Raw genomic sequence first — 54,541 nt, 5'->3', positions numbered from 1 at the left:
GTTCCCGGACATCACCATCTCCAAGATCCGCTTCCTGGAGTCGGAGGGGCTCGTCGAGCCGCAGCGCACCCCCTCGGGGTACCGGAAGTTCAGCGCGGAGGACGTCGAACGCCTGGGATACGTACTGCGGATGCAGCGGGACCACTACCTGCCGTTGAAGGTGATCCGGGAGCACCTGGACGCGATGGAGCGCGGCGAGTCCGTACCACTGCCCTCGCTGGGCGGGCAGCGGGACGGAGAGACACTCGTGGAGCAGGGGGACGGGCCCACGGCCGCCCGGATCGGCCGGGAGGAGCTGCTGGCGGCCGCCGGGATCGGTGAGCGGGAACTGGCGGAGTGGGAGGCCTACGGGCTGGTCGTGCCCCTGGAGGACGGGGTCTACGACGCGGAGGCGGCCACCGTGGCCGCGCTGGTCGCCGAGCTGGGACGGTTCGGCATCGAGCCGAGGCACCTACGGGTGATGAAGGCGGCGGCGGACCGGGAGGCCGGTCTGGTGGACCAGGTGGTGGCCCCGCTCAAGCGGCACCGCAATCCGCAGACCAGGGCCCATGCGGAAGCCCGCGCCAAGGAGCTGGCGGGGCTCACCGTCAGACTGCACGCGGCGCTGGTGCAGACCGCGCTCGGAGTGCGGCTGCCCTGAGGCGTTCGCCCTCGGCGGATCGGGCGCGCGTTCCCGGCCCGACTACCCAAACGTCTCGGACACGGCCTAGGGTTGCTGTGTGAACGAGCTCGATGTCGTAGGTGTCCGGGTCGAGATGCCCTCCAACCAACCGATCGTGCTCCTGCGTGAAGTGGGAGGCGACCGCTACCTCCCCATCTGGATCGGGCCGGGGGAGGCGACGGCGATCGCCTTCGCCCAGCAGGGCATGGCCCCCGCCCGGCCGCTGACGCACGACCTTTTCAAGGACGTGCTGGAGGCCGTCGGCCAGGAGCTCACCGAAGTGCGCATCACGGACCTGCGGGAAGGTGTCTTCTACGCGGAGCTGGTCTTCGCCAGCGGCGTGGAGGTCAGCGCCCGTCCCTCCGATGCCATAGCGCTGGCCCTGCGCACCGGTACGCCGATCTACGGCAGCGACACGGTGCTGGACGACGCGGGTATCGCGATCCCCGACGAGCAGGAGGACGAGGTGGAGAAGTTCCGCGAGTTCCTCGACCAGATCTCGCCCGAGGACTTCGGTTCCAGCAACCAGTAGGCGCCTACGAGGCGGCCGTGCGGTGTGGGAGTGCCGCTCGTGCCGCCGGGCCCGGCAATTGCCACCGGCGCATGAGAGCGTCCTACGGCCCCCGATCAACGCATTCGGCTAGCCTTTCCCCGCGGTGGGGTACGGGAAACCACTCCTTGGGTGATTATCACTCGGCGTGCCGAGTGTGGCGATCGTTGACGCACCCCCGGTGACTGCCTACCGTCGAGAATGCAGGTCAAGGACGGAGGTCGGCGTGAGAAGCAGCGGCGACGGTACGGCTGGGGGTGCCCCTGGACGTGAGTTCGGGGGGAACGCTCCGTACCGCTTTCCCGGTGGCGCGGCCGATCACGCTCCGCAGCGACCCACGGCCGTGCCGAGCGGCGGAGGGGTGGCGTCCATGGCGTCCGAGCAGATCGGCTATCGCGGCCCGACGGCCTGTGCGGCCGCCGGGATCACCTACCGGCAACTCGACTACTGGGCCCGCACCGGGCTCGTCGAGCCGAGCGTCCGCCCGGCGTACGGATCGGGAACGCAGAGGCTGTACAGCTTCCGCGACGTCGTCGTCCTCAAGATCGTCAAGCGCTTTCTGGATACCGGCGTCTCGCTGCAGAACATCCGCACCGCCGTGCAGCATCTCAGAGAACGCGGTTTCCGCGACCTGGAGCGCATGACGCTGATGAGCGACGGTGCCACGGTCTACGAGTGCACCTCGCCGGACGAGGTCCACACGCTGCTCCAAGGTGGCCAGGGCGTCTTCGGGATCGCCGTGGGCGTCGTGTGGCGGGACGTGGAAAGCGCCCTGTCACAGCTGCACGGGGAGCGCGTCGACACCGGCGAGACGCTGGTCGGCCACAACCCCGCCGACGAGCTGGCGCGACGGCGCAACCGCGCGGTCTGACCCGCCGGGCGACATCGCGGCCGGGGGCCGCGGGGCCGTTGTCAGTGGCGTGGTGCAGCATCGGAGATGTGAGAAACGCGCCCACCATCCTGCATCTCGACATGGATGCCTTCTTCGCCCAGGCGGAGCAGGCGTCCAAGCCGAGTCTGCGCGGGAAGGCCGTGGTGGTGGGCGGCCTCGGGCCGCGCGGCGTGGTGGCCACCGCGTCCTACGAGGCCCGGGTGTTCGGGGTGCATTCGGCGATGCCCATGGCCCAGGCGCGCCGCCTCGCCCCGAACGCGGCCTATCTCTTTCCACGGGGGGCGTTCTACCGGTCGATCAGCGACCAGGTGATGGCATTGCTGCGGATGCTGTCACCGCTGGTGGAGCCGTTGAGCCTGGACGAGGCCTTCGTGGACCTGGAAGCCGGGGGAGCAGCCTGGGACAGCGAGTCGGCGCTCCTGGCGGGGACGCGGCTGCGCGCGGACATCCGGGCGACCACCGGGCTCACCGGGTCGGTGGGGTTGGCGGTGTCGAAAATGCTCGCCAAGATCGCCTCCGAACAGGCCAAGCCGGACGGGCTGGTGCTCATCGAGCCCGGTACCGAGCGGGCGCTGCTCGGGCCGATGTCCGTGCGCACCCTGCCCGGGGTGGGGCCGGCGACCGGGGACCATCTGCGGCGGGCCGGGATCACCACCGTCGACGAGCTGGTCGAGGCGGGCGAGGGCGAACTGGTGCGGCTGCTGGGGAAGGCCCACGGGCAGGGCTTGTACGCCATGGCGCTGGCGCGGGACGAGCGACCGGTGGTGGCCGAGCGGGAGGCCAAGTCCGTCTCGGTCGAGGACACGTACGACGTGGACATCCACGACCGGGCCCGGGTCGCCTCGGAAGTGCGGCGACTGGCCGACCGGTGCGTGCGACGGTTGCGCGGGGCGGGCCTGTCGGGACGGACGATCGTGCTGAAGGTGCGGCGGTACGACTTCTCCACGCTCACCCGCTCCGAGACGCTGCGCGGACCCACCGACGATCCGGCGGTGGTGCGCGAGGCGGCGGCCCGGCTGCTGGACTCCGTCGACACGACCGGCGGAGTGCGGCTGCTGGGCGTGGGGGTTTCGGGCCTCGCCGACTACACCCAGGAGGACCTGTTCGCCCAGGCCGCCGAGGAGGGTGCCGACGGGCCGGAGGAAGAGGCGCCGGGGGAGGAGGCGGAACCGGCCGGGCCGACGCCGTCCGAGCACCACTGGCGCCCGGGGAACGATGTACGGCACGCCGAGTTCGGGCACGGATGGGTGCAGGGCAGCGGGCTCGGACGGGTGACCGTGCGGTTCGAGACGCCGACGGACCGGGTGCCGGGGCGGGTGCGCACGTTCCGGGCCGACGATCCGGACCTGGAGCCGGCGGAGCCGTTGCCCCTGGTGCCGGAGAGGCCGGAGACGGGTGAGGCCCGGGAGCCGCAGGCCGGTGCGGGGGAGAGGACGCGGCCGTCCGTGCGGGGAGAGGCGCGGACGGGGTCGGCTGCCAAGCCTCCGAAGGGGGCGGAGCGGGTGCCGCACGACGGGGTCGAGGGGAGGGCCGTCACATGACCGGGACGGATGTGTCACCGGAGCGGGCCGGTGAGATCGGCCGGGTGTGCGAGCGGGTCACGCGGTGGGCCGCGGGGCGGGCGGACGTGGTGGGGCTCTTGCTCGTCGGATCGTGTGCGCGGGGAGAGGCGCGGATGGACTCCGACGTGGATCTGGTCCTGCTGACGACCCACCGTGCGCGGTACGCCGACGGAAGCGCTCTCGGCGCCGGTCTCGGCCTCGGAGAACCGGTGCGGACGAGAAGCTGGGGGCCCATCACCGAGTGGCGGTATGCCGACGGCTCGGGGCTGGAGATCGAGTTGGGCGTCGGCTCGCCGGCCTGGGCCGCCACCGACCCCGTGGACGCGGGGACGCGCCGCGTCGTCTCCGGCGGGGCACGGGCCCTGTACGACCCGGAGGGAATCCTCGCGGCGCTGATCGGGCAGTGCGGGGGCGTCCGCCGGGGCGACTAGGACTCGTCCGTGTCGCCGGCCAGGTGCCCGAAGTCGCGGTCGGCGAGCGCGGACGGACCGGCCACGTCGAGGCCGTAGTGGTGGTAGAGCTGGAGCTCCTGTTCCGGGGAGAGGTGGCGGCCCACCCCGAAGTCGGGCGCGTCCTTGATCAGGGCGCGGTCGTAGGGGATCCTCAGGGCGCCCTCGATCAGCTCGCTGGGCTCCAGCGGGACGAAGGCGTCCCTGCTGAACAGGCCGGTGCGTATGGCCGCCCACTCCGGAACACCGGTCGCGTCGTCGAGGTAGACCTCGTCGATCGTGCCGATCTTGGTGCCATTGCGGTCGAACGCCTTGCGGCCGATCAGGTAGCGCGGATCGATGTCGGTGCGCACGGTCCCTCCACATGGTCGCAACTCATCCGTAAGCACTACAAAAGAGCACAATCAGCGCGATGGCCACTCGAAAGCTGCGGCGTTGACCTCGCTGGTAGGCTGACAAGCGGCTGCTGACCCCGTGCGGGAGAGTCCTCCGGAACACCATCGGAGGCGCCGAAGGAGCAAATCCTCCCCGGAATCTCTCAGGCTCACGTACCGCACGGACGAGGTCACTCTGGAAAGCAGGGCGGGTGTCGACGGCTTCCGCTCTCACCGACGGTGAAAACCGGCCGCCCGCGGGCGCCCCGGTGAAGCTCTCAGGTTGAGATGACAGAGGGGGAGGCCGTCGGGACACCTGCGCCGTGGTGTCCCTCGAAGGTCGCGTCAGACCAGGAGGCCTCCGCCATGACCGCCCACCGCACTCCGCTCTCCGAACTGGAGCAAGGGATCCCCTTCGAGCAGCGCCACATCGGGCCCGACCAGGAGGCGCGGGCCAAGATGCTCGCCCAGGTCGGGTACGGCTCGCTGGACGAACTGACCGCCGCCGCGGTCCCGGACGTCATCAAGAACGCCGACGCGCTGGACCTTCCCGGCGCCCGCACCGAGGCCGAGGTGCTCGCCGAGCTGCGCTCGCTCGCCGACTCCAACCAGGTCCTCGGCTCGATGATCGGCCTCGGCTACCACGGCACGTTCACCCCGCCGGTCATTCTGCGCAACGTCATGGAGAACCCGGCCTGGTACACGGCGTACACGCCCTACCAGCCGGAGATCTCCCAGGGGCGGCTGGAAGCGCTGCTGAACTTCCAGACGATGGTCGCCGACCTCACCGGGCTGCCCACCTCCGGCGCGTCCCTGCTGGACGAGGGCACGGCCGCCGCCGAGGCCATGGCACTGTCCCGGCGCATGGGCAGGAACAAGAAGGGCCTGTTCCTGGTCGATGCGGACGCGCTGCCGCAGACCATCGCCGTGATCGAGACCCGCGCCGAGCCGACCGGCGTCGAGGTCGTCGTCGCCGACCTCAGCGAGGGCATTCCCGCCGACATCGCCGCGCGGGAGATCAACGGTGTGCTGATCCAGTACCCCGGCGCGTCCGGCGCGGTGCGCGACATCGAGGCGCTCATCGCCCAGGCGCACGACCTCGGTGCGCTGGTCACCGTCGCCGCCGACCTGCTCGCGCTGACCCTGCTGAAGTCCCCGGGCGAGCTCGGCGCGGACATCGCGGTCGGCACCACACAGCGGTTCGGTGTGCCGATGGGCTTCGGCGGACCCCACGCCGGCTACATGGCCGTCCATGAGAAGTTCGCGCGCAGCCTGCCCGGGCGGCTCGTGGGCGTGTCCGTGGACGCGGACGGGAACAGGGCCTACCGGCTGGCGCTGCAGACGCGTGAGCAGCACATCCGCCGGGAGAAGGCGACCAGCAACATCTGCACCGCGCAGGTGCTGCTCGCGGTGATGGCCGGCATGTACGCCGTCTACCACGGGCCCGAAGGGCTGCGGACGATCGCGCGGCGCACGCACCGGTACGCCGCGATCCTGGCCGCGGGGCTCGCCGCCGGCGGCGTCGAGGTCGTGCACGGGCGGTTCTTCGACACCGTGACCGCGCGGGTGTCCGGTAAGGCCGCCCAGGTCGTCACGGTCGCGCGGGAGAACGGCGTCAACCTGCGCCTGGTCGACGCCGACCACGTCTCGGCCGCCTGCGACGAGACCACCACGCGCGCCCAGCTGGCCGCGGTGTGGGCGGCGTTCGGGGTCGACGGGGACGTCGAGGCGCTGGACGCGGCCGTCGAGGACGCCCTTCCGGCGGCGCTGCTGCGCGACGACGAGGTCCTCACGCACCCCGTCTTCCACCAGCACCGGTCCGAGACCGCGATGCTGCGCTACCTGCGCCGGCTCGCCGACCGCGACTACGCGCTGGACCGGGGCATGATCCCGCTGGGCTCCTGCACCATGAAGCTCAACGCGACCACCGAGATGGAGCCGGTGACCTGGCCCGAGTTCGGGCAGCTGCACCCGTTCGCGCCGGCCGAGCAGGCGGCGGGCTACCTCACGCTCATCCGCGAGCTGGAGGAACGTCTCGCCGAGGTCACCGGGTACGACAAGGTCTCCCTCCAGCCGAACGCCGGTTCGCAGGGCGAGCTGGCCGGACTGCTGGCCGTGCGCGGGTACCACCGGGCCAACGGGGACGAGCAGCGGACGGTGTGCCTGATCCCGTCGTCCGCGCACGGCACCAACGCCGCCAGCGCCGTGATGGCCGGGATGAAGGTCGTCGTCGTCAAGACCGCCGAGGACGGCGAGATCGACGTCGACGACCTGCGGGCGAAGATCGAGCGGCACCGGGACGAGCTGGCCGTGCTGATGATCACCTACCCGTCGACGCACGGCGTGTTCGAGGAGCACGTGGCCGACATCTGCGGCCGGGTGCACGAGGCGGGCGGGCAGGTGTACGTCGACGGCGCCAACCTGAACGCCCTGGTCGGCCTGGCCAAGCCCGGGCACTTCGGCGGAGACGTGTCCCACCTGAACCTGCACAAGACGTTCTGCATCCCGCACGGCGGCGGCGGCCCGGGCGTCGGCCCGGTCGCGGTGCGCGCGCACCTGGCGCCGTACCTGCCGAACCACCCGATGCAGCCCGCCGCCGGACCGGAGACCGGCGTGGGGCCGGTCTCGGCCGCGCCGTGGGGCTCCGCGGGCATCCTGCCGATCTCCTGGGCCTACGTGCGGCTGATGGGCGGCGAGGGGCTGAAGCGGGCCACCCAGGTCGCCGTGCTGTCCGCCAACTACGTCGCCAAGCGGCTGGAGCCGCACTACCCGGTGCTGTACACGGGGCCGGGCGGGCTGGTCGCGCACGAGTGCATCATCGACCTGCGGCCGCTGACGAAGGCGACCGGGGTGAGCGTCGACGACGTCGCCAAGCGCCTGATCGACTACGGCTTCCACGCGCCGACGATGTCCTTCCCGGTGGCCGGCACGCTGATGATCGAGCCCACCGAGTCGGAGGACCTGAGCGAGCTGGACCGGTTCTGCGACGCGATGATCGCGATCCGCGCGGAGATCGAGAAGGTGGGCACGGGCGAGTGGCCGGCCGAGGACAACCCGCTGCGCAACGCCCCGCACACCGCCGCCGCGCTCGGCGGGGAATGGACGCACGCGTACGCGCGCGAGGACGCCGTCTTCCCGGGCGGTGTCTCCGCCGCCGACAAGTACTGGCCGCCGGTGCGCCGGATCGACCAGGCGTTCGGTGACCGGAACCTGGTGTGCTCCTGCCCGCCGCTGGACGCGTACGAGGACTGATCCCATCGTGAAGGGCCCCCACCCGTGCCGGGTGGGGGCCCTCGGCGTGTCACGGGGTCGCGAGACCGACCTCGGTGGCCTTGATGAGGGCGACGACCGGGGTGCCGGCGGTGAGGGCGAGGTCCACGGCGGCGTCCTTGGTGATCGCGGCGGTGAGCCGGGTGCCGTCGTCGACGGCGACCTTCACCGAGGCCATGGCGGCGCCGGTGGACACCTCGGCGACCGTGCCCGGGAGCTGGTTGCGGATCGACAGGCCGGCGACCGGCTCCGTCGCCAGGGACACCTCCGTGGACTTCACCAGTGCGCGCACGGCGGAGCCCTCGGCCAGACCCAGTTCCTCGGCGGCCTCCAGGGTGATCGCGGCGGTGAGGTGGCGGCCGCCGGTCAGCAGGACGCCGACGGTGGCCATGACACCGCCGGGGGTGACGGAGGTGACCGTGCCGGGGAACTGGTTGCGGATGCTCAGCGTCATGGGCACTCACCGTAGCGGCACAGGGGCGGTCAGGCCGGGTACGCGTGGGTCTGCGTCGCCTTGACGGTCGCCCACACCCCGGCGCCCGGGTGCAGGTCGAGCTCTGCGGCGGCGACCGTGGTGAGGTCGGCGGCGAGCGGCAGGTCGCCGGTGAGGTCGGCGCGGATCCGGTCGCCGTGCGTCTCCAGGCCCGCCACCTCGCAGCGCCACAGGTTGCGGGCGCTGGCGCCCGTGGGCCGTGCGCGGTGCAGGGTGACGGCGCTCGGCGGGAACGCGACGAACGCCGGGCCGGTGAGCTGTTCGGTGGTGGTGACGGCGGGGCCGCCGTCCACGGTGACGGTATGGCCGTCGGCGTGGCCCCGGTAGAGGTTCAGGCCGACGAGCCGGGCGATGTAGTCGCTGCGGGGACGGCGGGCGATGTCGGAAGGGGCGCCCTCCTGGACGACGCGACCGCGCTCCACCACGACCAGGCGGTCGGCCAGGACCATCGCGTCCAGGGGATCGTGGGTGACGAGGACCGCGACCGCCTCGAACTCGGCGAGATGGCGGCGGAGCTGGGCGCGCACCTCCAGACGGGTGCGCGCGTCCAGAGCGGCCAGCGGTTCGTCCAGGAGGAGCAGGCGCGGGTGGGTGGCGAGGGCGCGGGCCAGGGCGACGCGTTGGGCCTGGCCGCCGGAAAGGTGGCGGGGCTTGGTGGCGGCGTGGTCGGCGAGGCCCATGCGGTCGAGCCAGGCGGCGGCCCGGCCGCGGGCCTCGCTCCTGGTGGCGCCCCTGCAGCGGGGGCCGAAGGCGACGTTGTCCAGGGCGGTGAGGTGGGGGAAGAGCAGGTAGTCCTGGAAGACGACGCCCACCGGACGGGATTCGGGCGGGGTGTCGTGCAGGGGGGCGCCGTCCAGGTGGAGGTGACCGGCGGTGAGCGGGGTGAGGCCGGCGAGGGCACGCAGCGCGGTCGTCTTGCCGGCGCCGTTGGGCCCCAGGAGGGCGACGACCTCGCCGGGGGCGGCGGTGAGGGCGATGTCGAGGTGGAAGGCCGGACGGGTGACGACCAGGTGCGCGCGCAGGCCGTCGTCGGGGCGGGGGCCCTGGGGACCCGGGAAGGGGGCTCGGGGGCGCTGGTGGCGGTTCATGGGGTCCTCAGCCAGCGGTCTCGCAGGGCTGCCAGGACCGCGATCGAGACCGCCAGGAGGACCAGGCTCAGCGCGATCGCCGCCTCCGGGTCGTTCTGGAGGGCCAGATAGACGGCCAGGGGCATGGTCTGGGTACGGCCGGGGAAGTTGCCGGCGAAGGTGATCGTGGCGCCGAACTCGCCGAGGGCGCGCGCCCAGGCCAGGACCGCGCCGGCGGCGATACCGGGGGCCACCAGGGGGAGGGTGACCCGGCGGAAGGCGGTGAAGCGTGAGGCGCCCAGCGTCATGGCGGCCTCTTCGTAGCGGGGGTCGGCGGCGCGCAGGGTGCCCTCGACGCTGATGACGAGGAACGGCATCGCCACGAACGCCTCCGCGATCACCACACCCGTCGTGGTGAAGGGCAGGGTGATCCCGAACCAGGAGTCGAGCCACCGGCCGGCCACTCCGTTGCGGCCGAGCGCGAGCAGCAGGGCGACTCCGCCCACGACCGGCGGCAGGACCAGGGGCAGGGTCACCAGCGCTCGCACCAGCCCCCTGCCGGGGAACCGGGTGCGGGCCAGGAGCCAGGCCAGTGGCACGCCCAGCACCAGGCTCACCGCCGTTGCCGCCGTGGCGCAGATCAGCGAGAGGCGCAGGGCCTCCCACACCTGTGCGCCGGTCAGCTGCTCCGGCAGGCTGCTCCAGGGCGCGCGCACCAGGAGGGCGAGCAGGGGGAGCAGGAGGAAGGCCAGGCCGAGCAGGGCGGGGAGCAGCAGGGGGAGGGGGACGCCCGGGCGTCGCGGGGAGGGCGCCCTCGCCCCTCTGGTCTTCGCCGGCGGGGTCATGGCGACTGGAACCCCGTCTCGGCGAGGGTCCGTCGGCCCTCGGTGGACCGGACCAGGGCGATGAACGCCTTCGCCGTGCCGGTGTTGCGGGAGTTCTCCAGCAGGGCGATGGGGTAGTCGTTGACGGCGCCCGCCGCCTCCGGGAAGTCCACGCCCCGCACCTTGTCGCCCGCCGCGCGCACGTCCGTGCGGTAGACGATCGCCGCGTCGGCCTCCTTGAGGGTGACCTTGGTCAGGGCGCTCTTGACGTCCTGCTCGTAGGAGACCGGGGTCAGCTCCAGGCCCGCCGCGTCAAGTGCCTTCTGCGCCGCCGCGCCGCAGGGCACCGTCCTGTCGCACAGGACGACCTTCAGGCCCGGTCCGGTGAGGTCCTTCAGCGAGGTGATCCCGTCGGGGTTGCCCGGCAGGGTGGCGATCTCCAGCCGGTTGCGGGCGAAGGTGACCGGCGCGGTGGCGGTGGCCCCGGCGTCCGTGACGGTCTTCATCGTCCGGGTGCTGGCGGCGGCGAACACGTCGGCGGGGGCGCCGCCGGTGATGCCGGCCGCGAGGGAGTCGCTGCCTCCGAAGTTGAGCACGACCTCGGTGCCGGGGTGCTGCCGCTCGAACTCCGCGCCCAGCTTCTCGAAGCTCTCCTTGAGGGAGGCGGCGGCGAACACGGTGATCGTGCCCGAGGGGCCGGACGCCCCGTCACCGGCGGCCGGGTCTGCGGATCCGTCGGCGGAACAGGCGCTCAGCGCGCCGAGCGCGAGCAGCGCCGCGGCCGCCGCGCCGGTCACCCGCAGTGGTCGCCGGGCGCGGAGCGGGGAAGAGGTCGGCACGACGGTCAACTCCTCGGTTCACGGACTCGGCGTGACGATACTGCCGCATCTGCGAGGCTCGTGTCATCTGTGGCATCGCATAAGCGGGGTGGATGGGTCTTGTAGGTGTGCATGTGCGGGAGTGACCGAGTACGCCGGTGGCTTCGGTGCCGCCGGTCGGTGCCGAGGTGGGGCCGTCTGCGGTCGGAGGGGCCGGTCGGCCAGGACGCCCGGTGTGGCGCGCCCGGTGCGGCGCGGTCGGTCCGATGCGGTCGCCCGATGCCGGCCGTGGGGTGCCGTCAGGCGCGGTCGATGTGGACGTTCGTCGACTTCACCCGTGCCGTGGCCTCCATGCCGACCTCCAGCCCCAGTTCCTCGACGGCCTCGCGGGTCAGCAGGGAGACCAGACGGTGTGGGCCGGCCTGAATCTCCACCTGGGCGGCGATGTCCCCGAGCTTGATGGCGGTGACGATGCCGGGGAAGGCGTTGCGGACCGAGGTGTGGGGGGCGTCGTCCTCCGGGCCGGCGTCGGTGCGGGCGAGTTCGACGGAGAACGCGGCCAGGGCCTTGCCGTCGATGAGCCGGCGGCCGCTGTCGTCCCGGTGGGTGGCCACCCGGCCCGCGTCCGCCCAGCGGCGCGCGGTGTCCGGGCTGACGCCGAGGAGCCGGGCCGCCTGGCCGATCGTGTAGGACTGCATGCCGGTCACGATAGCCCCGTCGGAGGGCGGGTCCGGCCCCCTGACGTGACGGCGGCGGGGCCCGGTCGACGCGTCCACCCCGACGCGCCCCTGCCCTCGTAAGGGTCGCCGCGTACGTCGAATGTTTCGATCCCGAAGTCCGTCCTCGCCTCACGGTCAGAGGTGGATTCGCTGTGTTCAAGGGGTTGCCTCTCTCCGCGCGCTGTCTCTAGGGTGCGGCAGCAGCGAAGGTTTCTGGATCAACTGCGAAACTTTCGCGCCCACTTGGGCGGCGCCCCACGAAGTGCGCCGTCCCGCACCTACCCAAGGAGCGCATGATGGCCCACCCGTCACTGTCCCGCCGCGGATTTCTGGTGGCCTCCGCCGCGACCGGTGCGACCATGACGGCACTGAGCGCCTGCGGCGGCGACTCGGACGGCGGGTCGTCGGGGACGACCACCATCGAGTGGTGGAACATCTCCACCACCCAGCCGACCAAGGACGTCTGGGCCGCGCTCGCCAAGAAGTTCGAGGCCGAGAACCCCCATGTCAAGGTCAAGATCGTTCAGCTGGAGAACGACGCCTACAAGTCGAAGATGACCGCGCTGACCGCCTCCGGGAAGCTGCCGGACATCTTCCACACCTGGGGCGGCGGGGTGCTCAAGCAGCAGGTGGACGCCGGGCTCGTCGAGGACCTCACCGAGGGGACCAAGCCCTGGGCCGACGGTCTGCTGCCGGTCGCCAAGGAGCCGTACCTGATCGACGACAAGGCGTACGGCATACCGTTCGACATCGGCATGATCGGCTTCTGGTACAACAAGGCGCTCTTCACGAAGGCCGGCATCAGCGCCCCGCCCACCACCTGGAGCGGCTTCCTGGACGCCGTGCGCAGGCTGAAGTCGGCCGGGATCACGCCGCTCGCCCTCGCCGGCAAGGAGAAGTGGCCCGGCATGTACTACTGGGCCTACCTGTCGATGCGCACCGCGGGCGCGTCCGCCCTGGAGAAGGCCGACGAGGAGAGGGACTTCACCGGCGACGACTTCGTCCAGGCCGGACAGCACCTCCAGGAACTGGTCGATCTGCAGCCGTTCCAGAAGGGCTTCCTCGGCGCCGCCTACTCCAGCCCCACCGGTCAGGCCGCCGCCGTCGGCAACGGCAAGGCGGCCATGGAACTCATGGGCCAGTGGGCGCCGGTCGTCGAGGCCGACGCCGGCAAGGGGCTCGGCGACGACCTCGGCTTCTTCCCCTTCCCGGAGGTGGAGGGCGGCAAGGGCGCCCTCACCGAGGTGTTCGGCGGAGGCGGCGGGCACGCCCTGCGCAAGGGGGCCCCGCAGGCCGCGTACGACTTCCTGAAGTTCTTCGCGTCCGAGACCACCGACACCGAACTCGTCGAGAAGACCGGCGCGCTGCCCGTCGTCCCGGCCGCGGAGAAGGCGCTCACCGACCGCAACCTCAAGGCCGTGCAGACGCAGTTGAAGGCGGCCACCGGTTTCCAGCTCTACCTCGACCAGGCGTACGCGCCCGCCGTCGGCCAGGAGGTCAACGACAGCGTCGCCGCCCTCATCGCCGGCTCCAAGTCCCCGCAGCAGGTCACCGAGTCGATCACCAAGGTCGCGAAGGAAGAGCAGTAGCAGGCGATGACGTCGACCTTCCTCCCGGACAAGCGGAGCGGCCCCGGCACCGCGCCGCCGCCCCCGGCCGCAGGTACGTCCCCGGGCCGGGACCGGCGGCGCACCCGGAACTGGCTGACCGCCGTCGGCCTCCAGGTGCCCGCGCTGGTGCTGTTCGGCACACTGGTGCTGCTGCCGATGATGTTCGCGCTGTACGCCGCCTTCTTCCGCTGGGGCGGCTTCGGCATGCCCGAGGACTACATCGGCGCCGACAACTTCACCCGCCTCCTCGAGGACCCGGTCTTCCTGGGCGACCTGTGGCGCTGCCTGGTCCTGGTCCTGCTCTCGGTCGCCGTCCAGCTGCCGTTCGCGCTGGCGTTGGCGGTCGCGCTCAACCAGCGGATCCGGGGCCGGGCCGTGTACCGGATGCTGTTCTTCGCGCCGTACATCCTCTCCGAGGCGATCACCGGCGTGCTGTTCGGCATGATCTTCGCGCCGGACGACGGACTGGCCGACCAGGTCCTCGGCACGGTCGGCCTGGACGGCCTCGGCGGACAGTGGTTCGCCGACCCGTCCACCGTCATGGCCACCCTCTTCCTTGTGATGATCTGGAAGTACTTCGGCTTCCACATGATGCTCTACCTGGCCGGACTGCAGTCCATCCCGGCCGAGTTGACCGAGGCCGCCCTGATCGACGGGGCCGGTCCCTGGCAGCGCTTCCGCCATGTGACCCTGCCGCTGCTCGCGCCCACCCTGCGCATCAGCGTCTTCCTCTCCGTCATCGGCTCGATCCAGCTCTTCGACCTGGTGTGGGTCACCACCGCGGGCGGCCCCGACCACCACTCCGAGACGCTGGCCGTGACCATGTTCCAGTACGGCTTCAAGCGCTACCAGGTCGGTTACGCCAGCGCGATCAGCGTCGCCATGTTCGTCATCTGCCTCGTGTTCGCCCTCGCCTACCAGCGGTTCGTGCTCCGCCGCGACCTGGCGGGGGCCGGCACGACCCTGAGAGGAGGCGGCTCATGAGCGCCGGCGCCGATCGCCGTACCCGTACCCGCGTCCGTACGTTTCCGCTGCACTTCGTCCTGGTAGCCGTCGGGACACTGATGGCGGTGCCCCTGCTCTACGCCGTCCTGTCCGGCTTCAAGACCACCGACGAACTCTCCCGCAATCCGGTCGGCCTGCCCGAGTCCTGGGTCACGTCCAACTACACGGACATCCTCGGCACCGGCGGTTTCTGGCGGCTGGTCGGCAGCAGCACCCTGATCGCGATCGGCACGACGGTGGTCGTGGTCGCGGTCTCCGCCCTCGCCGCGTTCTCCTTCGCCCGCTTCGCCTTCCGGGGACGCGAAGCCCTGTTCACCCTGTTCACCCTGGGGCTGATGTTCCCGTTCGCGGTGGCCGCCCTCCCGCTGTTCCTGCTGCTGCGCTCGCTCGGACTGCTGGACAACCCGCTCGGCGTGATCCTCCCGCAGGCCGCCTTCGGACTGCCGATGACCATCGTCATCCTGCGCGGCTTCTTCCGGGAGATCCCGGCGGAGCTGGAGGAGGCGGCCACCCTCGACGGCTGCGGTCCGCTCGGGTTCTTCTGGCGGGTCCTGCTGCCGATGGCCCGTCCCGCCCTCGGCACCGTCTCCGTGCTGGCCGTGGTCGGCAGCTGGAACAACTTCCTCCTGCCGCTGCTGGTGTTCACCGACTCCACGTGGTGGACCATCCCCATCGGCGTGCAGCAGTTCCAGGGCCAGTACTCGGCCGAGTACGCCCGCGTCTTCGCCTACCTCGTCCTCGCCATGGTGCCCGCCCTGGCCTTCTACTCCGTCGCCGAGCGCCAGCTCGTCGGTGGCCTCACCGCCGGCGCGACGAAGGGATGACCGGCGCCGCGCACCCACGTACGGCTCGCCCGCACGCCCCCTGACCGTGAGGAGTCGCACCATGCCCGGCACCACCCGCACCCGGCTCAAACTCGCCGGATTCCTCGCCGCCGCCCTCGTCGCCACCGGCGTCGCGGCCGGCCCGGCGGCCCAGGCCCACGACCGGAAGCCGCACACCCTCGCCGACCTCGCCCACCGGCACGGCCGCTACTTCGGCAGCGCCACCGACAACCCCGAACTCACCGACACCGCCTACACGAAGATCCTGGGCCGCGAGTTCGACATGATCACCCCCGGCAACGGCATGAAGTGGTACGCCACCGAGCCGCGGCAGGGCGTCTTCGACTGGAGCGCCGGCGACGAGATCGTCGATCTCGCCCGCGCCCACCACCAGAGGGTGCGCGCCCACACCCTCGTCTGGCACAGTCAGCTGCCCGACTGGCTCACCAGCAGGGAATGGACGGCCGAGGAGCTGCGCGCCGTTCTGAAGAACCACATCCAGACCGAGGTACGCCACTACCGCGGCAAGGTCTACTCGTGGGACGTCGTCAACGAGGCGTTCAACGAGGACGGCACCTACCGGGAGAGCATCTTCTACAAGACGCTCGGCCCCGGTTACATCGCCGACGCGCTGCGCTGGGCCCATGAGGCCGACCCCTGGGCCAAGCTGTACCTCAACGACTACAACGTCGAGGCCATCGGCCCCAAGAGCGATGCCTACCACAAGCTGGCCAAGGAGCTCAGGGCCCAGGGCGTCCCGCTGCACGGCTTCGGCATGCAGGCCCACCTCGCCCTCCAGTACGGCTATCCGACGACCCTGGAGGACAACCTCCGCCGCTTCGCCCGGCTCGGCCTGGACACCGCGCTCACCGAGGTCGACGTACGGATGATCCTTCCGGCCACCGACGACAAGCTCGCCCAGCAGGCCGACTGGTACCGGCAGCTGACCCGGGCGTGCCTCGCGGTGCGGCGGTGTGTGGGCATCACCATCTGGGACTACACGGACAAGTACTCGTGGATCCCCGCGGTCTTCGACGGGCAGGGAGCGGCCCTGCCGTGGGACGAGGAACTGCGGCCGAAGCCGGCGTACCACGCGATCCGCGAGGCGCTGAAGAAGAGGTAGGACCGTTCAGCGGGGATTGGGTGGTGCGGTGCTCGACCGCACCACCAGTTCCGTGGCCAGTTCCACACGGGGCGAGTCGGGTTGCTCACCGCGCGCCAGGCGCAGCACCGTACGGGCGGCCAGCTTGCCCATGTCGGCCAGCGGCTGACGCACGGTGGTGAGCGGCGGTGCGGACCAGCGCACCTCCGGGAGGTCGTCGAAGCCGACCACACTCATGTCCTCCGGCACCCGCAGCCCGCGGCGGCGCAGCGCCTCGATCGCGCCGAGCGCCATCTGGTCGCTGGCCGCGAACAGCGCGGTCGGCGGCCGGGACAGACCGAGCAGGGCGGTGCAGCCCGCGAAGCCCGACTCGGGGCGGAAGTCGCCGGGCACCACCAGGGAGTCCTCGACGGCCAGGCCCGCACCCTCCAGGGCCGCCCGGTAGCCGTCGAAGCGGGCCCGGGAGCACAGCAGCCGGGGCGGACCCGCGATCAGTCCGATCCTGCGGTGCCCCAGCGCCAGCAGATGCCGGGTGGCGGCCAGCCCGCCGGACCAGTTGGCGGCGCCCACGGTGGCCGTGTCCACGCCCGGGGAGCCCGTAGGGTCGACCACCACCAGCGGCACGCCGAGGACGCGCAGCTGCTCGTGAAGAGTGGCTTCCAGCGCCGAGGTCACCAGGATGACCCCGTCGGAGGCGCGGGACCGCAGATTGCGCATCCACTCGCGGGCGGCGCCGGACCGGCCGTGGATCGCCGACACCACGGTGCCCACACCGGCCGCGTGCGCGGCTTCCTCCACGCCCCGGATGATCTCCACCGCCCACGGGCTGTCCAGGTCGTTGAAGACCAGGTCGAGCAGGGTGGGGGTGCGGGCCGGGGAGGCGGCACGCTTGTGGTAGCCGTGCCGGCGCAGCAGTTCCTCGACCCGGGCCCGGGTCCTGGGGGAGACGTCGGAACGCCCGTTGACCACCCGGGACACGGTGGGCACGGAGACTCCGGCCGCACGGGCGATCTCGGTGATGGTGACCTTCTGGGCGGGCGCCTTTGGCCGGGGCGGGGCGGCGGGCGGTGCGCTTCGCGGGGGTGCGGGAGGTCCGGGCACGACGTCGGTCCCGTCTTCCCGCGCTGCCACGTCTTCCCGCGCTGCCGCGTCGCCCCCGTCGCCCACGCTGCCCACCTCCGTCGCAGGATGCCCCGGCCCCGTGCCGAAACTTCCAGAATCCTTCCGGAAATCGGTCGGCTCTGGGAAGGCGTACGGAAGACGAGGCTCACGACACGCTGGGTGACCGGGCGGCGGCACGGTTCGGGGCCGGCGCGCGGAGGTGGCCCGCGGTCCGGCCCCGGATGTCGTCGGGCGGGTCCGCCGCCCGGGCCGCTCAGGCGGCCGTCGCGACCCGGCTGGTCTCCAGCGGGCGGTGCGGGGCGATGACCCGGCCGTCCGGCAGCAGCTCACCGGTGTCCTCGAACAGGAGGACGCCGTTGCACAGCAGGCTCCAGCCCTGCTCGGGGTGGTGCGCCACGAGCCGGGCGGATTCCCGGTCGGCGGAGTCGGCTGTCGGGCACGGTGGCTGATGCTGGCACATGGAAGGGATCTCTCGCTCTGGCGTGGTGTGTGGAGTGTGTGTCGTGGCTGTCCCGCGGCGTGAAGCGTCGTTCATGGCCGCCCCCCGTTGTGATAAGTCGGTCGGAACCCAGTGTTGCCCTCCGGGCGTCGTTCCGCAGGTATTTCGCAGCACCGCTTCTCACAGGTTCATGACGCGTCACCCGCCCGGGCGGTTCATCGCCGCAGCACCGTCACTTCGGGTGGTTTCGGGGGGCCGGATGGGGCTAGTCACCTAGGGCCGGGGGTGCGGTGGGGGCGCGGCGGGGGCCGCATCCGAGCCGCGACGGAGAGGGGCCGGGGCCGCGACGGAGACGGGCCGGGGGTGGGTGGTCGGGAAGGTGGCGAATCGGGTGTCGCGCTCGAAAGAGCCGCGGCGGCGGGTTCGGCGGATACGCGGCCGTACGGCACCGTGCCCCGTCACCGGGGCCGCGGTGGCGGGGCACGGGGTCTTGACGGTCCGGCCGGCCGGGCGGACCCGGGCCCGGTCGGCCAAGCGCGGGCGCGTCAGGCGGACAGCGGGCCCGTCGAGGGGACGGCGGGCCCGTCGGCGGCTCTGGGGGAGAGCGGGCCCGTCAGGCGGAGAGCAGGGGCGCCGGCGAGACCCGCAGGGTGAGTGCGGGCAGGAGGTCGGCGACTCGGTGCGGGCGGTGGGCCGCGATGCCGGGCAGCGTCGGGGCCAGCGGGATCAGCAGGTCGTCGGCGGCGGGGTTGCCCGTCGTGCCGTCGGAGCCGCAGTCGCCGTGCAGCCACAGAGTGAGCATGTACAGGCCGGGCACCGACAGCAGCCGTGCCTGGGAGGGCTGGGCGGTCGACTCCGCCTGGCGCAGCGCGCGCTCGGTGGAGGCGATGTACGGGCCCTCGAAGAAGTGTGAGAAGGCCCAGCCGTCCGGCGTCAGCCGGGTCTCGGCGGCGGCCACCGGAAGACCGCCGCTGAGGATCAGGAACCGCCAGCCCGCCAACCGGGTGGCGGCGGTGCCCTCGGGCCCGATCCGGTCCAGCACATGCACCGGCAGCGGCAGCTCGGGGGTGACGGGTCCCTGGGCGGTACGCAGGGCGGGGGTGCGCGCTTCACTGACCGCTGTCGGGGAACTCAGAGCGGTCAGAACGGAACGCAAAGCGGGCGCGGGAGCCGGAGGGACGTGCAACGGCATGATGGGTCGCCTCTCATTCGACAGGCACGGTGGCACGAGGGCGGGGGCGGACGACGCTGTCAGCTCACGGAGAACAGAGGTCAGAGAGGCAGTGGGCCGGGGTCTGGCTGCGCGAGGGGGCGAGTCCGGCCTGCCGTCCATCGCTTCGACGACAGGCTGTTCCGACCGCGGGCGCTCACCTTCTCTGCCCTGTTTCCGCGGAGTTTATACGACACGTGTTCAGCCCGTGTTTCAACTAGCTGCTTCCGGGTGACTCGGCAAGGGTTCATTCGGTCGGCGATATGCGTGAATCGTGTCGATTCAGTGATGCGGACCCCCGCGCTGACCTCGCCCGGTGCGAGCGCCGCGGTCGGCCAATTCCAGTCGGCGGTTTTCACGAGATCCCGAAGCTGAAAATCCACCCAGCCGCATGCCCCGCGAATGTGCCGTCGGTCACCTCCGCCAAGAGTAGCGGCCGTGCCGGTCGTGTGCGGACGTTATCGATCGGCTTCGCTGGGCATCATCCCACCTGACCCGGGAGACCGGCGGCCGGAACACCGGCCCGCCCATGCGAGGAAGGGACGCTTCGATGGGGGAGAAGGTCGTGGCCGGCGGGGTCGACCTGTCCGATCGTCAGCAGTACCGCGACAAGCTGCGGCGGTGTCTGACGGGGCTGGAGCGGCTGCTGGCGCAGGGGCGCTTCGACCGGCCCAAGAACCTCATGGGGCTGGAGATCGAGCTGAATCTCGTGGGCGCGGACGGCATGCCGAAAATGCTGAACGCACAAGTACTGGAGAGGATCGCGAGCCGGGATTTCCAAACAGAACTCGCCATGTTCAATCTGGAGGTGAACATCGCGCCCCACCGTTTGGGCGGGCGGGTATTCGATCGGCTTGCCGAGGAACTCAGGACCTCACTGGCATATGCCGACCGAAAGGCTGCCGAGGTCGACGCCGGAATCCTGATGATCGGGATACTGCCGACCCTCGACCGCGACGATCTGGTCTCGTCCAATCTCTCCGAGGTCGATCGTTACACGCTTCTCAACGACCAGATAGTCGCCGCCCGCGGTGAGGACTTCACCCTCGACATCGAAGGCCCCGAGAGGCTCTACTGCACTGCCAAGTCCATCACCCCCGAGGCCGCCTGCACTTCCGTGCAACTGCATCTGCAGGTCACTCCGGCCCGCTTCCCCGACGTGTGGAACGCGGCGCAGGCGGTCACCGCCGCGCAGGTCGCCATCGGTGCCAACTCGCCGTTCCTCTTCGGGCGTGAACTCTGGCACGAGTCGCGGATCCCGCTCTTCCTGCAGTCCACCGACACCCGGCCGCCGGAACTCCAGGCGCAGGGTGTCCGACCGCGCACCTGGTTCGGCGAGCGCTGGATCACGTCAGCCTACGAGCTGTTCGAGGAGAACCTGCGCTACTTCCCGGCCCTCCTGCCGATCTGCGACGAGGAGGACCCGCTGGAAGTCCTGGCGGCGGGCGGAGTCCCCAAACTCGCCGAGCTGGTGCTCCACAACGGCACGGTCTACCGCTGGAACCGGCCCGTCTACGGCATCGCGGACGGCGTCCCGCACCTGCGCGTGGAGAACCGTGTCCTGCCCGCCGGCCCCACCGTGACCGACGTCCTCGCCAACGCGGCCTTCTACTACGGTGTCGTGCGCTCCCTGGCCGAGGAGTCGCGGCCGGTGTGGAGCAGGCTCCCCTTCCGCGCGGCCGCCGCGAACTTCGACGCGGCCTGCCGCCACGGCATCGACGCCCGTCTGCAGTGGCCGCGGCGCGGCCGGCACGGCGGCACGGCCGAGGTGGACGCGGTGAGCCTGGTCCGGGACGAGCTGCTGCCGCTGGCCGAGGCCGGGCTCGACGCCTGGGGTGTGGAGCCCGCGGACCGCGATCTGTACCTCGGGGTGATCGACGAGCGGTGCAGGATGCGGGCGAACGGCGCGTCGTGGCAGATCGCCACCTTCCATCGGGCACTCGACGCCGGGTTGTCCCGCCAGTCGGCGCTCGCGGCCACCACCCGGCGCTACAGCGAACTGATGCAGCACGGGGAGCCGGTGCACACCTGGCCGGTGGGCCTGCCGGAACCGGCGCACACGGGCTGAGGCGGCGCAGTGGGCTTGAGGCGGCGGCACCGCCGGGATCGCGCGGCGCGGTGGCTTGAGCGGGAGCCGCGGGGCTGAGCCGGAGTGGCCGGCGTCGAGCGGGAACCGGCGGGTCGAGCGGGAACCGGGGGCTCGGCCGGAGTGGCCGGGTCGAGCTTGAGGGGCCGGGTGGAGCGAGAGCCGCCGGGCTGAGCCGGGGCCCTGAGGGACTGGCCGGGCGCTGCCGGGCTGAGGCCGCAGGTCGCACAGCACTCGTCGGTCTCCGTGCGGCGTCGTGCCGCAGGCCTTGGGCGACGACGCGACCGGCGGGCGGCTTCCCCTCGCGGGCCCCGGGCGACGCCAGGGACGCCGGGGACGTGCGGGAAACCGGGACCGGGGCACGAGGATCGGGGGCGTGGTGTGGATGATGGGCACCACGGGATTCCTCGAACGGAAGCGGGTGCGCAGGTGGAGGCGGAGACGGTGGCCGGGTCCTTTCCCGAGGAGCGGCCGGGGCGCCGGATCCTCCGTGACGAGACGCTGCTCGTGCTGGGCCTCTCGCTCGGCGCCAGCGGAGTGTCCGCCCTGATCAGCTTCGTCGGATCGGTCACCAGGCCGGGCGGGCTGAAGGACCAGGCGGCGACCCTGAACGCCTCGGCGGCCCCCGGTCGGCCCTGGCTGGACCTGGCCTGGCAGCTGTTCGGTATCGCGTCCGCGCTCGTTCCCGTAGCCCTCGTGGCCCACTTGCTGATGCGCGAGGGCGGCAGCCTGCGCACCCTCGGTTTCGACCGTACGCGGCCCTGGTCCGACCTGGGGCGCGGCGCGGCGATCGCGGCGGTGATCGGCAGCACCGGCATCGCCTTCTACCTGCTCGCCCGGGACCTCGGCTTCAACCTCACCGTGGTGCCCGAGGCGCTTCCCGGCGTGTGGTGGAAGTACCCGGTGCTGATCCTTTCCGCGCTGCAGAACGCGATCCTCGAAGAGGTCATCGTCGTCGGCTATCTGCTGCGCCGGCTCGGCCAGTTGGGCTGGACGCCGGGCGCGGCCCTGCTCGCCAGCTCCGTGCTGCGCGGCTCGTACCACCTTTACCAGGGTGTCGGCGGGTTCATCGGCAACATGGTCATGGGCGTCGTGTTCGTGTACCTGTACCGCCGCTGGGGCCGGGTGGGGCCCCTGGTGGTCGCGCACTCCCTGCTCGACATCGGGGCGTTCGTCGGCTACGCGCTGTTCGCCGAGACACTGGGGCTGCCGATGGCGTGACCGCCGGTGGCCACGCCGTCAGGCCAGCAGTTCGCCCTCGACGACCGTCACAGCCCGGCCGGTCAGCAGGGTGCGCTCCCCGCGCAGCCCGGTGCGCACCCGCCCGGAGCGCGGCGAGGCCTGCAGACCGGTCAGTTCGGCGCGGCCGAGCCGCTCGGACCAGAAGGGGGCCAGCGCGGTGTGGGCGCTTCCGGTGACCGGGTCCTCGTCGATGCCGACGTTCGGGAAGAAGCAGCGGGAGACGAAGTCGTAGCCCAGCGCGGGGTTCTCGGCGCGGGCGGTGGCGATGACGCCCCGCTCGGAGTGGGCGCGGAGGGCCTTGTGGTCGGGCTGCAGGGCGTGCACGGTCCTCTCGTCGGCCAGCTCGACCAGTAGGTCACCGACGTGCGGCCCGGTGTCGAAGGCGGCGAGCGGCGCCGCGCCCAGGGCCTCGGCGACCCCCGCCGGGACGTCGACGGGGGTGAGCGGGGCGGTGGGGAAGTCCAGTGTGATCGAGCCGTCCTCGGTGGGCGTCGCTCTCAGCACCCCACTGCGGGTGGCGAACCGCACCGGTCCTGCGTGAGCGCCGGTGGAGTGCAGTACGTGGGCGGTCGCGAGAGTGGCGTGCCCGCACATCGCGACCTCCGTGGCCGGTGTGAACCAGCGCAGCGCCCAGTCGGCCTCGCCGCCCTCGGGGAGAGGGTGGGCGAACGCCGTCTCGGCGTGATTGACCTCCAGGGCCACGTTCTGCATCCAGCCGGCCTCGGGGAAGGCGCCGTCGGCCAGGAGCAGGACGCCCGCCGGGTTGCCGGAGAAAGGACGGTCGGTGAAGGCGTCGACGATTCGGATCCGCATGCCGCCGACCGTAACGGGGCACCGGACCGGAGGACCAAGGCCAATGCGGGACACGTGGCCTGCTCGACGGGCCGCCCTTTCCCCTCCGCCCCCGCTGCGCACCGAGTGCCCCAACGCGGCGACACCGGCCACGCCTTCGGGGGATGATCACCGAGTCGGAACGGACGACGGACGGGATCAGGAGGCGAGCCGGTGCCGCAGACGGCGACACGGACCGGGGGCACGGTCGTGCTCACCGGCGCGACGGGTTTCATCGGATCGGCGGCGCTGCGCGCCCTGCTGAGCGACGGCACCGGACCGCGCGTCCGCGCGCTGGTACGCCGGGTTCCGGAGCCCCGCCGCCACGGCGCCCCCGGCGAGGCGGGCGCCGTCGAGTGGGTGCGCGGGGACGTCACCGACCCGGAGACGGTACGCGGGCTGTGCGAGGGCGCGTCGGCCCTGCTCCACCTGGCCTCGTACATCGGCCCGGACGAGGACCGGTGCGCGGCCGTGAACGTCACCGGCGCCCGTACGGTGCTCACCGAGGCCGTACGGGCCGGCGTGCCGCGCGTGGTGCACCTCTCCACGGCCGCCGTCTACGGCGCAGGGCCGCACCGGGGTGTCGCGGTCGGGGAGGTACCCGCCGCGCCGGTCTCGGCGGTCAGCCGGACCCGGCTGGAGGGGGAGCGGTTCGCGCGCGAGGTCGGCGCGGTCGTCCTGCGGCCCGGGCTCGTGCTCGGCCCGGGCGACCGCTGGGTGGTGCCCGTGATGCGGGAACTGCGCACCCGGGTACCGGCGGTGTGGGCCGGGGGGCGGGCCCTGCTGTCCGTCGCGGCCGTGGACGACGTCGGCCGCCTCCTCACGGCCCTTGCCAGGGGTCCGCGCCCGGTGCCTGCCGGTACCTACCACGTGAGTCACCCGGTGCCCGTGCGCTGCGGCGACCTGCTGTCCGGGCTGGCCGAGCGGGGCGTTCTGCCGCCGGTGCCGGACGTCGACTGGCCGTGGGAGCGGTGCGTCGAGCGGCTGCGGGCGACGCCGGGGCGGGCGTCGGAGCGCCAGCTGGCCATGCTCGTCCGCGATCACTGGTACCGCTCCGACGACATCTGGCGCCTCGCCGACTGCCCGCCCGGGCCCGGGTTCCCGGAGCGCCTGGCGGAGGCGGCGGACTGGTACGGGGCCGGGCCGACTGAGCCCGGCGGAGCGTGACGGGTCGCCGGGCGGCGAGGTGGGCGGCACGTTGTCGTGCCTGCCGCGGAAGGCCCCGCCGTGCAGCGGCCGGGGGTGAGCCGCGGCCTGCCCCGAGCCGCGCCCGCCTCGCCGGGTGCTGTGTCGTGGCGCGAAATCGCGTGGGCGAAAAGGGCGTTGCCGGTCTCCGGGTTGCTCCTCCCCGAGCATTCCCCGGGGACCCGCCGAGGACTCCTTGAGGACTCTTTGAGGCCGGAAACAAGAAGAGCAAGGAGTGCGCCCACTCCTTGCCACTCTCAACGTATAGCGCACCGGGGGGCTTGCGGCAAGGCCCCCGTGGTGCCGCAGAATCACCGGCCTGATCCAGGAACCTGCGGAAACGGGGATCGTGAATGATCGACGTCATCGTGGCCGGCGGCGGACCGACCGGCCTGATGCTGGCGGCCGAGTTGCGACTGCACGGGGTACGTGTGGTCGTACTGGAGCGGGACGAGGAGCCGACCAAGGTCGTCCGGGCACTCGGGCTGCATGTGCGCAGCATCGAAGTGATGGACCAGCGGGGCCTGTTGGACCGCTTCCTCGCCCTCGGGACGCGCTACGAGGTCGGCGGTTTCTTCGCCGCCATCGACAAGGGGTGGCCCGAGCGGATGGACACCGCCCACGGGTACACGCTCGGCATCCCGCAGACCCTCACCGACCGGCTGCTGAGCGAACACGCCGTCGAGGTGGGCGCCGAGATCCGGCGCGGCAGCGAGGTGGTCGGGCTGAGCCAGGACGAGGAGGGGGTGACCGTCGAGCTCGCCGACGGCGGCAGGCTGCGCTGCCGCTACCTCGTGGGGTGCGACGGCGGCCGCAGCACGGTGCGCAAACTGCTCGGCGTCGCGTTCCCCGGTGAACCCTCCCGGGTGGAGACGCTGCTGGGCGAGATGGAGGTGACCGCGTCGCAGGAGACGCTGACCGCCGTGATGGCCGAAGTGCGCAAGACGCAGAAGCGGTTCGGCCTGATGCCGCTCGGCGAGGGGGCGTACCGCGTCGTCGTGCCCGCCGACGGGGTGGCGGAGGACCGGACGGTGCCGCCGACCCTGCAGGACTTCCGGCGGCGGCTGCGGGCGGTCGCCGGCACCGACTTCGGCGTGCACTCGCCGCGCTGGCTGTCCCGCTTCGGCGACGCCACCCGGCTGGCCGAGCGTTACCGGTCGGGCCGGGTGCTGCTGGCCGGCGACGCGGCGCACGTCCACCCGCCGACCGGCGGACAGGGCCTCAACCTCGGCATCCAGGACGCGTTCAACCTCGGCTGGAAGCTGGCCGCCGAGGTGGCCGGCTGGGCACCGGAGGGCCTGCTGGACAGCTACCACACCGAACGGCACCCGGTGGCCGCCGACGTGCTGGACAACACCCGCGCGCAGATGCAGTTGATGTCCACCGAGCCCGGCGCGCAGGCGGTGCGCCGACTGGTGGCGGAGCTGATGGACATCGAGGAGGTGAACCGGCGCCTGATCGAGAAGGTCACCGCGATCGGAGTCCGCTACGACTTCGGCGACGGCCATGAACTGCTCGGCCGCAGGCTGCGGGACGTCCGGCTGAAGCAGGGGCGCCTCTACGAGCTGCTGCGCACCGGCCGCGGACTGCTGCTGGACCAGACCGGCCGGCTCTCGGCCGAGGGCTGGGCGGACCGGGTGGACCACGTCGTCGACGTCAGCGAGGAACTGGCGGCACCCGCGGTGCTGCTGCGGCCGGACGGCCATGTGGCCTGGGCCGGCGAGGACCAGCGAGAGCTGCTCGACCGGCTGCCGACCTGGTTCGGGCCCGCCGCCGGTCGAGCCGGCCGACCCTGACGGTACCGGTGTCCGGTGCTGGTGCTGGTGCTGGTGCTGGTGCTGGTGCCGGTCCCGGTGCCGCGTCCCGACCAGGGGCGAGCCCTGAACGGCGACGCGTTCGCGGTCCTCAGTCGATACAGAACTCGTTGCCCTCGATGTCCAGCATCGGGATGCACGCGTCGTTGCCGTCGTACAGCGTCTGCACGTGCACCGCGCCGAGCGGGACCAACCGCGCGCGTTCGGCATCGAGCGCGGCGAGACGCTCCTTCCCCACGAGCCCGGTGCCGACCCGCACGTCGAGATGCACCCGGTTCTTGGCGGCCTTGCCCTCGGGGACGCGCTGGAAGTACAGGCGCGGGCCCACACCTGAGGGGTCGACGCAGGCGAACCAGGAGTCCCGTTGCTCGGGCGGCTGCGCGTCCTGGTAGTCGTCCCAGGTGGCAAACCCGTCCGGCGGCGGCGGTACGACGTACCCCAGCACCTCGCACCAGAACCGAGCGAGGCGTTCGGGCTCCGCGCAGTCGAACGTGACCTGGAACTTCTTGATCGACGTCATCGGCCCACCCTATGGGCGCCGTCGACACGGTTGTCCCGTGACAGCGAATCCTGACCGCCTGGCACCGAGCTCGACCCGTGTCGCTGGCCAGGCTCATGGCCTCGTGCGACAGGCGCCCGAGACTGTCGCGTCACCGGCCTCCCCCCGTTACCAGCGGAACGGCAGCCCAGCGGGCACGTCCGCGCTCGACGGCCCGGGGTCTTGTCGTTCGATCGGTCCCGATATATCGTTGAGACATCGCGACAGATCAACGATGGGATGGAGTGAGCGCGATGCGTACCCATGGATTCGAGCGTGGACATGGACAGGAGCGTCCCTTCGGCCGTGGCCGGGGTGGGTTCGACGGCCGTCGGGCGGCCTTCGGGCCGTTCGGGCCGGGCGGGCCTGGCTTCGGCCCCGGTGGGCCCGGGTTCGGCCCCGGGCCCTGGGGCAGGGGGAGGGGCGGACCCAGGGGAAGGGCCCGGCGTGGTGACGTACGGGCCTCGATCCTGGCGCTGTTGAGGGAGCGGCCGATGCACGGCTACGAGATGATCCAGGAGATCGCCGAGCGCAGCGGCGGCGCGTGGAAGCCGAGCCCCGGCTCGGTCTACCCCACGCTGCAACTGCTGGAGGACGAGGGGCTCATCAGCAGTGAGACCGAGGGCGGCAAGAAGCTGTTCGCCCTCACCGGGGAAGGGCGCGAGGCCGCCGAGGCGGGCCCCGACGCCCCCTGGGAGGAGGCCTCCCGGGGGATCGACTTCGAGGCCCTCGGGGAGATCCGGCAGGCCGGGTTCGGCCTGATGGAGGCGTTCGGCCAGGTCTGGAAGACCGGCAGCAAGGAACAGCGCGAGAAGGCTCTGGCCGTCATCAACGACGCCCGCAAGAAGCTGTACCTGATCCTCGCCGACGAGGACTGATCGCCCCGCGGCGCGCCGGTCGCCGTACGACGGTCCGGGCGCCCCGTGCGATCACGCGCGGGGCGCCTTCCCGTAGCGGGCCGGCCGCGGGTCCGGCTCAGGTCACCAGACCGTCCAGCCGGCGCAGCGACTCGTTGAGTGCGGTCGTCGCCGAGTCCCTGAGCCGGGCCGCCATCAGGGACACCGCCGCGCCCGTGAACTCACCGTCGATGCGGACCGTGGCGGCGGTGTCGCCGTCGGGGGTCAGTGTGTAGCGGGTGGCCAGGGCCACCGCCATCGGGCCCTTGCCCCGGATGGCCAGCAGCCGCGCGGGTTCCAGTTCCTCGACCGTCCACTCCACCTCGGCCGGGAAGCCCATGAGCTTCATGTTCTCCTGGAACGTGGCGCCCACCTCCAGGGTCTTCGGGCCGCCGTGCGGGAAGCCGGTGTGGGTGGTGTTCCACTCGCCGTACCCCGGCCAGTCCGTGAGCCGTGCCCAGATCCGCTCCGCCGGTGCCCCGATGTGTGCCTGCGCGCTCACTTCGGCCATGCGACCACCTCTCCGACTAGGGCCAGGTGCCGCGGAACGTAGCCGCGGGGCGGTGAACTTTCAATACTGATGAACCGTCAGGAGCCGTTCGGGTGGCGGCCGGTCACACCACGCGGCGTATCAGCGCCGCGTCGAAGAGGTCCCAGGCTCTTGGGAACGGCCCCTCGTCGTGGCAGTGCCAGGCGTCCCAGAACAGGTCGGCGGGGAGCGCGTCGCGCGGGGCGTACACCCGGTAGACGTAGCTCATGCCGTCGACCGCCGGCAGGGCCACCAGCCAGCACTCGGCCACCATCGGCCTCACCCCCTCCGTACGCCCCTGTGGGACGTTGCGGGCCGGGGTCATGGTTGCGTCGGGGGCGCGGAGCAAGGCGGCGGGCGCCCCTCAGGGGAGAACGGCCGGATCTCATCCGCAGGGAGGACACCGGCCGCGCCACCTCCGCTCCCCGTGGGACGCGCGAATGGTTCGCCACGCCGATGACCCCGTGTCCGGGTGCCTGATGAGGTGGGGGCGTGCCATCCCGTGATCCCCGGCAGTCGGACCGTGAACCCGTGACCTCCGGCGTGGACGACGGCGGCGGGTTCAGCGACGAACTCACCGCGGTGCTCGCCGGTGCCCGCCGCCGGGCGTTCCGGGACGGGGACCGGCAGATCGACACCGCCCATCTGCTCCACTCGCTCCTGGACCACGACCCCGGGGTGCGCGCCGTCCTCGACGGCCACCGGCTCGCCCGGCTCCTCGGCTACCTGGCCCAGCGCAGTATCGGCTACGGCCTGCGCTGGCAGGGCGGAGTCGAGGACTCCGGCGCACTGCCCGTCGTACCCGCACCGGATGTCCGCGGGCCAAGAGGCGGTGGGCCGGGCGGCGGTGGGCCGGGCGGTGACGGCCTCTCGCCGCTGGCCGCCCTCGCCGTACGGGAGGCCGGCGTCCGGGCGCTGCGGCAGGGCCGGACGGCGGCCTGCGGCCTGGATCTGCTCGCCTCGATCGTCACCGACCCCCAGGCCCGCGCCGTCGAGGTACTGGGCCGAGCCGGTGTCGACGTGGCACGGCTGCGCGACGGTGCCGGCCCGGCGGTCTCGCACGTCGGTGCCGTCGGTGCCGACAGTGGGGGCGGGGAGGGCCGGGGCGGTGGGGGCGGTGGGGGCGCCTCCGCTCCGGCATCCCGGGCCGGGGCTCGGCGAGCGTAGGGATGGGTGGTGGTGCCGGGCGTCACGCCGTAGCCGGAGGCGGTCCGCCGTCCAGCCGGTGAGACAGGTGTCAAAGGGGGTGACGGTCATGTCGTCCCCTGTCATCATGTGCCGGTGCGTACGTCAGTGAGCAGTCAGGGCAGTCGCGGCAAGGGCATCGGGCTCTCGCTCGCGGTGGGGTCGGCCCTCGCCTTCGGCGGGTCCGGGGTGGCGGCCAAGCCGCTGATCGAGGCGGGTCTGGAACCCCTGCACGTGGTGTGGTTGCGGGTGACGGGCGCGGCCCTGGTGATGCTGCCGATGGCCGTGCGCCACCGTGCCCTGCTGCGCCGCCGGCCCGCGCTGCTGGCCGGCTTCGGACTGCTCGGGGTGGCCGGCGTGCAGGCCTTCTACTTCGCGTCGATCTCCCGCATCCCGGTCGGTGTCGCCCTGCTCGTCGAGTACCTGGCGCCCGCCCTGGTGCTGGGCTGGGTACGGTTCGTGCAGCGGCGGCCGGTGACTCGGGCCGCCGCCGTCGGTGTGGTCCTCGCCGTCGGCGGCCTCGCCTGTGTCGTCGAGGTCTGGTCGGGGCTCAGCTTCGACGGGCTCGGCCTGCTGCTGGCGCTGGGCGCCGCAGGCTGCCAGGTCGGCTACTTCGTCCTGTCCGACCAGGGCACCGACGCGGGCGCGGACACTCCGGACCCGTTCGGCGTCATCGCGTACGGCCTGCTCGTCGGGGCCGCCGTACTGACCGTCGTGGCCCGCCCCTGGGGCATGAGCTGGTCGGTCATCGCGGACACCGCGGTCATGAACGGCACCGAGGTCCCCTCCTGGCTGCTGCTCGCGTGGATCGTGCTGCTCGCCACCGTCATCGCCTACGTCACCGGCGTGGTCTCGGTGCGCCGGCTCTCGCCGCAGGTCGCGACCGTCGTCTCCTGCCTGGAGGCGGTCGTGGCCACCGTCCTCGCCTGGATCCTGCTGGGCGAGCACCTGTCGGCCCCGCAGATCGCCGGCGGTGCGATGGTGCTGCTGGGCGCGTTCATCGCCCAGTCCTCGACCCCGGTCAAGGGCTCCGTGGAGCCGGTGGCCGGCGCCGTCCCCGAGCGGGAGTTGTCCGCCCGCCGCACGGCCGCCTAGGGTGCCGTCCATGCACGCACCCGCACTTCTCCTGTCACCGCCGCCGGCCGCCTGAGGCGGGCCCTCGGTGAACCTGGCCCGGCGGGCGCCGCCGGGCCGGGCCGTGCTGCCCGCAGACGAAGTCCGCGGACCGCTGCGTCAGCGGCGGTCCTTCCCGAACTTCCGCGCCCAGCGCGCGACTGCGGAGAGAACGCGTGTCGACCCTTTCCTCCTCATCTTCCCCTTCCTCCTCCTCCCCGTCGTCTTCCTCGGTTTCCTCCTCTTTCTCCCCCTCTTCTCCTTCCTCACCTTCTTGCCCTGCGGATTCCTCCGCCCCTGCCCCGGGGCCAGGGCTGCCGGCCGGGCGGGCGCTGCTCTACCTGATCGTCGCCGGTGCCGCCTGGGGCACCGCCGGGGCCGCCGCCGCGCTGGTCTACCGGGTCAGCGACATGGGCGCCGTGGCCCTGTCGTTCTGGCGGTGCGCCGCCGGGCTGGTCCTGCTGAGCGCCGCGCACGCGCTGCGCCCGCGCGCCCGGTCAGCCGCGCCGCGCGGCCGGGTGACGCCGGGGCGCCGGCTGTGGCGCACGACCGCCACCGGACTCGGGCTCGCGGTGTTCCAGACGGCGTACTTCGCGGCCGTCGACGCCACCGGTCTCGCCGTCGCCACGGTCGTCACCCTCGGCTCCGGTCCGGTCCTGATCGCCCTCGGGTCGCGGCCGGTGCTCGGCGAACGGCTCGGCCGGGCCGGCATCCTCGCCGCGGCCGGGGCGCTCGCCGGGCTCGCGGTGCTGTTCGCCGACGGCGGCGACACGGCCGTACGTCCGGCGGGCGTGCTGCTGGCGCTGCTGTCCGCCGCGGGGTACAGCACGATGACCCTGCTGGTGCGGTGGTGGGGGCGGGACGGCGCGGCGGACGCCTCGTCCACCACCGTAGGGGCGTTCGCGGTGACCGCCCTGTGCCTGCTGCCGTTCGCACTGGCCGAGGGGCTGCTGCCGCACAGCGCCGATCCCGTACGGCTGCTGTGGCTGCTCGGGTACCTCGCGGCGGTGCCCACCGCGCTCGCCTACGCGCTGTACTTCGCGGGTGCCGCCGCCGTACGGTCCGCCACCGTCTCCGTGATCATGCTGCTGGAGCCGGTGAGCGCGGCCGTACTCGCGGTCGTCGTGCTCGGCGAACCGCTGACCGCCGCCACCGCTCTCGGCACGCTCCTGATGCTCGGCTCGGTCACGGGCCTGGCCCTGACGGAGGCGCGGAGCGGCGGCGGCTGACCGGGGCCGGCCGGGAGTCACGGGCGGAGCCCGGCGGGGCCGGCCCGGGCCCGGTCGGCGTGGGGGCCGACGTGGCGGGCCGACGTGACGGTCAGGCGCGGCGGTCAGGCGCGGCGGGCCAGATGGGCGCGGGCCGCCGAGTCGCCCGGGCCCGCGCGCAGGGCCAGGCGGTCCGCGATACGGGAGCGGACCTGCTCCGGACGCTTGCCGCCGTACTTGAACTTGGCGCGGACGTCCGTCACTTCCAGCCGGAGGCCGCGGATCCCCGAGAGCAGCCGTCCGTACGGGGCCTCACCGGGCGTGACCGGGGCCGAGCCGCCCGCCGGCTGGAAGTGGCCCACCTGCCGGTTCAGCAGTTCGGCCTTGGCGGCCGGGTCGTCCACCACATGGGCGGTGCAGCGCAGTTGCACCGCCGTGTAGAAGCTGGTGGGCACGCCGTGCTCGGGCCGGTCCTCCGCAGCCGCCTGCCAGGGGCCCGGCACGAACACGTAGTCGTCGACGACGCTCAGCACGACCCGTGGGTTCGCCTCCAGCGCGGGCCACAGCGGGTTGGGCCGGGCGAGGTGGGTGACCGCCTCGCCTCGTCGGGGGTCGTAGACGAAGTGCAGGGGCTGGACGCACGGCGGCTCCCCGTCGAGGCCGTTGACGGCGAGCTGCCCGAAATCGTGGCGGGCCAGCCACTGCTGCCACTCGGCGTCGTCGCGTGCCGCGTCCCAGGGGTGGATCAGCACCCCAGTGCCCTGAGGTAGTCAGGGAGCCCGACCGCGGGGGAGAGCTCGGCGTCGGGCAACGGGGTGCCGTAGCCCTTGCGCAGCGGGACGACGCCGGCCCAGTGGGGGAGGGCGAGGTCCTCGGGCTCCTCGCTCACGCCCCCGGTGCGCAGCTTGGCCGAGACCTCGTCCAGGTCGAGACGGATCACCGCGGTCGCCGCCAGCTCCTTCTTGTCGGCGGGCCGGGAGTCGGCCGACCGGCCCGGCACCACCTGGTCGACGAGTGCGTCGAGCGCCGCCCGCTTCTCCTCCGGGTCGGTGACGTCGTACGCCGGGCCGTGCACCACCACCGACCGGTAGTTGACCGAGTGGTGGAATGCGGAGCGGGCCAGTACCAGCCCGTCGACATGGGTCACCGTCAGGCACACCGGCAGTCCGCCGTCCTCGTTGCCCGCCATGCGCAGCGGGCGCGAGCCCGTCGAGCCGTGCACGTAGAGCCGCTCGCCGACCCGGCCGTAAAGGGTCGGCAGCACCACCGGCTTCCCGTCGCGCACGAAGCCCAGGTGGCAGACGTATCCCTCGTCGAGTATCGAGTGCACCAGCTCCTTGTCGTACGACGCCCTTTGTGCGGCACGGGTGGGGACGGTGCGGTCGGTCGCGGGGTAGGAGGTCGGCGGCGTCGGGGAAGTGGGCGGAGTCGGCTGCGCGGTGCCCGGCATAGTGGCGCTCCTTATTGCACTAGTGCATAATCGGTTTTGTGCTAGGAGAGTATCGGATCGAAGGGCGCCGTGCAGCGGACATCGCGTCGAGCGTCGAGCGCGCGGTCGGCGCCGGTGCGCTGGAGCCGGGCCAACTGCTACCGCCCATGCGTGAGTTGGCGGTCAGGCTGGGGGTGAATCCCAACACGGTCGCGGCCGCGTACCGCACCCTGCGCGAGCGTGGGGTGATCGAGACCGACGGGCGCCGGGGCAGCCGGGTGCGGCCCAAGCCGGCCACGACGGGACGCGAGAAGGTACGCGTGGACGTGCCCGCCGGGGTGCGCGACCTGGCCGACGGCAACCCCGACCCCGCGCTGCTGCCGCCGCTGGCCGGGGCGTTCGCCGCGGCCGTGGAACGGCAGGACCGCCGGCCCGTGCTGTACGGCGAGGACCACGTGGACCCGGAGCTGGCCCGGCTCGCGCGGGCCGGCCTCGCCGCCGACGGGGTACCGCAGGCGCCGCTCACCGTGGTGTCCGGGGCGCTGGACGCCGTCGAGCGGGTTCTCGCCGCCCACCTCAGGCCGGGCGACGGGGTGGCGGTGGAGGACCCCGGGTGGGGCCGCACCCTGGATCTCGTCGCCGCGCTCGGCCTGCGGGCCGTTCCCGTGCGCGTCGACGACGACGGGCCGCTGCCCGGCGAACTGCGCCGCGCGCTGGAGTCCGGGGCGCGCGCCGTCGTCGTCACCGACCGGGCGCAGAACCCAACCGGAGCCTGTGTGGGGGCCGCACGCGCGCGTGCGCTGCGCTCCGTACTCGCCGAGCACCCGGAGACCGTCCTGATCGAGGACGACCACGGCCACGGCGTCGTCGACCTGCCGCTGCACCCTCTCGCGGGCGTCACCCGGCACTGGGCCTTCGTCCGCTCGGCCGCCAAGGCCTACGGCCCCGACCTCCGCCTCGCCGTGGTCACGGGCGACGAGGTCACCGTGGATCGCGTGCACGGCCGGCACCGCCTCGGGCCCGGCTGGGTGAGCCTGCTGCTCCAGCGGGCGCTCGCCCGGCTGTGGTCCGAGGGCACCCTGGACGGACCGGCGGTGGCCGCCGCCTACCGGCGACGGCGCGAGGCGCTCGTCGACGCCCTCACCGAGCGGGGGGTCCCGGCGCACGGCCGCAGTGGCATGGCCGTCTGGATCCCTGTCCCGGACGAGACGACAGCGGTGTCCCGCCTCCTGCACGCCGGGTGGGCGGTCTCCCCGGGAGCCCGTTTCCGCTCGGCGTCCCCGCCGGGCATCCGGGTCACGATCTCGACACTCCGGGAGGACGAGGCCCCGCTCCTGGCGGACGCGATCGCGGACGCGCTGGGACCGGCTCCGTTGCGCAGTTACGTGTGAGACGGGGGACGGGGCCGGAGAGGGGGACGGTCTCGGAGGTGGGGTGGCGGAGGTCCCGAGGGGGACGGTCTCGGAGGGTGGGGTGGCGGAGGTCTCGAGGGGGCCGGAGTCGGAGTGCGGAGCGGCGACGGTGCCGAGGGGGCCGGAGTCGGAGGTGGGGGTGGCGGCGGCGCCGGGGCGGGGGCCTGGGCTCTGGGTGATCGGGGCGCGTGCGCGGGGGCGTTCGGTGCACGGGGGCACGGGGGCACGGGGGCACGGGGGCACGGGGACACGGGGGCACGGGCCAGGGGGACGGGATGCCGACCTGAGGCCGCGCCCCCACGGAGAAGCGCCGTGCGCGAGGCGCGGTGGGCGAAGGCGTGGTGGGCGAGGGCGCGGGGCCCCGCCCTCAGGCCCCCCGCTTCCGCTGCGTCAGCGCCGCCCCCGCGAGGACGATCGCCGCCCCCACCGGGGTGCTCCAGCGCAGCGACTCCCCGAGGATCGCCACGCCCGCGGCCGTCGCGATGACCGGGATGAAGTAGGTGACCATCTGGGCGGTGGTCGGGCCGACCTCGGCCACCAGCCCGTACTGGATCAGCACCGCGAGTCCCGTGCCCAGCGCCCCGAGCGCGGCGACCGCGAGCAGGGGCAGTACCGGGAAGCGGTCCGGGAGTGAGGTGAACAGCGGTGTGACGAAAGCCAGTTGCAGTGTGGCCAGGAACAGCTGTGCCCCGGTCATGGACAGGTGGGAGTACCCGCTCCCGGCGAGCGTCCGCCGGACATGGATCCAGCCGACGGGATAGCTCAGCGAGGCCAGCAGCGCCAGGCAGGTCCCCTTGGCGTCGAGCCCCGAGAACCCCTGCCAGGCCCCCAGCACGGTCAGTACGCCCAGGAAGCCCAGTCCGAGCCCGGCGACCCGCACCCGGGTCGGCCGGTCCTCGGAGAGGGCGACCAGCGACAGGGCCATCCCCCACAGCGGGGAGGTGGCGTTGCAGATCCCCGCGAGTGTCGAGGGGATGGTCAGCTCGGCGTACGCGAAGAGCGAGAAGGGCAGCGCGTTGAGCAGAAACGCGGCGACCGTGAGGTGCGTCCACAGGCGCGCCCCGCGCGGCAGCCCCTGCCGCTTCACCGCCATCGCCGCCGCCAGCACCGCCGTTCCGAACACCAGTCGGCCCAGGGTGACCTGGAAGGGTGCGTAGCCGGTCGTGCCCACCTTGATGAGCAGGAAGCTGAAGCCCCAGATCAGGGACAGCGCGGCGAAGCGCAGCCGCCAGTCGGCGCGGGGCCGGGGCGGGGCGGCGGGGGTGGCGGTGCCGGACGGCGTCCGGGATGCGGCAACGGTGGTCATGGCCGCAACGATGCCGTCCCCCTCCTCGTAGCACAATCGAGAATTGTCGCCGAACATCTCGTAGCATCGCTTACATGTTGAACCTGGAGCGCCTGCGCACCCTCGACGCCCTCGCCCGCCACGGCTCGGTCAGCGGCGCGGCCGAGGGACTGCATGTGACGACGTCGGCGGTCTCGCAGCAGCTGGCCAAGCTGGAACGCGAGGTCGGCCAGCGGCTCCTCGCCAAGAACGGGCGTGGGGTGCGCCTCACCGACGCGGGCCGGCTGCTCGCCGAGCACGCCGCCCGCATCCTCTCCCAGGTGGAGCTCGCCCAGTCCGATCTGGAGGCCCAACGCGGCCAGGTCGTCGGGGAGTTGCGCCTGTCGGCGTTCCCGACGGCCGCGCGCGGCCTGTTCCCCCTCGCGCTGGCCACGCTGCGCCGCGAGCACCCCGCGCTGCGGCTGCGCTCGTGCGAACTGGAACCGGAGCGGGGCATCGCCGGGGTGGTGCGCGGAGACCTCGACCTCGCCGTCGTCCTCGACTGGTACAACAAGCCGATGCCGCTGCCGGACGGCCTGGTCAAGGCACCCGTTCTGGACGACCCGGCCGAGGTCGCCATGCCGGCCGGCCACCCCCTCGCCGGCCGTGCCGAGGTCGATCTGGGGGAGTTCGCCGAGGACGAGTGGATCACCTGGGGCGAGGGCGAGTTCTGCCACGAATGGCTGATGTTCACGCTGCGCTCGCGCGGCATCGAGCCGATCGTCGGCCACCGCGCCGCCGAGACCCATACCCAACTGGGACTCGTCCAGGCGGGACTCGGCGTGTGCATCGTGCCGCTGCTGGGCAGGCGTCCGGTCCCCGACGGGGTCGTCATGGTGCCGCTCCAGCAGCGGGTGAGGCGGCACGTCTACGTCGTCTGGAGGGCCGACGCCGACCGCCGGCCCTCGATCCGCGCCGCCGTACGAGCGCTGCAGGACGCCGGGGCGCGGATCGGCTGAGGTCCGCTCAGCGGTCGCCCAGCTTGCGGAAGTCCCACGACACCACCTTGCGCGGCCGCAACCGCAGCCAGGCGTGCCGGCCATCGTGCGGCATGGCGTCCAGGCCGAAGTTCTTGCGGGCGAACAGCGTCTCCACGCTGTCGAGTTCGGCGCACAGCTCCCCGGTGCGCGGGATCTCGCCCACGAACTCCACGGTCCCCGACAGCTCCACGCCACGCAACTGCTCGTACTCCTCGCCCGTGTCGACCACGACGGCCACCCGCGGGTCGCGCCGCAGGTCCGCCCACCGCTTGCTGCGCACCACCGAGTACAGCCACAACGCGCTGCCGTCCCACAGGAACCACAGCGCGCTCACGTGCGGGACGCCGTCGGCGGACACGGTGGCCACCCGGCAGGTGCGCTGGGTGGTGAGGAACGCGTCGAGCTCACCCGGCGTCATCATGATCTTGCGGCCCCGGCGCTGCTCCGTCACCGTCATCGTTGCCCCCTCGTCATGTCTTCCCTCGCCACGCGGCGGTGGCTAGTGTCGCCCGACCACCCGCAGGTGACCAGGGGGACGCCATGCCGTCGTACGAGGAACACGGTGCGATCCTTGATCCCGTGAGCAGCGTCCTGCTCACGGTCGAATGCCAGCAGGGCGTCGTCGGTCCCGACGCGGCCCTGCCCGAACTGGCCCGCGAGGCCCGGCGGTCGGGTGCCCTCGCCAACGTGGCCCGGCTGGTGACCGCCGCCCACGACGGTGGCGTGCAGGTGATCCACGCCGTCGCCGAGCGCCGCCCCGACGGGCGCGGCGCCGGCCGCAACGCCCGCCTCTTCCGCGCCGCCGAACGCCTCCCCGTCCAGCAGCTCGCCGGCACCGCCGCCGTCCGGGTCGCCGACCCCGTCGAGGTCGCGGCGCGGGACATCGTGGTACGGCGGCTGCACGGCCTGTCGCCCGTCCAGGGCACCGAGGTCGACGCGCTGCTGCGCAACCTGGGCTGCCGGACCCTCGTCGTCGCCGGGGTCTCGGCCAACGTGGCCATCCCCAACGCCGTCTTCGACGCGGTGAACCTGGGCTACACCGCCGTCGTGCCGACGGACGCCATCGCGGGGGTACCGGCCGACTACACCCGCGCGATGATCCGCCACACCCTCGCCCTGGTCGCCACCCTCACCACCACGGACGAGCTGACCGGCCGCCTCAGGCGAGCGTGATCGAGTCCCCGTTCACCGTGATCGGCACCGAGGGCAGCGGCTTCTTCGCCGGCCCCGACTGCACACTGCCGTCCTCGACGGAGAAGTTGCTGTTGTGGCAGGGGCAGTTGATGACGCCGTCGGCGATGCTCTTCACCGCACAGCCCTGGTGGGTGCAGACCGCCGAGAAGGCCTTGAACTCGCCGGCCTTCGGCTGGGTCACGACCACCTTCTGGTCGGCGAACACCTTTCCGCCGCCCTCCGGGATGTCGGCCGTCGTGGCCAGCGCGCCGGCGGCGCCGGCGTTCGCACCGCCGCCCGCGGCCTGCCCGGTCTCGCCGCCGGTCACGTCGGACGATCCGCCGTCCGAGTCCCCGCACGCGGTCAGCGCCACGGCGAGCCCCGCGGCTCCGGCCGCCGCGACGACCGTTCGACGGGCGGGCCCCGGTGCGGAGTTGAACGATGCGCTGGTCATGCTGGTGTTTCCCTTCGGGGAGATGGCGTGATCCGCCCAGAGGTACGCGGCGAAGGCACCCGCTGTTCAGCCGGCCGGTCGGCTCTCCCCGGTAACCTGGGGCGATGCTCAAGGACGTCACCGCCACCCGCTTCGTCACCCCCCTGCGGGAGGGCGGCTCGCTGCCGGGCCTCGTCGAGGCCGACGACTTCGGTTTCTACGTCATGAAGTTCACCGGCGCGGGACAGGGCCGCAAGACGCTGGTGGCGGAGGTCGTCTGCGGAGAGCTCGCCCGGCGGCTCGGCTTCCGGATGCCCCGCCTCGTCACCGTCCACCTCGATCCGCTGCTCGGGCTCGGCGAACCCGACGACCGGGTGCAGGAACTGCTGAAGTCCAGCGGCGGCACCAACCTCGGCATGGACTTCCTCTCCGGCGCCCTCGGCTACGACCCGCTCGCCTTCCCGGTGGACGCGCGCGAGGCCGGCCGGGTCGTCTGGTTCGACGCGCTGGTCAACAACGTCGACCGGTCCTGGCGAAACCCCAACCTTCTGGTGCTGCACGGCGAGCTGTGGCTGATCGACCACGGCGCCACCATGATCTGGCAGCACAACTGGCCCTCCGCCGAGACCTCGGCGACCCGCTCCTACGACGCTGCCGATCACGCCCTCGCCCGGTTCGCCCCCGACGTGGCCGGCGCCGCTGCCGACCTGGCGCCCCGGATCACCGAGGACCTCCTCGCCGAGGTGACCGCCGAGATCCCCGACGCCTGGCTCGCCGACGAGCCCGGCTTCACCGACCCCGACGACCTGCGCCGCGCCTACGCCCGCCCGCTGCTCGCGCGCGCCGCCGTCATCCACGAGCGCATCACCGGGATCGAGGAGACGAAGTGAGCGAGAGCCGCATCAACGTCGCCGGGCACCTGACCGAGCGGCACATCACCCGGGCCGGCCAGGGCGGCGGCCGGGACGTCTTCGAGTACGCGGTGCTGCGCGTCGTCCCGCGTGTCGAGCGCGGTGAGTGCGTCAACGCGGGGGTGCTGGTGTACTGCCGTGCCCGGTCCTACGTCGGCGCCCGCACCCACCTCGACGAGGCGCGGCTGCTGGCGCTCGACCCGCGGGCGGACGTGTCCGGCGTGCGGGCCGCGCTGGCGGCGGTGGAGCGGGTCTGCGGCGGCGGCGAGAGCGCGGGCCAGGCGGCCGCCGACGACGCCGGCCGCCGCTTCCGCTGGCTGGTCGCCCCCCGCTCCACGATCGTCCAGCCCGGCCCCGTCCACACCGGCCTCACCACCGACCCGGCAGCGGAGACGGACCGCCTCCTGGACCTGCTGGTGCGGTGAGCCGACACCGGCGGGTCCGGTGGCGGGGGCCGAGCCCGGCCCGCCCGGCTACGGTCGCCGCGGGCCGGTGATGTCCGTGGCGAGCGGTCCGCCGGATCGCGGACCGGGCGACCGGCCCCGCGGGTCTGGCGGCTCCGGACCCGGCCGGCCCGACCGTGGACCGGGCGCCCGGCCCGGTGGGCCCGGCGGGTCCGGACCGGTCGGCGCGACCGCGGACCGGGCAACCGGACCTGGAGGTCCGGCGGGCCCGCCCGGCCGGCGCCGCCCCGGGCACCGGCTGCGCCGGACCGGCCCGCACCCCCGGGTCTGCCCGGTCAGCGGCGGCGGACGGCCGGGAAGCCGTGCCGTGGGCTTCGCCGGCGTCCGAGCAGGAAGCCCGTCCCCACGGCGGCGCCGGTCACGAAGACCAGACCGATCCCGATGTCCCAGTCGCTCGGCCCGGTCCGCGTCGAGCCGCCCAGACCGCCCTGCGTCCCGCGCGTCGGCACGACGGCGGCCGGTGCCGAGGGCCTGCTGGTGGACGAGGTGACCGGGTCGCCCCGGTGGGGAAGCGCCTCGCACGGGATGCCGTCGTCGTCGGCGTCGAGCCGGTTGGGGTCACTCGGGTCGGCGTCGAAGACGGCCTGGGCGTCCTCCTGGTAGGTGAAGTGGCGGCAGTCGAGGTCCACGTCCTGGGCCTGCGCGGGGCCGGCCGCCGGCACGATCGCGGCGACCGCGAAGAGCACGCCGACGGCACCGGTATGGCTGCGGGGCATGAGATGCCTCCCTCTGCGGTGCGGATGGCTCGCGCTTCGACGCTAGGGCCGGTCTGCCGACCGCCGCCTGCCGGGCGGCGCCCCCGGCCGGGCCGCGACGGGCGACGGGAATCGCAGGACGGGCCCTGGCAACGCCCTGGACGCGGGACGTGTGACGGTGGGCCGATCGGGTGATGGATCACATGCGGCGGGTGGGCCGTTGACACCGGGTGCCAGGGCTTCTAGCGTCACGTCTGCTGAAGGTACTAAGCGGTCGCTCACCGCGGATCGCGGTTCCCCGGCACGTCACGTTCTCTCAAGGGCGAGGAGATCCACCCCATGTCCACCACTGAGCAGCGGGTCGCAGTTGTCACCGGCGCCGCGCGCGGCATCGGCGCCGCCACCGCCGTACGGCTGGCCGCCGAGGGCCGCGCGGTCGCGGTGATCGACCTCGACGAGGCCGCCTGCAAGGACACCGTCGAGAAGATCACCGCGGCCGGCGGCAAAGCCATCGCGGTCGGCGCCGACGTGTCCGACGAGGCCCAGGTCGAGGCGGCGGTCGCGCGGATCGTCACGGAACTCGGCGCCCCGACCATCCTGGTCAACAACGCGGGTGTGCTCCGTGACAACCTGCTGTTCAAGATGAGCGTCTCCGACTGGGACACCGTCCTGAACGTGCACCTGCGCGGCTCGTTCCTGATGACCAAGGCCGTCCAGAAGCACATGGTGGACGCCGGCTTCGGCCGTGTGGTCAACCTGTCGTCGTCCTCCGCGCTCGGCAACCGCGGCCAGGCCAACTACTCCGCCGCCAAGGCCGGCCTGCAGGGCTTCACCAAGACCCTCGCCATCGAGCTGGGCAAGTTCGGCATCACCGCCAACGCGGTCGCCCCCGGCTTCATCGCCACCGACATGACCGCCGCGACCGCCGAACGCGTCGGCATGGGCTTCGACGACTTCAAGAAGGCCGCCGCCAGTCAGATCCCCGTCCAGCGCGTCGGCGAGCCCGAGGACATCGCGGGCGCCGTCGCCTTCTTCACCGGCGAGGCGGCCGGCTTCGTCTCCGGCCAGGTGCTGTACGTCGCCGGCGGCCCGCTCAACTGACCTCAGGGACAGGGAACAGGACACACCCTCATGACTGAACTCTCCGGCAAGGTCGCGCTGATCACCGGCGCCAGCCGCGGCATCGGATACGGCGTCGCCGAGGCGCTCGTCGCCCGCGGTGACCGCGTCTGCATCACCGGCCGCAACGAGGACGCCCTCAAGGAGGCCGTCGAGCGGCTCGGCGCCGACCGCGCGATCCACGTCGCCGGCAAGGCCCACGACGAGGCCCACCAGGCCACCGCCGTCGAGCGGACCATGGAGGCCTTCGGCCGCGTCGACTTCCTGGTCAACAACGCCGGAACGAACCCGGTGTTCGGGCCGATCGCCGACCTCGACCTGGGCGTGGCGCGCAAGGTCTTCGAGACCAACGTGATCTCCGCGCTCGGCTTCGCCCAGAAGACCTGGCACGCCTGGCAGAAGGACAACGGCGGCGCGATCGTCAACATCGCCTCCGTCGCCGGCCTCGCCCCCTCACCCTTCATCGCCGCGTACGGCGTCAGCAAGGCCGCGCTGATCAACCTCACCCAGCAGCTCGCCCACGAGTTCGCGCCCCGGGTGCGGGTCAACGCCATCGCTCCCGCCGTGGTGAAGACCAAGTTCGCCCAGGCGCTCTACGAGGGCCGGGAGGAGGAGGCCGCCGCGGCCTACCCGCTCGCCCGGCTCGGCGTGCCCTCCGACATCGGCGGGGCCGCGGCCTTCCTCACCTCCGGGCAGTCCGACTGGGTCACCGGCCAGACCCTCGTAGTGGACGGCGGCATCTTCCTCAACGCCGGCGTCGGCTGACCTCACCGGGACCCCCGACCGGCGGGTCACGAAGGGCTCACGACAGGCGCCGTTTCCTTGACGGGAACGGCGCCTTTGTCGTCGTACGGAGGCCGGACGGCCGCCTGACAACGTAGTCGGACACGAGTGGATCAAGACCTTGGTACACACCTGGTTAAACCCCGGTGGTGCTGCGGTATGGTCTGCCAACCCTTGGTACGGCAGATCGAGGAGCGTGTACGTGTTCAACCGGAAGCGAAGCCTTCGCCAAGTGGCGGCGATCGCCTCCATAGGCATGATCGCTGGATGTGGCTACTTCTCGGACAGCGGCTCCGACGATCAGGGGCCGATCGTCGTCGGCACCACCAGCCCCGTCAGCACCCTCGATCCGGCCGCCTCCTGGGACGGTTCCTGGGAGTTGTTCCGCAACGTCTACCAGACGCTGCTGGCCTACCCGCCCGGCGCGATCACGCCCGAGCCCGACGCCGCCAAGAGCTGCGAGTTCACGGACACCGGCAACCGCGCCTACCGCTGCGAGCTGCGGGAGGGCCTGACCTTCTCCAACGGCGACAAGCTCGACGCCCAGGCCGTGAAGTACTCCATCGACCGGATCCTCAAGATCAACGCTGCGACCGGTCCCGCCGGACTGCTCGGCAGCCTCGACCGGGTCCAGGTGCGCGGCGACCTGGAGGTCGTCTTCCAGCTCAACAAGTCCGACGCCACCTTCCCGTTCGTGCTCGCCACCCCGGCCATGTCGATCGTCCCCCCGGACGACTACCCGGCCGACGCCCTGCGCGAGAAGTCCGGCATCATCGGCTCCGGGCCCTACAAGCTGGAGAACTACAAGGAAGGTGAGCGCGCCGAACTGGTGCGCAACGACCGCTACAAGGGCTTCGCCGAGCGGCGCAACGACGCGGTCACCGTCCGCTACTTCCAGGACTCGGGCGCCATGGTCAAGGCGCTGCGCGACCGCGACATCGACGTCACCTACCGCGGTCTGGCCGCCGACGACATCGTCTCGCTGGAGGGCAAGAGCAGCGAGAACGAGGGGCTGAGCATCGTCGAGGGTACCGGGGCGAGCATCGACTACCTGGTCTTCAACCCGAAGGACAAGTGGGCCGCCAAGCCCGCCGTCCGCAAGGCCATCGCCCAGATCATCGACCGGCCCGCCCTCGCCCGCACGATCTACAAGAACACCGTCCAGCCCCTGTACTCCATGGTCCCGCAGGGCCTGACCGGCCACACCACCGTCTTCTTCGACGACTTCGGCAACCCCGACCCGGAGAAGGCCAAGGAGATCCTCACCGACGAGGGCATCACCGACCCCGTACCCCTCACCTTCTGGTACACCTCCGACCGCTACGGCTCCGAGACGGCCCTGGAGTTCAAGGAACTCAAGCGCCAGCTGGAGGCGACGGGGCTCTTCGAGATCACCCTCAAGAGCCGCCCGTGGAAGGAGTACGTCGACGGCTACCAGAAGGGCGAGTACCCGGTCTTCGGGCGCGGATGGTCCCCCGACTTCCCCGACGCGGACAACTTCATCGCCCCCTTCGTCGGCGAGCAGAACGCCCTGGGCACGCCCTACAAGGCGACCCGGATCACCGACGTCCTGCTGCCGCGCTCCCGGCAGGAGAGCGACCGCGCCAACGTGGTGAAGGACTTCGAGGAGGCCCAGAAGGTCCTCGTCGACGACGTCCGGCTGCTGCCGCTGTGGCAGGGCAAGCAGTACGTCGCGGCCAACGAGGACATCTCGGGCGGCGAGCGCTCCCTGGACGCGTCGACGATCATGCTGCTGTGGGAGCTGTCCCGCAAGACGAGCTGGTAATCGCCCTCCGGGACCCGGTTGTCAGTGGTCGCCTGTAGGTTCTGAGACCTGCAAGCGACCGCACGACCGAAGGACGTTGACGTGACCGACACCGCCATGCTGCCCGAGTCCTGGCGCGGGGTGCTGGGCGACGAGCTGCAGCAGCCCTACTTCAAGGAGCTGACGGAGTTCGTCGAGGAGGAGCGGGCGAAGGGTCCCGTCTACCCGCCGCGCGAGGAGGTCTTCGCCGCCCTCGACGCGACGCCGTACGACAAGGTGAAGGTGCTGGTCCTCGGCCAGGACCCCTACCACGGTGAGGGTCAGGGCCACGGCCTGTGCTTCTCGGTGCGGCCCGGGGTGCGGGTCCCGCCGTCCCTGCGCAACATCTACAAGGAGATGCACGAGGAGCTGGGCACCCCCGTCCCGGACAACGGCTATCTCATGCCGTGGGCCGAGCAGGGGGTGCTGCTGCTCAACGCGGTCCTCACCGTCCGCTCGGGTGAGGCCAACTCGCACAAGGGCAAGGGCTGGGAGAAGTTCACCGACGCCGTGATCCGTGCGGTGGCCGGCCGGCCCGACCCGGCGGTCTTCGTGCTGTGGGGCAACTACGCGCAGAAGAAGCTCCCGCTGATCGACGAGACCCGGCACGTGGTGGTCAAGGGCGCGCACCCCTCGCCGCTGTCCGCGAAGAAGTTCTTCGGCTCCCGCCCCTTCACGCAGATCAACCAGGCGGTGGCCGCGCAGGGCCACGAGCCGATCGACTGGACCATCCCGAACCTCGGCTGATCCCCGCCGGGCCCGTCCGCCCGGGGCCGGTCCGGTGCCGCCTGACCGGGATCGCCGCCCGCTGCCGTTAGCGTCGTCCCCAGGACGCGAGGAGGTCACGGTGGCGGAGCGACAGGGGCAGACGGCGCCGGACGCGGTGCTGACGCGGATCGGGCAGGTCGTCATGCTGCACCACGGCGGCGACCGCGAGGAGGCCCGACGGCGCCTCCTCGACCTCTGGTCGGAGCTGGGCGAACAGGGCGATCCGCTGCACCGCTGCACGCTCGCCCACTATCTGGCCGACACCCAGGACGATCCCGAGCACGAACTGGCCTGGGACCTGCGGGCGCTGACCGCGGCTGAGGAGCACGAGGAATCTCCCGCCGCCCGGTCGCTCTACCCCTCGCTGCATCTGAACCTGGCGGTGGACTACGCGAGACTGGGCCGCCCCGACGCCGCCCGCTCCCATCTGCGGGCGGCCCGCAGCGCCGCCGACGCGCTGCGGGAGGACGGCCACGGCGACCGGACGCGTGCGGCGATCAGACGGCTGGAGCTACGGCTCGGGGAGGGCGGCGCCGGCGGCGAGGGCTGGGGACCGCCGAGGCAACGGCCGTAGCCCCGGGCGGGGGGACGAGCGTCCGGGCTTGGGACGGCGCGGGGCCGGGACGGGCGCGAGGCTTGGGACGGGCGCGCGGGCGGGGTCATCGCCCGTACGTCTCCTCGCAGATCACCGCCTCGGGACTGCCCGACCGCCAGCCCCCGTACTTCTTGCCCAGCGCGCACACGTCGGCGTTCTTCCGCACCTCCCGCGTCACCTCGCGCGACAGGTCCTGCGGGTCCGGAACCCCGGCGCCGGAGTGCGCGGCCCGCCGGGGCGAAGGGTGTGCCGGGCGGGGGCGCGGTCGCTCCGGCACCCGCGGCCGTTCCGGCTGCCGAGGCCGCTCCCGCGCCGCGTCACCGGGGGGCCGCTCCGCCCCGGGGCGCTCCGACCGCGCGGCCCCGTCCGCCTCGGGAGGCACCCCCACCATCTCCAGCGCCTCCTGTACGGGCGCCTGCACCACCTGGGCCTCGGCCTGCCCCTCCGGCCGAGGAGCGGACGGCTGGGAGGGCGCCGCGGGCCGCGGTCCGGGCACGGGCGGACGCTGCTGGACGGTCATGCACCCGGAGAGAGCCGAGACGGCCACGGTGACCAGGAGCGTTGCGGTAGTCGTCGTTCGCTGCACCCGCGCCACTCTGCTGCGTCACGCCCCCGTGAACGACGGCGGACAAGCGGAGGATGCCCCAGACGGGTGATCTCCCGCCCCCTACGAGGGGTTCACGACGACGCGCGCTGACGTCATTCGCCGGTGGTGCCGTCGAGGCGCTCCCGGATCAGGTCGGCGTGGCCGTTGTGCCGGGCGTACTCCTCGATCATGTGGGTGTAGATCCAGCGCAGGTTGTAGGGCCTGCCGGTGCGCCGGCCGGTGCCCTGCGACAGGACGTCGAGGCCCAGCTCGGCGGCGCTCATGCGGGCGGCCTCGATCTCCGCCTGCCAGGTGGCGTGGGCCTCGGCCCAGGTGTCGGAGTCGGTGAAGTGGAAGTCGCCGTCGGGGTCCTCGTCGGTGTAGTAGACCGGGCCGGCGTCCTCGCCGGTGAGGACGGTGCGGAACCACCACCGCTCCACCTCCGCCATGTGCCGTACCAGCCCCAGCAGCGTCAGTTCGGAGGGCTCCACGGCGGCGGTGCGGAGCTGGGCCTCGGAAAGCCCCTGGCACTTGAGGTCCAGAGTCCGGCGGTGGTAGTCCAGCCAGCCCTCCAGCATGGTGCGCTCGTCGGCGGTCTGGTCGGGGCTGTGGCGTTCGATGGTCATCCCCGTATCCTCGCCGCTCACCCGCCCACACCACCATGGCTTTTTCCGCCCCGGGCGGCCCCGCGGCGGGTCCGCCCGGGGCCGGCAGCACGGTCGGGGCGCCTGCCGCGCGGAGCACGCCGCCCGGGGGCCGTATCCTGCCGTGCAGGTGTTCGCAGGCAGTGAGGGAGTTCCAGGTGAAGATCGGCTGCATCGGCCTCGGTGACATCGCGCAGAAGGCGTACCTGCCGGTGCTCGGGATGCAGCCGGGGGTCGAACTCCACCTGCAGACCCGCACGCCCGCCACCCTCGACCGGGTCGCCGACACCTACCACCTGCCCGCCGGTCAGCGACACCGCGACCTCGACGCCCTGCTCGCGGCGGGTCTCGACGCCGCCTTCGTGCACGCGCCCACCGAGACCCACCCGTCGATCGTCACCCGGCTCCTGGACGCGGGCGTCCCCACCTACGTGGACAAGCCGCTGGCCTACGAACTCGCCGACTCCCAGCGGCTGGTGGACCTCGCCGAGGCCCGCGGGACCAGCCTCGCCGTCGGCTTCAACCGGCGCCACGCACCCGGCTACGCCCAGTGCGCCGACCACCCGCGCGAGCTGATCCTCCTGCAGAAGAACCGGGTCGGCCTGCCCGAGGAACCCCGCACGATGATCCTCGACGACTTCATCCACGTCGTGGACACCCTGCGCTTCCTGGCGCCCGGCGAGATCGACGACGTCACCGTCCGCGCCCGGGTCCGGGACGGCCTGCTGCACCACGTCGTCCTCCAGCTGGCCGGGGACGGCTTCACCGCGCTCGGCGTCATGAACCGGCTCAGCGGCTCCAACGAGGAGATCCTGGAGGTCTCCGGGCAGGACACCAAACGCCAGGTGGTGAACCTGGCCGAAGTGATCGACCACAAGGGGCAGCCGACCGTGCGCCGACGCGGCGACTGGGTGCCGGTGGCCCGCCAGCGCGGCATCGAGCAGGTGGTGCTCGCCTTCCTGGACGCCGTGCGCGCCGGGAAGGTGCTCAGCGCCCGGGACGCGCTCGCGACCCACGAACTGTGCGAGCGGGTGGTCCGAGCGGTGCGGGAGCACCCCGGCGCGGCCTGAGCGCCCGCCGGCCCTCCGCCGCCCCCGCCACGGCGAGTACCAGCAGCGCCCCGTACACCGGCCAGTCCCCGAACCGCACGAACGGCGTGACCCCGCCGGCCAGCGGCACCTCGTACACGGCCGTCGCTCCCGCGTCCGTGTCCAGCAGCGGTCCCACCCGGGCTCCCCGCGCGTCGTACACCGCCGAGACCCCCGTCAGCGTGGCGTGTACGAACGGGCGGCCCGTCTCGGCGGCGCGCAGCGCCCCGAGCGAGGCGTGCTGCCGCGGCGCCCAGCTGCTCTGGAACGTCGACGTCGCGGTCTGGCCGACGACGACGTCGGCGCCGTCGGCGGCCAGCCGGCGGCTCATGTCGGGGAACGCCGTCTCGAAACAGACCAGCGGGCCGATCCGCAGCCCCGGTGCGGCCTGCATCAGCGCCTGCCCGGTGCCGCGCCGCCTGTCCTCGCCGGCCGCGTCACCCACCGAGGTGGCCCAGCCGAGCAGGGCGCGGGCCGGGACGTACTCGCCGAACGGCACCAGCCGCATCTTGTCGTAGCGGTCGCCGGTCGGGCCGCCGGGACCGACCAGGATCGAGCTCTTGTAGATGCCGGGCCGGTCGGAGCGGCGGGCGTCGACGTTGACCAGCAGGTCCGCTCCGGTCGCCGCCGCCAGGCCGGCGATCCGCCGGGCCAGGTCGGGCCGTTCGGCGAGGTCGTGACCGACGCTGCTCTCGCCCCAGACGACCAGGTCGACGTCCTGGCCGATCAGCCGGCGGGTCAGCTGCTCCTCCCGGTCGAAGCGCCGCTCCGGCCCGTCGACGACCCCCGCCTGGACTACGGCGATCCGGACCCGGCCGGTCTCCGGCGGGCGGGGCGCCCACGCCCAGGCCGCCGAGGCCGCGGCGGCCGTGGCCGTCAGCCCGGCGACCGCCCGGACGCGCGCGGAGGGCACGGCGACCAGGATCGCGACGGCGACGTTGACGGCCACGACCAGAAAGCTCAGCAGCCACACCCCGCCCACGGAGGCCAGCCGCAGCGCAGGTGTCACCTGCCACTGGGTCGAGCCGAGCATGCCCCACGGACCGCCGAGCCCTTCCCAGGAGCGGACCAGCTCGATCGTCAGCCAGCCCGAGGGCACCACCAGCAGGGCCGCCGGAGCCCGCCCCGACGAGGGCCCGCCGGTCAGGAACCGCTGGACCAGCAGGCCCCACGGCGCCCACAGCACGCCGAGCAGCGCGGCGATGACGAAGGTGAACACATGGAGGTTCGGCAGCAGCCAGTGGTGCATGCCGAGCATGAACCCGAACCCGCCGCACCAGCCGTCGTACGCCGCGCGGCGCCCGCTGGGCGCCCCACGGACCAGCAGCAGCCAGGGAACGAGGGCCACGTACGCCCACCACCACAGGGACGGGGCGGGGAAGGCGAGCACGGGGAGCGCACCCGCCGACGCGGCGAGCGCGGACCGCCCCCAGGGGGAGGCGAGCCCCCGGCCGAACCACTTCATGAGCGCCTCCTGCCCGGTGCTGGCTCCAGTGTGCCGCCTCACGGCGATCTCCGGCACACGGCACGGCGGCGCGGCGCGGCTCCGGCAGGGGCGCGGCGGCGGGTCGCGCGCGGGGCCGAGGGCTGCCGCCGGGGCCGAGGTCTCTGGTCGGGGCCGGACGCGTGGCCGGACCCCGGCGTGTGGCAGCCTGGAGCTGCCGTGGCCGGCGACGGGAGGCCGCCGAGCGGCGGCGGTGTGCTACGGCTGGGGGAGCCGGCGCCACTTCTCCCGCACGGCCACCGTGCGCACCCGCCAGCCGTCGGGGGTGCGCAGCAGCCCGAAGGCGTAGCGGCCGCCGCAGATGAAGTCGGGCGGGGAGACGTCGCCGTCGCCGCCGCTCAGGCGCATGGGGTTGACGTAGTCGGCGTGGACTCGTGCCGTGTCGCCGTCGTCCTGCTCCAGGAGTCCGAAGCGCAGTCGGCGGTTGACGATGAGGTGTTGCCGCATCGGGAACCGCCGCATGCTGTCGGCGAGCCACTGCGCGACCTCCTGGACCCGGCCCTCGATGCCGCCGGCGGAGCGGTAGTCGGCCCGGCCGTCGAGGGTGAAGAGGCTCCGGTACGCCGGCCAGTCGCCGTCGTCGACCGCTGTCGCGTAGTCGGTGATCAGGACGTCGATGGCCAGACGGTCCATCACGGTGGCGAGCTCCGCACGCTGCGTCATGAGCCGAGTGTTGGGCACGCGCTGCGCCGGGCCAAGGGGGCGTGCGGCGATATTCGGTGGCCGAACGGCCCGGTCGGCGCGAGGCTGAGGCCGTGAACGATCAGCCGGAGAACGGTCAGCCGGTCGAGGGCATCGATGGTGCGGAACCCAGGTTCCGTATTCGGGCCCGCTACACGGAGTCCACGATCACCGTGTATCAGGCCTACCGGCCGAAGATCGGCCGGGCGGCCGCCCGCACCGGGCGGTTCCCGTCCGCGTGGAGCCGTGAGCGCATGACCTGGATCATCAAACCGCGTTCACAACCGGATCCGTGGTGCGTCGCCGAGCAGTACGCAGGCTGAACTCGCGGGTGCCGACCGAGCCGCACAGGGCACAACGCCATCCCCCGCCCTGCGCCGCGACCGGACACGGCTGAGCGCCTCGGCGTCCCTGCCTGCGCGGGCCGGTCCGCCGCTCCGGCGATCGCCCCGACAAACCGTCCGATGCTCGGTCAGTCAGTGACCCGGCTCCGTCACTCGCAGCTGCCGCAGCAGGCCGCCGTAGTCCTCGTCGTCGTCACTGATGAAGATCGGAAAAGAGCCGGAGACCAACGCAACGCCTTCGACCTTGAGCCCCGAGCTCCGGGCGAGCATCTGCGCCGGCTTGACGGGAGCCAGCCGCGCACCGAGGGGTCCGCCCCGCTGAACCGTGGCCGCGCGGTACACGGCACTGTCGAAGGGCCCGAGGTCACCGGGGTCGTAAGCGGCCGAGACGTAGAGATTGCCCTTCGCGTCGATGTCGAGGCCGGAGGCAGGGCGCGCACCCGGCGGCTCGGGCGCGGTGAACGAGACGGACGTCCATTTCCTGCCGAACGTGATCGCACCGCTCCTGCCGACCGTCAGACGCGTCATGTTGATGCGGGTGGTGTCGCTCCCCTGCGCCCGCTCGGCGTACACGAAGTAGTCTCGCCCGCCGACCGTTGCGACGGCGGTGGCCTCGACGTTGGTGAGCGGCTCGGGTGTCTTCGGCCACGGCACCGAGCCCACGATCTCGACATCGAGGTTCTTGTCCCACCGCGCGAGGTAGATGGTGGGGTCGGGGTCATCGCCGTCGGCGTTGCTCTCCACCAGCAGCGCCTCGTCTCGGCCTGGCAGCCGGGCAATGCTCTCCAGGTCGTTCGGCACGCTGGGGAAGTCCACGTGAAGCTCCTCGACGGTGATCCCGTCGGGGTCGACGGGCGTCCGCACGATCGCCAGGCGCGGCAGGTCGCGTTCGGCCGCGTTGTCCCTCGCGTCGTGGCAGATCAGGAAGACCTCTCGTGACTCCGCGTCGCGCCCCGGGGCGGTGAACCCGCGCTCGGTGGCGAGCCAGGCGATGCCGCTGAACTCGCGTGGTGCCACCCTGACCCGGCTCGCGCCGGAGGACGAGACGCCGGTGGACCTCTCGACGCCGCACGCGGCCAGCGTCAGGAGGTTCAGTCCGACGACAGTCGACAACAGGCTACGTGTCAGAAACCGACGTCTCATCATGTGTCCTTTCGTTGCGCGGCGAGCACTGCCACGGGTCCCGGCCCGCTCGGGACGCTAGGGCAGAGGCCGTTCGGTTCCCACCAGGCGCCGCCGGAATATCACCGGTCTGGCGGTGAACCTCCGTGAAGGGAGATGATCGCGTTCATGGCTTCCCGGTGTTCGAGGGATTCGGGATCCCCGGTCGCCGACTGCGCCACCGCGCCCTGAATACCGGGCTTGACGCCCTCTGAGTGGTCTGTGAGCGCGGCTTGACATGGGTCATCAAGCCGCGTTGACAGTTTCCGCAGCGGAAGCCGACAGGAACCTGCAGCCAGAGGCCGGGGCACGGCGGTTCGGCGGAGGGTTCCGCCAGGTGCCGCCGAGGCGTGCGGAGCAGGGGTGCCCGCACCTCTGCGGTGGGCTGACCGGGCGGCGTGGGAAATTGCCCGGGCCGGCACGACCCGACATGATCGTTCCCCGAGTCGCGGAAGTGCTGAGTCGGGCGAGCCTGGCCGCATCCGCAGAGCGATGTGGCCAGGCGTTTGCCGCTGTGCAGGAGGAGGGCGAGATGCGCGGTGTGCGCAGTGGCCACGTCACCATGAACGACGGCGTACGGCTGCACTATCTCGAGGCCGGCAGCGGTCCGGACATGCTTCTCGTCCCCGGCTGGTCGCAGACCGCCGCGCAATGGAGGCACCAGATCGCCGACTTCGCGCGCACGCATCATGTGATCGCGGTCGACCACCGCGGCCACGGCGGATCCGACAGGCCGGATCACGGCTACCGGGTCGCTCGTCTGTCGACGGACCTCCATCAGCTCATTCATCTCCTGGACCTCACCGAGGTCGTCTGGGTGGCCCACTCCATGGGCTGCGCGCTGGCGTGGTCCTACTGGGACCTGTTCGGTGGGGACCGGCTGGCGCGCCTGGTGCTGTTCGACGAACCCGCCGTTCTGGTCCGCCAGCCGTACTGGCCGGACGGCTTGGCCGAACGCCTTGGCGCGTTGTACGGGCTCGGACAAGTCGCCGATGTCGTCGCAGGACTCCGCGACCCGCGCTCGGATGCCGAGATCCTCAGTGCCGAATTCCTCAATGCCATGTGGACCCAGGCCGCCGACGAGGGGGACCGTCAGTGGGTTCTCGCCCAGAACCTGCTCCTGCCCAGGGAGTACGCCGGAAGACTACTGCTGGACAACGTCATGCAGGACTGGCGTGACATCCTGCCCAGGATCACCGTTCCGACACTGGTCATCGGAGGGAACGACAGCATGATCCCCTCCACTGCCGCGCGGTCAGTGGCCTTGGCCATTCCCGGGGCCGTCGTGCGGATCCTCAGCGAGCGTGCCGGCCACTTCGCATTCTGGGAGAACCCCGTCGCATTCAACCGGGAGGTCCGGGCCTTCCTCGACATGCCCGTCGACGCCGACGGGCACCTGGTGTCGGCCCGGCGGGCACACAACGACGCGGCAAGCCCGCAGGAAGGGTCTGCGAACACGGCTTGACGTGGGGCAAGCCGTCGTTCCTGTGGATGATGTACCGCTGCGGCTGGGGCACCAAGGAGAACCAGGAGGCCGTGCTCGCCGTGGAGATCACCCGCGCGGGCTTCGAATGGGCGTTGCGCAATGCCTGCCTGTCCCACCACGTGCCCGAGCTGCACGGGGAAATCGCCCACTGGAAGCGGCAGTTGAGGGAGGCGCCGGCGCGGGTGCAGTGGGATCCCGAGCGGGATCTGCACCACCAGCCCCTGCCTCACCGGTCGCTCCAGCTGGGGCTGTGCGGGGAGGCGACCCGCCGGTACGCGGACGAGTGGATCGTCGGGATCGAGGACGTGACCCCGCTGGCCAGGGAGATCCACGGCCGGGTGCGCGCCGCTGAACTGGACGGCGCGCGGGCGCTGTTGCCGCGTGAGCGTCCCTATCCGGTGGCCGAGGCGACGGTCGCTCACCTGCGCAGGTGAGCCGTGAGCCGTGACCGCCGGCGGGGGCTGGGGGCTTCAGGCGGCTTCGACGACCCCGCCGCGGATCGCCTCGGCCCACTCGACCACCAGCAGCTCGTACTCCGCGCGCTCCTGAGCCGACAGCGATCCGCCGGCCCGCAGCCACAGGGCCCGGATGCGCTCGTTTAACTCGGCAGCGGACCGCACGGAACCAGGGAAGGCACATTCGGGGGACATAGACCAAGCCTAGGCGCAAGCCATGACAGCGCGCTACCGCACCGCTACCGATCCCCTATGGGCTTGGTCACGACTGTTCGACCCGTCGGCCCAGGGGGAGTCAGCCCGCCGACTCGCCCGCGTGGGGGCTCAGCACTCCCGTGGCGACCAGGGCCACGAGGACGATGCCGAGGGCGACGCGGTAGTAGACGAAGGGCATGAAGGACTTGGTGCTGATGAACTTCATGAACCAGGCGATGACGGCGTAGCCGCTGACGAAGGCGATCACCGTGGCGAACAGGGTGGGGCCCCAGGCCACGTGGTCGCTCTCCATCGCGTCCTTGAGCTCGAAGACCCCGGAGGCGAGGACCGCCGGGATGGCGAGGAGGAAGGAGTAGCGGGCCGCCGCCTCGCGCTTGTAGCCCATGAACAGGCCGCCGCTGATCGTGGCGCCGGAGCGGGAGACGCCGGGGATCAGGGCGCACGCCTGGCACAGTCCGAAGATCAGGCCGTCCCGCACGCCGAGGTTCTGCAGCGTCTTGCGCTGCTTGGGCGCCCGGTGCCGGCCGCCCTTCTCGTCGCGGGCCGCGAGCCGGTCCGCGATGCCGATGACCACGCCGACGACGATCAGCATGGTCGCCGTGATGCGCAGATCACGGAACGGCCCCTCGATCTGGTCCTTCAGCGTCAGCCCGAGCACCCCGATGGGGATCGAGCCCACGATGACCAGCCAGCCCATCCGGGCGTCCGGGTCCCGGCGCATCTCCTTGTCGGCCAGCGACCGCGTCCACGACGTGAGGATTCGCCCGATGTCCTTGCGGAAGTAGATCAGCACCGCCGCCTCCGTGCCGATCTGCGTGATCGCCGTGAAGGCCGCGCCCGGGTCCTCCCATCCGGAGAACGCCGCGGT

At 72.5% G+C, this 54,541-nt stretch carries 57 protein-coding genes, 2 pseudogenes and 1 riboswitch (2 of these 60 cut by a window edge); of the genes and pseudogenes, 32 read left to right on the top strand and 27 right to left on the bottom strand.

Features of this window, described 5'->3' with window-relative positions:
* The 5 genes from ftsR to ACSLTV_RS17500 form a co-directional block, all read left to right on the top strand.
* On the top strand, positions 1–640 hold the 3' portion of the coding sequence (gene ftsR, locus ACSLTV_RS17520) for a transcriptional regulator FtsR (RefSeq protein ID WP_432139020.1). The gene continues 98 nt to the left of window position 1, outside the view; 640 of the gene's 738 nt are visible here — the last part of the coding sequence; its start codon lies off the left edge, out of view; it ends in the stop codon at positions 638–640.
* Positions 641–719: 79 nt separating this feature from the next.
* A complete protein-coding gene (locus tag ACSLTV_RS17515; RefSeq protein WP_030833746.1) occupies positions 720–1,193 on the top strand; it encodes a bifunctional nuclease family protein in 474 nt (157 codons plus the stop codon).
* A 244-nt stretch (positions 1,194–1,437) separates the two neighbouring features.
* Positions 1,438–2,082, top strand: coding sequence for a MerR family transcriptional regulator (locus ACSLTV_RS17510; protein WP_432139019.1), 645 nt, complete (start codon positions 1,438–1,440; stop codon positions 2,080–2,082).
* Between the two features lie 68 nt (positions 2,083–2,150).
* Entirely contained in the window at positions 2,151–3,644 is a 1,494-nt protein-coding gene (locus ACSLTV_RS17505; protein WP_432139018.1) for a DNA polymerase IV, read from the top strand.
* Complete coding sequence (locus tag ACSLTV_RS17500; RefSeq protein ID WP_435612443.1) at positions 3,641–4,096, top strand: nucleotidyltransferase domain-containing protein; 456 nt, start codon at positions 3,641–3,643, stop codon at positions 4,094–4,096. Before ACSLTV_RS17505 ends, ACSLTV_RS17500 begins: the two co-directional genes overlap by 4 nt.
* Here ACSLTV_RS17500 and ACSLTV_RS17495 read toward each other — a convergent pair.
* Positions 4,093–4,467: a PRC-barrel domain-containing protein gene (locus ACSLTV_RS17495; protein WP_432139016.1), complete on the bottom strand. Its 375-nt coding sequence runs from the start codon at positions 4,465–4,467 to the stop codon at positions 4,093–4,095. The genes ACSLTV_RS17500 and ACSLTV_RS17495 overlap by 4 nt on opposite strands.
* A gap of 114 nt (positions 4,468–4,581) precedes the next feature.
* Positions 4,582–4,678: riboswitch (glycine riboswitch) on the top strand.
* Between the two features lie 176 nt (positions 4,679–4,854).
* Here ACSLTV_RS17495 and gcvP point away from each other — a divergent pair.
* The gene (gene gcvP / locus ACSLTV_RS17490) at positions 4,855–7,740 is read left to right on the top strand and encodes an aminomethyl-transferring glycine dehydrogenase (protein WP_435612442.1); all 2,886 of its coding nucleotides are present in this window, start codon (positions 4,855–4,857) and stop codon (positions 7,738–7,740) included.
* Between the two features lie 49 nt (positions 7,741–7,789).
* Here gcvP and ACSLTV_RS17485 read toward each other — a convergent pair whose 3' ends face one another.
* From ACSLTV_RS17485 to ACSLTV_RS17465, 5 genes are all read right to left on the bottom strand, one after another.
* Positions 7,790–8,212, bottom strand: coding sequence for a TOBE domain-containing protein (locus tag ACSLTV_RS17485; protein WP_432139014.1), 423 nt, complete (start codon positions 8,210–8,212; stop codon positions 7,790–7,792).
* A gap of 29 nt (positions 8,213–8,241) precedes the next feature.
* Positions 8,242–9,339: an ABC transporter ATP-binding protein gene (locus ACSLTV_RS17480; protein WP_432139013.1), complete on the bottom strand. Its 1,098-nt coding sequence runs from the start codon at positions 9,337–9,339 to the stop codon at positions 8,242–8,244.
* On the bottom strand, positions 9,336–10,163 hold the full coding sequence (modB, locus tag ACSLTV_RS17475; protein ID WP_432157082.1) for a molybdate ABC transporter permease subunit: 828 nt from the start codon (positions 10,161–10,163) through the stop codon (positions 9,336–9,338). Before modB ends, ACSLTV_RS17480 begins: the two co-directional genes overlap by 4 nt.
* Complete coding sequence (gene modA / locus ACSLTV_RS17470) at positions 10,160–10,981, bottom strand: molybdate ABC transporter substrate-binding protein (protein ID WP_432139011.1); 822 nt, start codon at positions 10,979–10,981, stop codon at positions 10,160–10,162. The genes modB and modA overlap by 4 nt, the downstream gene beginning before the upstream one ends.
* 278 nt (positions 10,982–11,259) lie before the next feature.
* A complete protein-coding gene (locus tag ACSLTV_RS17465; RefSeq protein ID WP_432139010.1) occupies positions 11,260–11,658 on the bottom strand; it encodes a TOBE domain-containing protein in 399 nt (132 codons plus the stop codon).
* Between the two features lie 317 nt (positions 11,659–11,975).
* On the opposite strand from ACSLTV_RS17465, the gene ACSLTV_RS17460 reads away from it, so the two are divergent.
* From ACSLTV_RS17460 to ACSLTV_RS17445, 4 genes are all read left to right on the top strand, one after another.
* Complete coding sequence (locus ACSLTV_RS17460) at positions 11,976–13,268, top strand: extracellular solute-binding protein (RefSeq protein ID WP_432139009.1); 1,293 nt, start codon at positions 11,976–11,978, stop codon at positions 13,266–13,268.
* Between the two features lie 6 nt (positions 13,269–13,274).
* A complete protein-coding gene (locus ACSLTV_RS17455) occupies positions 13,275–14,273 on the top strand; it encodes a carbohydrate ABC transporter permease (protein WP_432139008.1) in 999 nt (332 codons plus the stop codon).
* The gene (locus ACSLTV_RS17450) at positions 14,270–15,118 is read left to right on the top strand and encodes a carbohydrate ABC transporter permease (protein WP_432139007.1); all 849 of its coding nucleotides are present in this window, start codon (positions 14,270–14,272) and stop codon (positions 15,116–15,118) included. Before ACSLTV_RS17455 ends, ACSLTV_RS17450 begins: the two co-directional genes overlap by 4 nt.
* A 61-nt stretch (positions 15,119–15,179) precedes the next feature.
* Positions 15,180–16,241, top strand: a complete 1,062-nt coding sequence (locus tag ACSLTV_RS17445; RefSeq protein WP_432139006.1) for an endo-1,4-beta-xylanase — start codon at positions 15,180–15,182, stop codon at positions 16,239–16,241.
* A 6-nt stretch (positions 16,242–16,247) separates the two neighbouring features.
* Here the strand turns inward: ACSLTV_RS17445 and ACSLTV_RS17440 are convergent, their stop codons facing one another.
* The 3 genes from ACSLTV_RS17440 to ACSLTV_RS17430 form a co-directional block, all read right to left on the bottom strand.
* Positions 16,248–17,240 carry a LacI family DNA-binding transcriptional regulator gene (locus ACSLTV_RS17440; protein WP_432139027.1) on the bottom strand — a complete coding sequence of 331 codons (993 nt, stop codon included), beginning with the start codon at positions 17,238–17,240 and terminating at the stop codon, positions 16,248–16,250.
* Between the two features lie 355 nt (positions 17,241–17,595).
* Positions 17,596–17,802, bottom strand: a complete 207-nt coding sequence (locus ACSLTV_RS17435; RefSeq protein WP_432139005.1) for a DUF5999 family protein — start codon at positions 17,800–17,802, stop codon at positions 17,596–17,598.
* Positions 17,803–18,394: 592 nt separating this feature from the next.
* Positions 18,395–18,973: a hypothetical protein gene (locus tag ACSLTV_RS17430; RefSeq protein ID WP_432139004.1), complete on the bottom strand. Its 579-nt coding sequence runs from the start codon at positions 18,971–18,973 to the stop codon at positions 18,395–18,397.
* Positions 18,974–19,541: 568 nt separating this feature from the next.
* Here ACSLTV_RS17430 and ACSLTV_RS17425 point away from each other — a divergent pair.
* Both ACSLTV_RS17425 and ACSLTV_RS17420 read left to right on the top strand, forming a co-directional pair.
* Positions 19,542–21,059 (top strand): glutamate--cysteine ligase, encoded by a 1,518-nt coding sequence (locus ACSLTV_RS17425; RefSeq protein WP_432139003.1) that lies wholly within the window; start codon positions 19,542–19,544, stop codon positions 21,057–21,059.
* Between the two features lie 462 nt (positions 21,060–21,521).
* On the top strand, positions 21,522–22,298 hold the full coding sequence (locus tag ACSLTV_RS17420; protein WP_432139002.1) for a CPBP family intramembrane glutamic endopeptidase: 777 nt from the start codon (positions 21,522–21,524) through the stop codon (positions 22,296–22,298).
* 18 nt (positions 22,299–22,316) lie between these two features.
* Here ACSLTV_RS17420 and ACSLTV_RS17415 read toward each other — a convergent pair whose 3' ends face one another.
* Complete coding sequence (locus ACSLTV_RS17415; protein WP_435612441.1) at positions 22,317–23,132, bottom strand: PhzF family phenazine biosynthesis protein; 816 nt, start codon at positions 23,130–23,132, stop codon at positions 22,317–22,319.
* Between the two features lie 192 nt (positions 23,133–23,324).
* Between ACSLTV_RS17415 and ACSLTV_RS17410 the strand changes: the two genes are divergently transcribed.
* Complete coding sequence (locus ACSLTV_RS17410) at positions 23,325–24,317, top strand: NAD-dependent epimerase/dehydratase family protein (RefSeq protein WP_435612440.1); 993 nt, start codon at positions 23,325–23,327, stop codon at positions 24,315–24,317.
* A gap of 371 nt (positions 24,318–24,688) precedes the next feature.
* Positions 24,689–26,131, top strand: a complete 1,443-nt coding sequence (gene rox, locus ACSLTV_RS17405) for a rifampin monooxygenase (RefSeq protein ID WP_432138999.1) — start codon at positions 24,689–24,691, stop codon at positions 26,129–26,131.
* Positions 26,132–26,240: 109 nt separating this feature from the next.
* Here the strand turns inward: rox and ACSLTV_RS17400 are convergent, their stop codons facing one another.
* A complete protein-coding gene (locus ACSLTV_RS17400) occupies positions 26,241–26,669 on the bottom strand; it encodes a VOC family protein (RefSeq protein ID WP_432138998.1) in 429 nt (142 codons plus the stop codon).
* Between the two features lie 272 nt (positions 26,670–26,941).
* Between ACSLTV_RS17400 and ACSLTV_RS17395 the strand changes: the two genes are divergently transcribed.
* On the top strand, positions 26,942–27,565 hold the full coding sequence (locus ACSLTV_RS17395; RefSeq protein WP_432138997.1) for a PadR family transcriptional regulator: 624 nt from the start codon (positions 26,942–26,944) through the stop codon (positions 27,563–27,565).
* A 97-nt stretch (positions 27,566–27,662) separates the two neighbouring features.
* Here the strand turns inward: ACSLTV_RS17395 and ACSLTV_RS17390 are convergent, their stop codons facing one another.
* Positions 27,663–28,094 carry a type II toxin-antitoxin system Rv0910 family toxin gene (locus tag ACSLTV_RS17390; RefSeq protein WP_432138996.1) on the bottom strand — a complete coding sequence of 144 codons (432 nt, stop codon included), beginning with the start codon at positions 28,092–28,094 and terminating at the stop codon, positions 27,663–27,665.
* A 103-nt stretch (positions 28,095–28,197) separates the two neighbouring features.
* Entirely contained in the window at positions 28,198–28,386 is a 189-nt protein-coding gene (locus ACSLTV_RS17385; protein WP_432138995.1) for a hypothetical protein, read from the bottom strand.
* Between the two features lie 218 nt (positions 28,387–28,604).
* Here ACSLTV_RS17385 and ACSLTV_RS17380 point away from each other — a divergent pair, with 218 nt between their 5' ends.
* On the top strand, positions 28,605–29,279 hold the full coding sequence (locus ACSLTV_RS17380) for a Clp protease N-terminal domain-containing protein (protein ID WP_432157085.1): 675 nt from the start codon (positions 28,605–28,607) through the stop codon (positions 29,277–29,279).
* A gap of 108 nt (positions 29,280–29,387) precedes the next feature.
* Positions 29,388–30,392: an EamA family transporter gene (locus ACSLTV_RS17375; RefSeq protein WP_432138993.1), complete on the top strand. Its 1,005-nt coding sequence runs from the start codon at positions 29,388–29,390 to the stop codon at positions 30,390–30,392.
* 138 nt (positions 30,393–30,530) lie between these two features.
* On the opposite strand, the gene ACSLTV_RS17370 is transcribed toward ACSLTV_RS17375, so the two are convergent.
* Positions 30,531–30,680 (bottom strand): hypothetical protein, encoded by a 150-nt coding sequence (locus tag ACSLTV_RS17370; RefSeq protein ID WP_432139029.1) that lies wholly within the window; start codon positions 30,678–30,680, stop codon positions 30,531–30,533.
* 44 nt (positions 30,681–30,724) lie between these two features.
* On the opposite strand from ACSLTV_RS17370, the gene ACSLTV_RS17365 reads away from it, so the two are divergent.
* Entirely contained in the window at positions 30,725–31,639 is a 915-nt protein-coding gene (locus ACSLTV_RS17365; protein ID WP_435612445.1) for a DMT family transporter, read from the top strand.
* Between the two features lie 104 nt (positions 31,640–31,743).
* On the opposite strand, the gene ACSLTV_RS17360 is transcribed toward ACSLTV_RS17365, so the two are convergent.
* Positions 31,744–32,370, bottom strand: a complete 627-nt coding sequence (locus ACSLTV_RS17360) for an FMN-binding negative transcriptional regulator (protein WP_432138992.1) — start codon at positions 32,368–32,370, stop codon at positions 31,744–31,746.
* Positions 32,364–33,068: a pyridoxamine 5'-phosphate oxidase family protein gene (locus ACSLTV_RS17355; protein ID WP_432138991.1), complete on the bottom strand. Its 705-nt coding sequence runs from the start codon at positions 33,066–33,068 to the stop codon at positions 32,364–32,366. Before ACSLTV_RS17355 ends, ACSLTV_RS17360 begins: the two co-directional genes overlap by 7 nt.
* A gap of 38 nt (positions 33,069–33,106) precedes the next feature.
* On the opposite strand from ACSLTV_RS17355, the gene ACSLTV_RS17350 reads away from it, so the two are divergent.
* Positions 33,107–34,438, top strand: a complete 1,332-nt coding sequence (locus tag ACSLTV_RS17350; RefSeq protein WP_432138990.1) for an aminotransferase class I/II-fold pyridoxal phosphate-dependent enzyme — start codon at positions 33,107–33,109, stop codon at positions 34,436–34,438.
* A 388-nt stretch (positions 34,439–34,826) separates the two neighbouring features.
* Here ACSLTV_RS17350 and ACSLTV_RS17345 read toward each other — a convergent pair whose 3' ends face one another.
* Positions 34,827–35,765, bottom strand: coding sequence for a DMT family transporter (locus ACSLTV_RS17345; RefSeq protein ID WP_432138989.1), 939 nt, complete (start codon positions 35,763–35,765; stop codon positions 34,827–34,829).
* A gap of 74 nt (positions 35,766–35,839) precedes the next feature.
* Between ACSLTV_RS17345 and ACSLTV_RS17340 the strand changes: the two genes are divergently transcribed.
* Positions 35,840–36,742, top strand: a complete 903-nt coding sequence (locus tag ACSLTV_RS17340; RefSeq protein WP_432138988.1) for a LysR family transcriptional regulator — start codon at positions 35,840–35,842, stop codon at positions 36,740–36,742.
* Positions 36,743–36,749: 7 nt separating this feature from the next.
* Here ACSLTV_RS17340 and ACSLTV_RS17335 read toward each other — a convergent pair whose 3' ends face one another.
* Positions 36,750–37,220 (bottom strand): pyridoxamine 5'-phosphate oxidase family protein, encoded by a 471-nt coding sequence (locus tag ACSLTV_RS17335; protein ID WP_432138987.1) that lies wholly within the window; start codon positions 37,218–37,220, stop codon positions 36,750–36,752.
* Between the two features lie 83 nt (positions 37,221–37,303).
* On the opposite strand from ACSLTV_RS17335, the gene ACSLTV_RS17330 reads away from it, so the two are divergent.
* Positions 37,304–37,936, top strand: coding sequence for a cysteine hydrolase (locus ACSLTV_RS17330; protein WP_432138986.1), 633 nt, complete (start codon positions 37,304–37,306; stop codon positions 37,934–37,936).
* Here the strand turns inward: ACSLTV_RS17330 and ACSLTV_RS17325 are convergent.
* Positions 37,923–38,390 carry a Rieske (2Fe-2S) protein gene (locus ACSLTV_RS17325; RefSeq protein WP_432157088.1) on the bottom strand — a complete coding sequence of 156 codons (468 nt, stop codon included), beginning with the start codon at positions 38,388–38,390 and terminating at the stop codon, positions 37,923–37,925. The genes ACSLTV_RS17330 and ACSLTV_RS17325 overlap by 14 nt on opposite strands.
* A 104-nt stretch (positions 38,391–38,494) precedes the next feature.
* Here ACSLTV_RS17325 and ACSLTV_RS17320 point away from each other — a divergent pair, with 104 nt between their 5' ends.
* Positions 38,495–39,259: a HipA family kinase gene (locus ACSLTV_RS17320; protein WP_432138984.1), complete on the top strand. Its 765-nt coding sequence runs from the start codon at positions 38,495–38,497 to the stop codon at positions 39,257–39,259.
* Positions 39,256–39,705: a DUF3037 domain-containing protein gene (locus ACSLTV_RS17315; RefSeq protein ID WP_432138983.1), complete on the top strand. Its 450-nt coding sequence runs from the start codon at positions 39,256–39,258 to the stop codon at positions 39,703–39,705. The genes ACSLTV_RS17320 and ACSLTV_RS17315 overlap by 4 nt, the downstream gene beginning before the upstream one ends.
* Before the next feature lie 314 nt (positions 39,706–40,019).
* On the opposite strand, the gene ACSLTV_RS17310 is transcribed toward ACSLTV_RS17315, so the two are convergent.
* Positions 40,020–40,460 (bottom strand): excalibur calcium-binding protein, encoded by a 441-nt coding sequence (locus ACSLTV_RS17310; protein ID WP_432138982.1) that lies wholly within the window; start codon positions 40,458–40,460, stop codon positions 40,020–40,022.
* Between the two features lie 318 nt (positions 40,461–40,778).
* On the opposite strand from ACSLTV_RS17310, the gene fabG reads away from it, so the two are divergent.
* The 5 genes from fabG to ACSLTV_RS17285 all read left to right on the top strand — a co-directional run bounded on the left by fabG (position 40,779) and on the right by ACSLTV_RS17285 (position 45,487).
* Positions 40,779–41,540 carry a 3-oxoacyl-ACP reductase FabG gene (fabG, locus tag ACSLTV_RS17305; RefSeq protein WP_432138981.1) on the top strand — a complete coding sequence of 254 codons (762 nt, stop codon included), beginning with the start codon at positions 40,779–40,781 and terminating at the stop codon, positions 41,538–41,540.
* A gap of 30 nt (positions 41,541–41,570) precedes the next feature.
* The gene (locus tag ACSLTV_RS17300) at positions 41,571–42,323 is read left to right on the top strand and encodes an SDR family oxidoreductase (RefSeq protein WP_432138980.1); all 753 of its coding nucleotides are present in this window, start codon (positions 41,571–41,573) and stop codon (positions 42,321–42,323) included.
* 274 nt (positions 42,324–42,597) lie between these two features.
* Complete coding sequence (locus ACSLTV_RS17295) at positions 42,598–44,127, top strand: ABC transporter substrate-binding protein (RefSeq protein WP_432138979.1); 1,530 nt, start codon at positions 42,598–42,600, stop codon at positions 44,125–44,127.
* Between the two features lie 81 nt (positions 44,128–44,208).
* The gene (gene ung, locus ACSLTV_RS17290) at positions 44,209–44,892 is read left to right on the top strand and encodes a uracil-DNA glycosylase (RefSeq protein WP_432138978.1); all 684 of its coding nucleotides are present in this window, start codon (positions 44,209–44,211) and stop codon (positions 44,890–44,892) included.
* Between the two features lie 100 nt (positions 44,893–44,992).
* Entirely contained in the window at positions 44,993–45,487 is a 495-nt protein-coding gene (locus ACSLTV_RS17285; protein ID WP_432157089.1) for a hypothetical protein, read from the top strand.
* Positions 45,488–45,572: 85 nt separating this feature from the next.
* On the opposite strand, the gene ACSLTV_RS17280 is transcribed toward ACSLTV_RS17285, so the two are convergent.
* Both ACSLTV_RS17280 and ACSLTV_RS17275 read right to left on the bottom strand, forming a co-directional pair.
* A complete protein-coding gene (locus tag ACSLTV_RS17280) occupies positions 45,573–46,094 on the bottom strand; it encodes a hypothetical protein (RefSeq protein WP_432157090.1) in 522 nt (173 codons plus the stop codon).
* Between the two features lie 113 nt (positions 46,095–46,207).
* The gene (locus ACSLTV_RS17275; RefSeq protein ID WP_432138975.1) at positions 46,208–46,720 is read right to left on the bottom strand and encodes a DinB family protein; all 513 of its coding nucleotides are present in this window, start codon (positions 46,718–46,720) and stop codon (positions 46,208–46,210) included.
* A 176-nt stretch (positions 46,721–46,896) separates the two neighbouring features.
* Here ACSLTV_RS17275 and ACSLTV_RS17270 point away from each other — a divergent pair, with 176 nt between their 5' ends.
* Positions 46,897–47,808 (top strand): Gfo/Idh/MocA family protein, encoded by a 912-nt coding sequence (locus tag ACSLTV_RS17270; protein ID WP_432157117.1) that lies wholly within the window; start codon positions 46,897–46,899, stop codon positions 47,806–47,808.
* On the opposite strand, the gene lnt is transcribed toward ACSLTV_RS17270, so the two are convergent.
* On the bottom strand, positions 47,726–49,291 hold the full coding sequence (gene lnt, locus ACSLTV_RS17265) for an apolipoprotein N-acyltransferase (protein ID WP_432138974.1): 1,566 nt from the start codon (positions 49,289–49,291) through the stop codon (positions 47,726–47,728). The genes ACSLTV_RS17270 and lnt overlap by 83 nt on opposite strands.
* Before the next feature lie 237 nt (positions 49,292–49,528).
* Positions 49,529–49,993 carry a nuclear transport factor 2 family protein gene (locus tag ACSLTV_RS17260; protein WP_432138973.1) on the bottom strand — a complete coding sequence of 155 codons (465 nt, stop codon included), beginning with the start codon at positions 49,991–49,993 and terminating at the stop codon, positions 49,529–49,531.
* A gap of 92 nt (positions 49,994–50,085) precedes the next feature.
* Between ACSLTV_RS17260 and ACSLTV_RS17255 the strand changes: the two are divergent.
* Positions 50,086–50,277 (top strand): annotated as a pseudogene (locus ACSLTV_RS17255) (DUF4291 family protein); the annotation flags it as partial.
* A gap of 210 nt (positions 50,278–50,487) precedes the next feature.
* On the opposite strand, the gene ACSLTV_RS17250 reads toward ACSLTV_RS17255, so the two are convergent.
* Positions 50,488–51,468 (bottom strand): hypothetical protein, encoded by a 981-nt coding sequence (locus ACSLTV_RS17250; protein ID WP_435612439.1) that lies wholly within the window; start codon positions 51,466–51,468, stop codon positions 50,488–50,490.
* A gap of 286 nt (positions 51,469–51,754) precedes the next feature.
* Between ACSLTV_RS17250 and ACSLTV_RS17245 the strand changes: the two are divergent.
* A pseudogene (locus tag ACSLTV_RS17245) lies at positions 51,755–52,855 on the top strand (alpha/beta fold hydrolase); the annotation flags it as partial.
* A 2-nt stretch (positions 52,856–52,857) separates the two neighbouring features.
* Entirely contained in the window at positions 52,858–53,436 is a 579-nt protein-coding gene (locus ACSLTV_RS17240) for a DUF4291 domain-containing protein (protein WP_435612444.1), read from the top strand.
* 36 nt (positions 53,437–53,472) lie between these two features.
* On the opposite strand, the gene ACSLTV_RS17235 is transcribed toward ACSLTV_RS17240, so the two are convergent.
* Positions 53,473–53,652 (bottom strand): hypothetical protein, encoded by a 180-nt coding sequence (locus ACSLTV_RS17235; RefSeq protein WP_432138970.1) that lies wholly within the window; start codon positions 53,650–53,652, stop codon positions 53,473–53,475.
* Between the two features lie 100 nt (positions 53,653–53,752).
* A protein-coding gene (locus tag ACSLTV_RS17230; RefSeq protein ID WP_432157092.1) for an undecaprenyl-diphosphate phosphatase crosses the window boundary here: on the bottom strand, positions 53,753–54,541 show its 3' portion. It continues 87 nt past the right edge of the window; only the last 789 of its 876 coding nucleotides appear in the window; its start codon lies beyond the right edge, outside the window; its stop codon occupies positions 53,753–53,755.

It is taken from the genome of Streptomyces sp. bgisy159 (assembly GCF_965341775.1).
Lineage (GTDB): Bacteria > Actinomycetota > Actinomycetes > Streptomycetales > Streptomycetaceae > Streptomyces.
The sequence above is the reverse complement of the archived record's forward strand: the minus strand, read 5'-3'. Positions and strand labels throughout refer to the sequence as shown.

Coding starts and splice junctions, on each gene's coding strand:
- ACSLTV_RS17450 (WP_432139007.1), top strand. CDS start 14,270: ATGAGCGCCGGCGCCGATCGCCGTACCCGTACCCGCGTCCGTACGTTT.
- ACSLTV_RS17310 (WP_432138982.1), bottom strand. CDS start 40,460: ATGCCCCGCAGCCATACCGGTGCCGTCGGCGTGCTCTTCGCGGTCGCC.
- fabG (WP_432138981.1), top strand. CDS start 40,779: ATGTCCACCACTGAGCAGCGGGTCGCAGTTGTCACCGGCGCCGCGCGC.
- ACSLTV_RS17500 (WP_435612443.1), top strand. CDS start 3,641: ATGACCGGGACGGATGTGTCACCGGAGCGGGCCGGTGAGATCGGCCGG.
- ACSLTV_RS17330 (WP_432138986.1), top strand. CDS start 37,304: ATGCCGTCGTACGAGGAACACGGTGCGATCCTTGATCCCGTGAGCAGC.
- ACSLTV_RS17395 (WP_432138997.1), top strand. CDS start 26,942: ATGCGTACCCATGGATTCGAGCGTGGACATGGACAGGAGCGTCCCTTC.
- ACSLTV_RS17335 (WP_432138987.1), bottom strand. CDS start 37,220: ATGACGGTGACGGAGCAGCGCCGGGGCCGCAAGATCATGATGACGCCG.
- ACSLTV_RS17460 (WP_432139009.1), top strand. CDS start 11,976: ATGGCCCACCCGTCACTGTCCCGCCGCGGATTTCTGGTGGCCTCCGCC.
- ACSLTV_RS17425 (WP_432139003.1), top strand. CDS start 19,542: ATGGGGGAGAAGGTCGTGGCCGGCGGGGTCGACCTGTCCGATCGTCAG.
- lnt (WP_432138974.1), bottom strand. CDS start 49,291: ATGAAGTGGTTCGGCCGGGGGCTCGCCTCCCCCTGGGGGCGGTCCGCG.
- ACSLTV_RS17485 (WP_432139014.1), bottom strand. CDS start 8,212: ATGACGCTGAGCATCCGCAACCAGTTCCCCGGCACGGTCACCTCCGTC.
- gcvP (WP_435612442.1), top strand. CDS start 4,855: ATGACCGCCCACCGCACTCCGCTCTCCGAACTGGAGCAAGGGATCCCC.
- ACSLTV_RS17465 (WP_432139010.1), bottom strand. CDS start 11,658: ATGCAGTCCTACACGATCGGCCAGGCGGCCCGGCTCCTCGGCGTCAGC.
- ACSLTV_RS17390 (WP_432138996.1), bottom strand. CDS start 28,094: ATGGCCGAAGTGAGCGCGCAGGCACACATCGGGGCACCGGCGGAGCGG.
- ACSLTV_RS17300 (WP_432138980.1), top strand. CDS start 41,571: ATGACTGAACTCTCCGGCAAGGTCGCGCTGATCACCGGCGCCAGCCGC.
- ACSLTV_RS17400 (WP_432138998.1), bottom strand. CDS start 26,669: ATGACGTCGATCAAGAAGTTCCAGGTCACGTTCGACTGCGCGGAGCCC.
- ACSLTV_RS17320 (WP_432138984.1), top strand. CDS start 38,495: ATGCTCAAGGACGTCACCGCCACCCGCTTCGTCACCCCCCTGCGGGAG.
- rox (WP_432138999.1), top strand. CDS start 24,689: ATGATCGACGTCATCGTGGCCGGCGGCGGACCGACCGGCCTGATGCTG.
- ACSLTV_RS17235 (WP_432138970.1), bottom strand. CDS start 53,652: ATGTCCCCCGAATGTGCCTTCCCTGGTTCCGTGCGGTCCGCTGCCGAG.
- ACSLTV_RS17385 (WP_432138995.1), bottom strand. CDS start 28,386: ATGGTGGCCGAGTGCTGGCTGGTGGCCCTGCCGGCGGTCGACGGCATG.
- ACSLTV_RS17295 (WP_432138979.1), top strand. CDS start 42,598: ATGATCGCTGGATGTGGCTACTTCTCGGACAGCGGCTCCGACGATCAG.
- modB (WP_432157082.1), bottom strand. CDS start 10,163: ATGACCCCGCCGGCGAAGACCAGAGGGGCGAGGGCGCCCTCCCCGCGA.
- ACSLTV_RS17345 (WP_432138989.1), bottom strand. CDS start 35,765: ATGACCACCGTTGCCGCATCCCGGACGCCGTCCGGCACCGCCACCCCC.
- ACSLTV_RS17340 (WP_432138988.1), top strand. CDS start 35,840: ATGTTGAACCTGGAGCGCCTGCGCACCCTCGACGCCCTCGCCCGCCAC.
- ACSLTV_RS17480 (WP_432139013.1), bottom strand. CDS start 9,339: ATGAACCGCCACCAGCGCCCCCGAGCCCCCTTCCCGGGTCCCCAGGGC.
- ACSLTV_RS17435 (WP_432139005.1), bottom strand. CDS start 17,802: ATGTGCCAGCATCAGCCACCGTGCCCGACAGCCGACTCCGCCGACCGG.
- ACSLTV_RS17275 (WP_432138975.1), bottom strand. CDS start 46,720: ATGACCATCGAACGCCACAGCCCCGACCAGACCGCCGACGAGCGCACC.
- ACSLTV_RS17455 (WP_432139008.1), top strand. CDS start 13,275: ATGACGTCGACCTTCCTCCCGGACAAGCGGAGCGGCCCCGGCACCGCG.
- ACSLTV_RS17415 (WP_435612441.1), bottom strand. CDS start 23,132: ATGCGGATCCGAATCGTCGACGCCTTCACCGACCGTCCTTTCTCCGGC.
- ACSLTV_RS17445 (WP_432139006.1), top strand. CDS start 15,180: ATGCCCGGCACCACCCGCACCCGGCTCAAACTCGCCGGATTCCTCGCC.
- ACSLTV_RS17325 (WP_432157088.1), bottom strand. CDS start 38,390: ATGACCAGCGCATCGTTCAACTCCGCACCGGGGCCCGCCCGTCGAACG.
- ACSLTV_RS17260 (WP_432138973.1), bottom strand. CDS start 49,993: ATGACGCAGCGTGCGGAGCTCGCCACCGTGATGGACCGTCTGGCCATC.
- ACSLTV_RS17355 (WP_432138991.1), bottom strand. CDS start 33,068: ATGCCGGGCACCGCGCAGCCGACTCCGCCCACTTCCCCGACGCCGCCG.
- ACSLTV_RS17430 (WP_432139004.1), bottom strand. CDS start 18,973: ATGCCGTTGCACGTCCCTCCGGCTCCCGCGCCCGCTTTGCGTTCCGTT.